The organism is Variovorax sp. 01T432, assembly GCF_056398605.1.
In genome coordinates, this window is the sequence record NZ_JBFTPS010000044.1 from 1 (window position 1) to 55467 (window position 55467).

Consider the following 55467-nt stretch of genomic DNA (forward strand, 5'->3'; position numbering starts at 1 on the left):
GATGAGGCGCTCGTCAGCGGATTACATCGGGGCCAGTGGGCAAACGGGGCAACTCAGCACCCACACAACAGGCCGGATACAAGGCAGCAGCCGACTTCTTCACGACACGACGCGGGTAACTACCTATCGCCGGGAGGCATCCATACAAGACGCCATGAGCCGCATCCGCCCCCAGAAGTTCGTGCACGTGGTCTACCGTACACGCCGATTCGACGCGATGGTGCGCTGGTACACCACCGTGTTCGATGCCAGAGTCCAGCACCAGGATCCGGCGCTGGCCTTCCTGACTTACGACGACGAACACCACCGCTTCGCGTTCGCCAACCTGGACGTGCTGATGCCCGGGGCGGGTGGCGACGAGCGAAGGGGGCTGGTCGGGGTCGACCATGTGGCCTACACCTACGCCGACGTCCAGGCGCTGTTCGACAACTACGTGCAGCTCAAGGCCGAAGGTATCCTGCCGTACTGGTGCATCCACCACGGGCTGACGGTGTCGATGTACTACGGCGATCCCGACGGCAACCAGATGGAATTCCAGGTTGACTGCTTCGCAACGAACGAGGAAGCCAATGCCTTCATGGCCGGGCCCTCCTTCGCGGTGAATCCGATCGGCGTCGAGTTCGACCCTGAAGACTGGCTCGCACAGGTGCGCGCGGGCGCGGCGTTGTCGGACTTCCTGCCGCGCCGGGTGCATCTGCCGGTGTCGCCCATCCGCGGAGCGATCGCGGCGACCGCCTGATCGCCAGGAACGCAGACCCGGCGATCGAACGATTCGATCGAGGGTGCGGAACCCGGGCAAGCTCCTGACGGTCTGCGGCGGCGAAGTCCGAGCTTGACGCGGTTGGCACGCTGCTCAACGTGGCGCTGGCCGGCCTATCGGCCTCGTTCCTTCGCCAGGAGCCGCAGGCCGTTGAACACGACCAGGAGGCTCGCTCCCATGTCCGCGAAGACCGCCATCCACATCGAGGCGTTGTCGAAGAGGGCGAGCCACAGGAAGACCGCCTTGATGCCCAGCGCGATCGCGATGTTCTGCCGCAGCACCGCGTAGGTGCGTTTCGACAGGCGGATGGTCTCGGGCACCCGGCGCAGGTCGTCGTTCATGATGAGCACGTCGGCGGCTTCCATCGCCGTGCCGGTGCCGGCGCCGCCCATTCCGAAACCGACGGTGGCGGCCATGAGCGCCGGCCCGTCGTTCACGCCGTCCCCGACCATGGCAACAGCCTGCCCCGCACCGGCGAGGGCCTGGACGGCTTCGAGTTTGTCCTGGGGAAGGAGATTGGCACGGATGTCGGTGACGCCCACCTGCGCGGCGATGGTCTTCGCCGTCGCCGGGTTGTCGCCCGTCAGCATCACGGGCGTGACGCCCATGGCAAGCAACTCCGCGATGGCTTGCCGGCTGCTGTCCTTGATCGTGTCCGCGACGGCGAAGAGGGCCAGAACCTCCTGCGAGTTCGCCAGGACGGTGATGGTTCGGCCCAGGACTTCGTGTTCGTGCATGAGCGCTTCCAGTTCGGCCGAGCACTGCCTTCGGTCCTCGATCCAGCGGTGGTTGCCCAGCACGTAGTCATGACCGCCGATGGTGCCGTACGCCCCGCGGCCCGGCTCGGCTCCGAAGCGCTCCACCGGCAGCGGCTCGCCGTCCAGGCCCGTCGCGACGGCCTTGGAAACCGGATGGTCGGAGCGGGCGGCGAGGCTGTGGGCGACCCGCAGCACGGTCTCCGCGGGAATGCTCTTGCCCAGCACGATCTGCGCCACCAGCCTGGGCTTGCCCTGCGTCAGCGTGCCGGTCTTGTCCAGTGCCACCGTCGCGATCCTGCGCGCTTCCTCCAGGTACATGCCGCCCTTGATGAGAATGCCGCGCCGGGCGGCGGCAGCCAGGCCGCTCACCACGGTGACCGGCGTCGAGATGACGAGCGCGCAAGGGCAGGCGATGACAAGGAGAACGAGCGCCTTGTAGACAGCGGCCAGCCATGGCCAGCCCAGGGCCAGCGGGCCGCCGATGGCCACCGCCAGGGCCAGCACGAAGACCGATGGCGTGTAGACGGCGGCGAAGCGGTCGACGAGCCGCTGCGTCGGGGCGCGCTTGCCCTGGGCCTCCTCGACCGCCTGGATGATGCGCGCGAGCACGGTGTCGCCGGCAGGCCGGGTGACTTCGAACTCCAGCGCGGCGTTCTGGTTGATGGTGCCCGCGAAGACCTCGTCGCCGGGGGCCTTGTCCACGGGGACGCTTTCTCCGGTGACGGGAGACTGGTCCACGGCGCCATGGCCGGTGGTCACGCGCCCGTCGAGCGGCAGCCGCTCGCCGGGGCGAACGCGCGCGACCGCGCCGACCGGAACGCCGCCGGCTTCGACCGCCTTCCAGTGGCCCCCGGGCTGCAGCACTTCGGCCTGCTGCGGCGACAGGGCGAGCAGGCCGGTGATGGCGTTGCGCGCCCGGTCGACGGCGCGGGCCTCGATGAGTTCGGCCAGCGCGTAGAGCGCCATCACCATCGCGGCCTCCGGCCATTGGCCGATGAGGAAGGCGCCGGCGACGGCGACCGTCATCAAGGCATTGATGTTGAGCCGGCCCCTCGCAAGGGCCGACAGTCCCTTGCGGAAGACCGAACTGCCGGCCAGCGCGATGGCCGCGCCCGCCACGACCATGCCGGCCACCTGCCAGGGCGCGGTCGCGGGTGCGAAGAAGCTGATGAGTTCGGCCAGCAGCGCGACGGCGAGCGCGGCGGCCAACCGCAGCATCTCCCTGCGCTGCGCATGGGCCCCTTCTTCGGGCGCCATGGGGACCGACAGGGTCTCGGTCTGGAAGCCGGCCGCCTGGATGGCCTCGACGATGCCGGACCAATCGGAGGCAGGGGCCTCCACGGCGAGCGCTCGTCCGGCGAGGTCGAAGCTCAGGCGTCGGATGGCCGGAAATCGCTCCAGGGCGGCACGGATCTGCCCCTCCTCGGTCGGGCAGTCCATGGCCGGGATGCGAAGCTGAAGAAAGTCATGCGTGGGGCGGGGGCTGGCGGTGGTTGGCATGACGCTTATTGGAAGACCTGTAGCCACTGCGGAGTCAAGCCCCGCGACGCATGCGCGCGTCCTCGTCCTACGCGCCAGCGGTGCCGGCCCGTGCTTTCAGCGCGCTGGAGATCCGGTGGAAGACGACAGGGTTCAGTTGCCGCCCGTCGAAGTCCCTTTGATAGGGGGCCGAGACCTGTTTCGCGAGCGTGACGTGGCCCGAGGGCGTGATGCACAGAAGGCGGGCCTCGAACAGCCGGCGCAGATCCGTTCGCAGCAGCAGGCAGTTCTCGATTCGGGCCTCGCCCTTGTCCTTGGCCTCCGCGACGAGTGCCACGTCCAGGATGGCCTCTGTCTCTTCACCTGAGATCGCGCAACGGCGGTCGACCGCCAGCAGGTCGCAGCGAAGCCGCGCCTGCGCCGGCCTCAGGATGCGCCTGACGGCCTCGGGCCCCAGGTCGCCCAGGTACGAGAGGCTGTCGGTGTCGAGAATTCGGCATTTGCCGGCGCCGTCGAACCCGGAATGGGGCTGCCTGTCGAACCATTCGGCCGTCGCGATGCGCTTCTTCGGCTCCATTGCGATGCGGCATCGGCCCCAGCGCACGTCGCGGGTCGCCAGGGCCGGGTTCGCTGCAAGCGCGAATTCGAGCTGAAGCTCGTACCTGGAATATCCCGCCGAGCACGAGAGACAGGTCGCGACCCGTTCCGCGTGATCGCCGCCCTGCCACAACTCCGAGGTCACGACGCGAGCGCCAGCCGCCAGCTCCTTCGCCGGGTCGATGGTGATGAATTGGGCCGCATGGCCCCACTGGATTCGAAGGGTGAGGGTGGTCATCGCTACCGTGGCCGCCAGGGATATTGTTTGGCTTTTTCATGTTACTGGCCGTTACCCGACCAGGCAACACAATCCGGAGCCCGCCTGGCGCGCGCGTGGCGGCCTTTGTGTGCGGTCGGTCACGAACTGGCTCGGGGCTGCAGGCGCCCCGGCCGCGCCGGGCTCAGGACAGGGACGGAGACGGATTGCCGCCTGGTTGGGGGAATGCGTTCGCGACGGCTTGCAGTTCGGGGACCAGCGTCAGCAGTCGGCGGGTGAGCCAGTACAGCTGGGAGGCATCCATCGGATTCGACAACCTGAGGGTGTTGATCAACCGCTGCGGACGGTCACCGAAGGCAAGGGCGGTCAGGGGCTCCAGCACCGATGCCAGCTCGTCACGGATCTTCTCATCCACGAGATCGTGGCCATCCAGGCTGCGCCAGATGGCTTGCACCGCGCGTTCGCACAACTCGGCATCCGAGAGTGGCGTCAATGCCTCGAGATCGCTCGATGAACCCGGGGGCATCGGGCGAGGGCTGTGCGTCTCCTTGCTTGCGAGGCTTCTTCGTGAAGGCATAGGCACCTCCTTCGTCGACCACGATACGCCGAGCCGAAGCGAGAGGCAATGCCGATTGCGCGAGAATCCTGCCCACCCCATTCCTTGCGCCGCCTGGCCTTCTCATGAAGATCCAAAAAGACTCCGTCGTCACCCTTCGCTACAAGGTCGCCGACCTTGCCACCCACAAGCTCATCGAAGAGAGCAAGGAGCCCATGGTGTATCTCCATGGCGGCTACGACAACACCTTCCCCAAGGTCGAGGCCGCGCTGGAGGGCCAGGAGGTCGGCTTCAAGGCCACGCTCAGCCTGCAGCCCGAAGACGCCTTCGGCGCGCGCGATGAATCGCTGGTGCGCACCATCCCCAAGACCGACTTCCCGCCCGGCGTGAAGGTCGGCGGCACGCTCGAGGGCCGCAACGACAAGGGCGAGCCGCAGATCTACACCGTGATGAAGATCAAGGGCCCGCAGGTCCTGCTCGACGGCAACCACCCGCTGGCGGGCAAGGCGCTCCAGTTCAGCGTCACGGTGACCGGCGTGCGCGCCGCGACCGCGGAAGAGATCGCGCACAAGCACGTGCATGGCGATCACGGGCACCACCATTGAGACCATGAGCCCGTCTACCCAGCAGCAGCTGGCCCTGGCGGAGCGCCACTTTCGCGCCCGGCAGTACGAGCCGGCCGAAGAGCTTCTGCTTCGCATCGTCGCCGCCAGCCCGAAGGTCCCGAAGGCCTGGGAGCTGCTGGCCTACATCAGCGGCAACCGGGGCGAGCTCGATGCCTGCGAGGAACGCCTGCTCAAGGCCACGGCGCTGCCGGGCTGCTCCGCGGAAGCGCTCTTCTACCTCGGCCGCGTCCAGCTGCAGAACGGCCGGGGCCGGGAGGCCACGATCTCCTTCGAGCGTTCCATCCAGCTGGCCGGCGAGTACTTCGAGGGGCTGCACGAACTGGCGGTGGCCCACAGCGCGATCGGCGAGCATGCGCTGGCGCTGCGCGCGCTGCAACGCGCCGAGAAGAAGAACCCCCACTCGCCGGAGCTGCACGCCAACATGGCGAACACGCTCTCGGAGCTGCAGCGTCACGAAGAGGCGCTGCAACACTATGACCGCGCCCTGGCGCTCAACCCCCGCCTCGCGCGCACCTGGGCGGACCGCGGCTTCGCCCTGAGCGCGCTCGGGCGCGAGTCGCAGGCGCTGGAGAGCTATGAGCGCGCGCTGGGCCTGGCCCCGCAAGACGTCTACACCTGGATGAACCGGGCCGCGACGCTCGCGAGCCTGAAGCGGGATGCCGAGCTGGGCGCCTGCATCGCGTCGCTCGCGGGGCTGCCCCCGGAGACGGAGTACCTGCGCGGCTACTGGCTCAGTACCTCGATGCAAGGCTGCCGTTGGGCGGCCTGGGAGCCGCTGGTGCGGGAGACGCTGGCGCGCGTCGATGCCGGAGAAAGGGCGGCCGTGCCTCTCTCCATCATGGCCACGCCCGCGAGTGCCGCGACCTTGCTGGCCTGCGCGCGCGCCTATGCGCGGCACCAGTTCCCCTCGCACAGGGCGCAGGCCAGCTACCTGCCGCGCGAGGCGGGACGCAAGCTGCGCGTCGGCTACTTCTCGTCGGACTTCCGCAACCATCCCGTCGCGCAGCTGATCGTGCGATTGTTCGAGTGCCATGATCGCTCGCGCCACGAATGGTTTGCCTTCTCCATCGGCCATTTCGCGCGGGACGAGATGAGCCACAGGGTCGCCGCCGCCTTCGATCATTTCCTGGATGTCTCGGGCAAGACGGACGCGCAGATCGCGACCCTCGCGCGCGAGGCGGGCATCGACATCGCGGTGGACCTGAACGGCTTCACCGAGGGCGCCCGGCCGCGCATCTTCGCGCATGGGGCGGCGCCGGTGCAGGTCAACTACCTCGGCTTTCCCGGCACCATGGGCAGCGACCTGATGGACTACATCGTCGCGGACGCCACGCTCATTCGTCCGGATGAGTTCGGCCACTACGCGGAGAAGGTGGTGCTGCTGCCGGGCTCCTACCAGCCGAACGACAGCACCAAGAAGATTGCCGGCGACGCGGGCACGCGCGAGAGCGTGGGGCTGCCGGCGCGGGGCTTTGTCTTCGCGTGCTTCAACAACAATTTCAAGATCACGCCCGATGCCTTCGGCGTGTGGGCGCGGCTTCTCGCGCAGGTGCCCGGGAGCGTGCTGTGGCTGCTCGAGGGCAACGGCGGCGCGCGGCGCGGTATCGAGGCCGAGGCGCGCGCGCTGGGGCTCGACCCGGCGCGCCTCGTGTGGGCGCCTCGCATGCCGTTGGCGGAGCATCTGTCGCGCCACCGGCACGCGGATCTGTTCCTCGACACCTTCCACTACAACGCGCACACGACCGCCAGCGATGCGTTGTGGGCCGGCCTGCCCGTGCTGACGCTGGCCGGCCGCACCTTCGCATCGCGCGTGGCCGCGAGCCTGCTCAAGGCGGTGGGCTTGCCGGAGCTGGTGACGGACAGCGTGGAGGCGTACGAGGCGCTCGCGCTCTCGCTGGCGCGCTCGCCCGCGCTGTTGGAGGCGCTGCGCGCCCGGCTGCGGGGCAATCTTTCGACGGCGCGGCTGTTCGATACGCCTGCGTTCGCGAGGCAGATCGAGGCGGCCTATGACGCGATGTGGGAACAACATCGGCTGGGCCTGGCGCCTCGACACATCCAGGTGTCTTGAACCGGGCGGCAAGGGCGACGATGGATTCCACAACGCTTTCGGCGGTCGGCAGCTTTGTCAGCATCGCGGCGTCGGTGCTTCTTGCCCTGGCTTTCGCCTGGGTCGTCTGGTCCACCGAATCACTGCATGTGCTGGTTCGCCGCCTTTGGCTGCTGGTCAACGGCAACCAGGAGATCGCCGACCCGCAGGTGCGTTCATTCGTGGACGAGCAAACGAGCCTGGTCTCCTTTCGGTTGTTTTCCGGCGTGAAGGTCGCCAACCTGCAGGATGCCCACCGGCTCATGCACTGGACAAGGCTCAACGGCGTTCAGATGCGAACGCTGCGCTTCTGCGGCGAATACTTCGATCCCGCGCTGCGGCAGGTCCGCGTGCAGAAGCTGCCTGGCCGCGCCTGGCAGTTCGCGATGCTCGCCGCCTGCGCGATCGCAGGGGTGCTCGCGATCGTCAGCATGCTCGGCTTGTACGCGGACCGTCCGCTCCTGTCGCTCAAGGCCACCGGCAGGCCCTTCCTCGCGAGCGGCACCGATGTCCAGGCGTTCCGGCCCCTTTGGTCATTGGATGCCGCCCCGCTGCGTGTCGCGGACTGCGCCGCGCCGGCGGGCGCCAATGCGGCGCGCACTTCGTTCACGGAGCAAGAGGTGGCTTTGCTCTGCGGCGTGCTCAAGGACGAGGGCGCCCCCGATTTCGTCAAGGGCGCCCTGAAGAAGCAGCGTTGGGCGCTGGTCATGTCGGCGGCGCTTGCGGCGTGGTTCTCATGGCTCGGGCTTGCCTCGTGGGCCAGCATCACCGCGGCCAGGAAGCTGGCAGGGCGAAAGCTCGACCCCGCGCTCAGCGGCTCGCAGCTGAGCTTCGACTGGCGCGACTGACGGCTCTTCGTAACGTAAAGAACCTCCAGGCCAACGTTTCTTTACCCGGGCTTGACAGTTCCTGGTCGCCCGGATGGGAAGCTCGGGGCTCCGGTCTTCAGACCATTCCGACAGGAGCCCCGCACGATGAGCAATTCGGTGTTCGCTGAAGCACGGTTCTGGATCACGGTCCTCGTCTCCGTGGTGCTGCCGTGCTGCATCTACGGAGTGCTGCATGCCAGGAAGGCCATTTCACGTTCGACGCTCCTTCTGCTGGGCGTTTCGCTCATCCTGATCGCGACGCTGGATGTGTACGTCCTTCAACGGCTGGCGGCGCAGTCCCTGGCGACCCTGTCGACGGTGGACGACGCGGTCTTTGCATCCGAGCTGTCCGTCGCGCTCTACTTGCTGCCGGCGCTCTTCGGAGGCCTCGGGATCAACGTCATCTCCCATGTCCTCACCAGTCACCTGCCCGAGACCCGGAGCAAGAGCCGACCAGCCGCGCCGCGCAACGCCGCGCTGGACCCGGGGGCAGAAGAGGCCTAGGCAGACCCTGCCCTGAGCGCGGCGTCCCGTCTCAACTACCAGCACTTGGCGGATAGCCGCCGCGGAATCCGGATAGGCCCCCGCAGACCATGTGACGACCATCGAGGCTCGTGAACATGGCATGAAAGGGTCTGGTATGAAGGGTCTCAATGGCAAGGTGGCGATCGTCACCGGCGGCGCCACGATCATCGGCGCGGCCGTCGTCCAGGTGCTCAAGGACTTCGGCGCGCGGGTCGCGGTCTTCGACATAGACAGCGCGGGCGGTGCGCGCGCCGTCGCGGACGCCCCCGAAAGCCTGCGCTTCTGGCCGGTGGACATCACCGACGACGAGCAGCTCGCGCGCGGGGTCGCCGGGGTGGCCGAGCACTTCGGCCGCATCGACCATCTCGTCAACCTGGCGTGCACCTATGTCGATAACGGCGCCGAGTCGGGCCGCGCGGACTGGCAGGCGGCGCTCGACGTCAATGTCATCAGCGCCGTGATGATGGCGCGCGCGGTGCGGCCCGCGATGGTGGCCGCGGGCGGCGGCGCGATCGTCAACTTCACCAGCATCTCGGCCCATGTGGCCCAGACCGGACGCTGGCTGTACCCCGTTTCCAAGGCCGCCCTGGTTCAGGTGACGCGCAACCTGGCGATGGACATGGCGGGCGACCGCATCCGTGTCAACTCGGTGTCGCCCGGCTGGACCTGGTCGCGCGTGATGGACGAGCTCACCCACGGCGACCGGGCCAAAGCCGATCGGGTGGGGGCGGCCTACCACCTGCTTGGCCGCATCGGCGATCCACGGGAGGTGGCCCAGGTGGTGGCCTTCCTGCTCTCCGAGCATGCGAGCTTCGTGACCGGTGCCGACTACGCGGTGGACGGCGGCTATTCGGCGATGGGGCCCGAGCAGGCGCTTGCGGCGATCCCCCGCCTGGCGGAGTAAGCGGGGCGCGGCCCTTCGGTTCTTTCAATTCACAGGAGATCTTCATGCGTCGTATCGCCATCGTAGGGGGCGGGCAAGCCGGTTTGCCACTGGCACTGGGCCTGCTCGGCAAGGGTTATGAGGTCACGGTCGTGACCAACCGCGCGCCGGAGGACATTCGCGCCGGCAAGGTCATGTCGAGCCAATGCATGTTCGACGCCTCGCTGCAGATCGAGCGCGACCTCGGCCTCAATCAATGGGAGTCGCAATGCCCGCCGGTCGAAGGCATCGGCCTGGCGGTGCCGCACCCGGAGCTGCCGGGGCAGAAGGCCATCGACTGGAGCGCCAGGCTCGACCGCGTGGCGCAGGCCGTGGACCAGCGGATCAAGATGCCCGCGTGGATGGAGCAGGTCGAGGCGCGCGGGGGCAAGCTGCTGATCCAGGACGGCGGCATCGCGGAGCTCGAGCTGCTGGCGGTGTCGCACGACCTGGTCCTGCTGGCCGCGGGCAAGGGCGAGGTGGTGAAGCATTTCGAGCGCGATGCCTCGCGCTCGCCCTTCGACAAGCCGCAACGCGCGCTGGCGCTGACCTATGTCACGGGAATGCGCGAGACCCCCGACTACTCGCGCGTCTCCTTCAACCTGATCCCGGGTGTCGGCGAGTATTTCGTGTTTCCGGCGCTGACCACCAGCGGGCCCTGCGACATCATGGTGTTCGAGGGGGTGCCGGGCGGGCCGATGGACTGCTGGCGCGACGTGCGCACGCCGCAGGAGCACCTGACGTGCAGCAGGAAGATCCTCGACGCTTTCCTGCCCTGGGAAGCCGATCGCTGCCGTCACGTGGAACTCACCGATGCGAACGGCATTCTGGCCGGCAGTTTCGCGCCGACGGTGCGCAAGCCCGTCATGACGCTGCCCTCCGGCCGGCTGGTGTTCGGCCTGGGCGACGCGGTCGTCACCAACGATCCGATCACCGGGCAGGGCTCGAACAACGCCGCCAAGGCCAGCAAGGTCTATCTCGACGCCATCGTCGCGCGTGGCGACCAGGCCTTCACCGGCGAATGGATGCGCGAGACTTTCGAGCGCTTCTGGGCCTATGCGCAGTGGGTGGTGACATGGACCAACAGCCTGCTGACGCCGCCGCCGGCGCACATCCTGGCGCTGCTCGGCGCGGCCGGGCAAGTGCCCGCCCTGGCGAGCGCGATCGCCAACGGCTTTGACAATCCGCCGGACTTCTTTCCGTGGTGGATGGACCCGCAGGCATGCGAGCGCTTTGTCGAAGCGAAGCGGGCCGAAGCGGCCATCGCCTGACGCGCGACGGCGAGATGTCCATGCAAGCCGGCACCCCCGCGCCCGTGGTCGGCACGGCGGCCGCGGCGATGTCCCTGCCCAGCGATGGTTCCCCGCCGCCGCTGGCCTGGGGAAGCACGGTGATCGAACCGAAGATGCTGCGCGGCGTGCTCGGCGCCTACCCGACCGGCGTGGCGATCGTCGCCACGCGGACGAGGGACGGGCGCGCGGTGGGGCTGACGATCAATTCCTTCGCCTCGTTGTCGCTGGATCCTCCGCTCGTGCTCTGGAGCCTGGTCAACCGCTCGCCGAACCTCGCGGCGTTCCGCGAGTGCGGGCATTTCACGATCAATGTCCTGGCCAGCGGGCAGGAGGACCTGGCGCGCCGTTTCGCGAGTTCCACCGTGGACGACAAGTTCGCCGACGCGCCGGTGCTTGAGGTGCCCGAGGGCATTCCGGCCATCGGCGGCTCGATCGCGACGCTGGTCTGCTCCAACGACCAGCAGAACCATGCGGGCGACCACCTGCTGCTGTTCGGGCGCGTGCTGCGCGTGGGCAGCGCGCCGGGCACGCCGCTGGTGTTTCACGCCGGGCGCTTCACGGCGCTGTCTCCCGCGCCCTGAGCGCGGCTCAGTGCGCGCGCAAGGTCTGGCTGGGGCTCTCGCCGAACCGGGTCTTGTAGTCGGCACTGAAGCGGCCGAGATGGGCGAAGCCCCAGCGCAGGGCGACGCCGGCGACGTTGCCGACATCCCGGCCGGCCAAGAGTTCGGCCCGCGCGCGATCGAGCCGCAGATCGCGGAGGTAGCGCATCGGACTCACGCCGCAGAATTCCTTGAAGCCGGCATAGAGGCCGCGCAGGCTGACTCCCGCGACGCGCGCGAGTTCGTCGGCGCAGACCGGCTCGTGGGCATGGGCCTGCAGGTACTCCTGGACCCGGCGCACATGCCGCGGCAAGACGGCACCGCGCCGAGTGGGTGGCGCGTCGCTGTAGTTGTGCGCGTGCAGCGAGAGGAGGGTGGCGACAACCATCTGCTCCATCTGCGCCGCGATCAGCTTGTGGCGGGACAGGTCGACATCCTGGGTCGCGCATTCCAGCATGTACGACAGCAGGCTGCGCCAAGGCACGCATTCGGCCCAGCGGAAGCCGAGCCTGAAGCGCAGCGCCTCGCCCAGAGGGCGCCCGAGTTGCGCCGCCAGCGAGCGCTCCATCAGTGGGCGGGCGATGCGGACCATGAGCTGGTCGTTGTCGGCGGACCAATGCATCGCGGTGGGATTGTCGGGGCTCAGCACCGAGGCCAGCTCCGGGCTCGAATCCACGGATTCGGCGCCGCTTTCGATGCGGGCGTGGCCATGCAGGGGCATCTGCACGAGGAAGAAATCCTCGAGCGGGCCGGGTTGGATGCTCACGTCGGCACCGTAGCGCAGCCGGCTGAGCGAGACATCGCCCAGGGACAGATGGTGCATGCGCGCGTCCAGCCGTTGCGCGCGGCCCTCCACGCCGAGGACGTGCGGCTTCATGACCCGGCCGACCTGCGCCCGGGTCTCCTCCAGGTCGCGCGATGCGAAGAGCCGCCGACCCGGCGCGTTCAGCAGTGCGCCCGCGAGCGGGGCGATTGGGGCGTGCTGGGCGTTCGACATGACTGGAGGCCTCCGGGGCTGGCACGATGTGTCGCTGCGCGGTGGTCCGCAGCAAATTCGATGCCGGGGCATGACTTTGGCCCGGAAGCGAGTCCGTGCGATCCGGGAAACTACCGACCCTCGCGCGAGCGCTATCTCCTGCGCAGCCGCATTCGATGCGCCACTGCCACCAGGGCGGCGACGACGACGATCATCAGGACGGCGACCCACTCGTAGCGGTCCAGGTCGGCGAGCAGCCATTTCAGGGTATGGCCGAACAGGTAGCCCACGCCCGCGACCAAGGCCGCCCAGATCGCCGCGCCGATCAGGTTGAAGAACAGGAAGCGCCGGGCTGAAACCTCGCTCATGCCGATCGCGATCGGGCCGGCGATTCGCAGGCCGTACATGAAGCGCACGCCGATGATCAACCCGGCATGGTGGCGCACCAGCAGCCGATTGACGCGTACCGCGCTGCTCGCCATGCGCGGCACGCGGCGAAGCAGCGAATCGCCGTAGCGGCGGCCGATGAAGAAGAAGATCTGGTCTCCGAGCATCCCGCCGAAGAAGGCCACCGCGATGACCCCTGGCAGCGACAAGTGACCCTGGTGCGCCGCGAATCCCGCCAGGACCAGGATGGTTTCACCTTCGAGCAGGCTGCCCGCGAACACGGCGAGATAGCCGTAGTCGGTGAGCATATGAGCCAGCGCCATTCGACTATCCTCCCACGCAATGGCGAAATCACCCAATGGGACGCGACGCTCGCCGCCGCCTGAGGGCCCGAACCCCGTCCATCGGGATCACAGGTCCAATTGGATGTCGGAGTCGGGCCTCGCGCAGCAGATCAGCACCCGTCCTTCGGCGGGCGCGTCCAGCGGCTCGGGCGAGTAGCTGACATTGCCGTCGATGAGTGCCGACTCGCACATGTGGCACACGCCGGTGCGGCATGACCAGCTCGCGGGCACCTCGCAGGCCTCCGCGAGTTCGAGCAGGCTCTGGAAGCGCGTGCCCCAGCGCACGGCCAGGCCGCTTCTCACGAAGGTCACGAGCGCACCCGTTCCGGGCTCGCCCGCGGGTGGATGGACCGGCCCCCTGTCTTCTTGCAGGCCGGGGGTCTGGGGTGTACCGGCGCCGAACACCTCCGCGTGGAGGCAGGAAGGCGCGATGCCCCACTGTCGAAGCGCGAGGTCCAGATCGCTCAGGAAGCGCTCCGGGCCGCAGAGGTAGAAGTCGGCGTCGGCGGGCACGCCCAGGCGATCGAGGAGAGGGGTATCCAGATGGCCCTGGCTGTCGAAGTCCTGCCCCAGCCTGTCGGTGGCGCCCGGCTGGCTGTAGGCCACGTGCTTGCGGCCCTGCGCCAGTGCGGCCACCAGCTGCGCCGCCTCGTCGCGAAACGAATGATGCAGACCATCCCTGGCGCCGTGGAGCCACCAGACGGGCCGGGGCGAGGCGCTGTCGGTCGCCGCCAGGCTGTAGAGCATCGCGAGCACTGGGGTCACGCCCACGCCCGCACTCATGAGCACCACCGGCCGCCGGTCCGGCTGGAGGCAGAAGCTCCCCCGCGGCGCGCTGACGTCGACCATGTCGCCGACGCGCGCGAGCCGGTGGAAGCGCTCGCTGGCCGAGCCTTCGCCTTCGCGCTTGATGCTGATGCGGTAGGTCGCCGCGCCGGGATTGCCGGACAGGGAGTAGATGCGCGTCAGGGCCGGCGCGCCCGGCGGCGGCGCGGGCCTGATCACCACGTGCTGCCCCGCCTGCGCCGCCGGCAGGCGCGAGCCGTCGGCTGCCGCCAGCACGTAGGACCTGACGTCCTCGCTCTCCTGGCGGGTGGAGACGATGCGCAGCGGGCGGAAGCCGGGCCATGCCAGCGTCTCGGCGGGCGCCCCGGTCAGGCCCGCGTTGCCCTGGGCCTTGCCATCGGCCGAGGCCTTGAGCAGTGCCTCGAAGGAGCTGCGCCATCCAGGGCTGAGCGCGTCGATGCGCAGCGCGCGCCGCAATTGTTCGGCGGGATGCGCCGATCGGTAGAGCAGGGCGTCGACGTCGGCGACGCTCATGCGCTCCGGTCCGTCGGCGATCTTGACGATCTCGTCGCCGGCGCCGATCTCGCCTTCCTGGATCACGCGCATGTAGAAGCCGGGGCGCCCATGGGCCACGAGCAGCGCGGGCAGCTCGGGGTTGTTCATCCGGATGCCGACCCTGTAGCAGGTCACGCGCGGCTGGCTCACCTCGAAGGCCGCCGCGCCGATGCGGTAGCGGTCGCCGATGCACACCTCGTCATCCGCGAGGCCGTCTACGGTCAGGTTCTCGCCGAACTGGCCGTATGCGTTTTCCGAACAATGGAGGTGTTGCGCCCAGTGGCGGTAGGAGTCGAGCTGGTAGACCATCACGGCCCGTTGCTCGCCGCCGTGGCCTTGAAGGTCCGCCTGGCCGTCGCCCTCGAGGTTCAGGCGCCGGGCGAGCACGCGGCCGGCGACGGGCGTCTTCCAGACGGCGGTGCGCACGGTCCTGCCCTTCCACGGGACATCCCGTGGAAGGCCGACGTTGACCGAAACGACGCTGCTCATGTGTATGCCACTGTGTCTGATTGCAGGCGAAATACAAGGGATTTCAAATGTGACTCTGCTCGACATACCGCGGATACACCGGCCCGATGTAATTCATCCATCGCCACCCCACCCGCATGAGCCGGGTTGAAGCCGATATCCCGTTGAACCCCTTTGGAAGGAAATCCGCCATGAACACCCGCAAGCTCCTGACCCTCGCCGCCGTCACGTCCGCTCTCTCCGTCTTCGCGCTGGGCGCGAGCGCCGAGGAGTATGAAGGCGTGCTGCAGTTCCATTCTTCCGCCAGCCGCGCGGCGGTGAGCTCGCAGGCCGTGGCCGCGGCGCACAGTCCCGACGCCTATGCCGAAGGCGCGACCGCCGGTGCGCCGACGGTGTTCGCCAGCGCTGTCGATCGCTCCACGGTGCGCAACGAGGCTGTCGCGATGGCACGTGCCGGCAATGTCTATGGCGACGGCGACGGCGCCTTCGGCGGCAACACGCCGCGTTCGGCCGGCGGCGCGTTCGCCCGCATCAACGTGCGCCGTGCGGCCTATTGAGTCCTCGTCACGCTAGGCGCTGCTGCCGCCGTCGATGACCAGGAACTGACCCGTGATGTTTCGCGCGGCCTCGCCCACCAGGTAGGCGACGGCCGCGGCGATCTCCTCGGGCGTCGCGATGGCGCCGGTGGGCACGGCGGCACGCGCCGCGCCTTCGTCGATGCCGAGGTCGGCGAAGCGCTGCCTTGCCATGCCGGTATCGACCCAGCCCGGGCACACCGCATTCGAAGTGATGCCGCGCGAGGCCAGCGCCAGTGCGAAGGCACGTGCGAGGCCGATGGTGCCGTGCTTGGCCGCGGTGTAGGCGATCTGGTCGGGCGCGCCGCGCAGGCCGAGCACGCTGGAGACGAACACCACTCGCCCGCCGCTGCGCGCGAAGAAGGGCAGGGCCGCCTTCGTGCAGCGGTTGGCGCCGTCGAGGTTGGTCTCGATGATCTGTTCCCACCCCCGGTCCTCGAGGTCGTCGAGCCGGTCCGTGCCCGCGATGCCCGCGTTGTTCGCCAGCACATCGATGCGGCCGGCCTCGGCGCCGATGGCCTGGAAGGCCGACTGGACGCTGGCGTGACTCGAAACGTCGCAGGCCACTAAGCGGGTGTGAAGGGGCAGAGGCTGCGTGGGCTGCGTTCGGCCCAGCGCGTACACCCTTCGCCGAGCATCGCCCAGCGCGGCACAGACGGCGCGGCCGATGCCGCGGGTGCCGCCCGTCACGACGGCGATCTTCATGCGGCAGTCACTCCGCCATCGACGGGAAACACGACGCCGGCAATGAAGGATGCGGCATCCGACGCCAGGAAGGCCACCGCCGCGGCGATCTCGATCGGCTGTGCCAGGCGCCCGATGGGGGCCGCGCGCGGCATCAGGCTCCGCCTGCCATCGGCGGGCGACTGCGTGCGCCGCCGCTCCAGTTCGGCCATGACCTCGCGCAGCATCGCCGTGTCGGTGCTGCCCGGCGCGATGCAGTTGACCCGGATGTTGTACGGGCTCCAGTCGATGGCGGCGCTGCGCGAGAGTTGCGCGAGCGCGGCCTTGCTGGCGCCGTAGGCGGCGGCGACGGGCTTGCCGATCAGGGCCTGATCGGAGGCGATGTTGACGATGGCGCCGCCGCCGGCGCCCGCCATCGGGGGGATCAGCGACTTCATGAGCAGGAAGGGCGCGAAGAAGTTGATGGCGAACACGCGTTGCAGCTGCGGCAGCTCGGTCTCGACGATGTCGCCGACGATGGTGGTGCCGGCGCAGTTGACGAGGATGCGCGGCGCGCCGTGCGCCTGCACCAGCCGGGCCGCGACGGCCTCCAGCCGGTCGATATCCTCCAGATCGACCTCGGGCATGTCCAGTCCGACGACGCGGCAACCATTGCATTCGAGAACGCCCGCGATGGCCGTGCCGATGCCGCCGCGGTGTCCCGTCACGAAGGCGGTGCGGCCGGCCAGCCCGGGGAAGCGCGCGCTTCGCAGATCGGTCTCGGTGGGAGGCAAGGGCCGCGGGACGGAGCTGAAGATCGGTTGCATGGCGCGCTCCCTCGTTTGTTCGTTCGGCAGGTGCCGGAACTCTAGGGCCGTGCGATGGGCAACTCCAGTTCGGAATCTGTCGGAATATCACGCTCTCTTCGGTCGGCTCAGTCCGGCTTGATGCCCGCTTCCTCGATCACCTTGCGGGCTTTCAAGGTCTCGGCCTTGATGTGCTCGCTGAACTCCGCGGGGGTGCTGGCGACGATGATCACGCCAGCCTTCGTCAATGTCTCGGCAACCTTGGGCTGCCGGAGCGCGCGCACAATCTCTCCGTTGAGCTTGTCCAGGATGTCCTTGGGCATGTTGGCGGGGCCGACGAAGCCGTACCACGAGGTCGCCTCATAGCCCGGCACGCCGGACTCGGCGACCGTCGGCACGTCCGGCAGCTGCGGCAGCCGCTTCGCCGAGGCGGTCGCCAGGGCCACGAGCTTGCCGCTCTGCACGTGCGGGAGGGAGGTCGGCAGGACGTCGAACTCCAGCTTCACGCGCCCGCCCAGCAGGTCGGTGTATGAGTTGGACGAGCCCTTGTAGGGCACGTGCGTCATCTGGATGCCCGCCATGTGGATGAACTGCTCCATTGCCAGGTGCTGCGAAGACCCGCTGCCGCCGGACGCGTAGGCGATGGCGCCCGGGTTGGCCTTGGCCGCGGCAATCACCTCCTTCACGTTCTTCGCGCCCAGCGACGGGTTCGCGACCAGCAGCATGGGCGCGGAGACAGCGAGCGTGATGGGCGTGAAGTCCTTCAGCGTGTCGTAGGTGACGTTCTTGTAGAGCGACGCGTTGGCCGCGTGGGTGCCGGGCGATGCGATGCCGAGGGTGTAGCCGTCGGGTGGGGCCTTGGCGACGGCATCGGCGCCGATCATGCCGTTGACGCCGGGGCGGTTGTCCACGATCACCGGCTGCCCGAGGCGCTGGCTGAGTTCCTGCCCCACGGCGCGGGCGAGCAGGTCGGTGGTGCCGCCCGGCACGTAGGGCACGATGATGTGGATCGGCTTGGTGGGAAAGCCGGTGGCCGCATGGGTCCAAGTGATGGGCGCACCCGCGGCGACGGTGATCGCGGCGAGCACGGCGCTCTTCAGAACGTTCCTTCTTCTTGTGGTTCTCATTGCTTGTCTCCTTCAGGGTTCGGGTTTGGGTTGGGGGCGGAATCGAGAATGGGCTTCAGACGTAGGCGGGCCCTTCGATCACCGGGTGGGCGGCGAGGAAGTCTTCGTCGACCTCGATGCCCAGGCCCGGCTTGTCGCCGGGCAGCACGCAGCCCTCCGCGTCCAGGCTGTCGGCGCGGGTGGTGAGCAGGTCGCGAAAGAGGTTCTCCTTCGCGGCGTCGGCCTCGAAGAAGCCGGGGTTGTCGATGGACGCGAGCATGTGGATGCTCGCCGCCATGTTCAGGCCGCTGGCGGAGGTGTGCGGATGGATGGCGAGCCGTTCGGCGGAGGCCATGGCCGCGATGCGCAGGCCCTCGGTGATGCCGCCGGTCTTCGACAGGTCGGGCTGCAGCACCTGCACGTGGCCTTCGGCAATGAGGCGGTTGAACTCGAAGCGGGTGTAGTGGTTCTCGCCGGCGGCCAGCGGCACGCCGCCCAGGGCGGCGGCGTCGCGGTAGCTGCGGACCTCCTGAGGGGCGAAGGGCTCCTCGAGCCAGAGCACGTCGTGTTCCACGAGCGCGGGCATGACGCGCCGCACGTCCTGCGCGCGATAGCCGGTGTTGGCGTCGACCATGATGCCGAGCTCCGGATGGGCCCGCCGCACGGCCTCGAGACGCTCCACATCCTTGCGCGCGGTATCGCCGAAGCGCAGCTTGACGGTGCGGTAGCCGCGCTCGCGCAGCCGGGCCACTTCGTCGACCAGCTCGGCGGGCGGCTGGAAGCCGAGGGAGATGCCGCCGGCATAAGCTGCGATGGGCTTCCTGCTGCCGCCGAGCAGGCGCCACACGGGCCAGCCCACCGCCTTGCCGCGGATGTCCCACAGCGCCTGGTCGATGCCGCTCATGGCCAGGGCGCAGGCGGTGCCCATGCCGTGGCTTGCGAGCTGGCGCTGGTAGATGCGGTTCCAGACGCCCACGACGTCGCTCGCGTCCATGCCCACCACGAGCTGGCGCAGGGTTGTGTTGATGAGTTGCGCGATGGCGCCGGGGCAGCGGCCATGGTGCGATTCGCCCCAGCCGACCAGGCCGTCTTCGGTGCTGACCTTGACGATCAGCGCGTCGCGCTTGACGGCGCGGCCGATGCCCAGTGTCACGCCCTGTTTGACGGGAAAGGAGGTGGCGATGCCTTCGATGCGGGCGATCTTCAGCCCGTTGCCTGCCGCCGCGCCGGTCATGCCGCCGCCTCTTGCGCGGACGGCCAGGTCTCGGGATTGACGAGGTGGGTGGGGCGCTGCCCCGCGATCAGCTGCAGGATCTGCAGCGCGGCGCCTGTGCTCATGGCACGCGAGCTCTCCTCGGTCAGCGCTGCAACGTGCGGCGTGAGGAGGATGTTGTCCAGCGAGAGGAAGGGGTGGCCGGGCCGCAGGGGTTGTTCGGCGTAGACGTCGACCGCCGCGCCGGCGATGGCGCGGGTGCGCAGGGCCTGCGCCAATGCGGCCTCGTCGGCCACTTCGCCGCGGGCGGCATTGAGCAGATACGCGCTCGGCTTCATCAGCGCGAGGCGGCGCTCGTCCATGAGATGCCGTGTGGCGGCCGTCAGGGGGCAGTGAAGGGACACGAAGTCACTGGCTGCGAGGAGTTCGTCCAGCGGCATGCCGCGGACGTGGGTCGGCAGGCCGGCCTCGTGAGGCTGGTAGCCCAGCACCTTCATGCCGAAGCCGAAGTGCGCGATGTGCGCGAGGCGCTGGCCCACGTTGCCGACGCCCACGATGCCGAGCGTGCGCCCGGAGAGCTCGAAGGTCGAGGTCGAAAGGGCGCGTGCGACGGGCCAGCCCTCGGCGCGCAGCCGGTTGTCGAAGGCGCCGAAGCGGCGGGCCAGCTCCAGCATGGCGCCGGCGCAGTACTCGGCCACGGCTTGCGCGTTCGCGCCAGGCACGTTGGCCACCGGGATCGATTGCGCGGTGGCGGCTTCGACCGGGATCATGTCCAGGCCGACGCCGTTGCGCACGATGCCCTTGAGGCGGTGCGGTCGATCGAGCAGGTCCGCGGGCAGGTGGTTGCGAACCAGCAGGTAGTCGGCGTCGCCGACCATGCGCCGGAAGGTGTCGGCCTGGGTGTCGGGTGCCACCACGATGCGCGCGACGCCGGCGAGCAGGGCGTCGCCGGCGGGGTCCATCGGCAGCGTGCACAGCACGGTGGGCAGGTGTTTCATCGCGGTCTCTCTCGTGCTCATGCGACGCGGTACCTGGCAAGCACCGAGCGGTCGATGTCGATGCCAAGGCCCGGGCCGTTCGGCACCTCGACAATGCCGCCGGTGTGCGTGAGCCTGGCGCTGCTGAGCTCGTCGCGGAAGGGGTTGAAGGTCTGTTCGTACTCCAGCATGGGCGGCACGGGGACCAGGCAGGGCGGGGTGTGCGGCAGCGAGGCCAGGAAGTGCATGGTGGCCGCCAGGCCGATGGCGGTGCCCCAGGCGTGGGGGACGCATTGCACGGCCTGCGCCTGCGCCAGGGCCGCGATCTTCTTGCACTCGGTGATGCCGCCGGCGGCGCAGACGTCGGGCTGCACGATGTCCATCGCGCGCCTCTCCAGGATGCGGCGGAAGCTGAACTTGGTGAACTCGTTCTCGCCGCCGGCGATGGCCATGTCCAGCTTGCGCGTGACTTCGACGTAGCCGTCCAGGTCTTCCGGCGAGATCGGCTCCTCGAACCAGTGGACGTCGAGCTTCTGGAGTTCGCGGCCGATGGAGATGGCCTGCGGCACGGTGTAGCAGTGGTTGGCGTCGACCATGAGCTGGATGTCGCGGCCGATGGCGTCGCGCACGGCCGCCACGCGGTCGATGTCACGGGTGAGGGAGCCCAGGCCGATCTTCATCTTGATCGCCTTGAAGCCCTGCTCGACGTAGCCGCTGGCTTCTTCGACCGCCTGCTCGTTGAGGCGGTTCATGTCCTTGAAGTAGAGACCGGTCGCGTAGGCCTGCAGCTTGGTGCGGAAGGCGCCGCCGATGAGCTTGTGGATCGGCTTGTCGACGGCCTTGCCTATGATGTCCCACAGCGCTATGTCGACGCCGCTGATGGCCGAGATGGTCATGCCGGTGAGGCCGTAGTCCTTGACCTTGTTGTAGAGCTCTTCCCAGATCACCTCGACGTCGAAGGGATCGCGCCCGATGAGATTGGCCTTGAGGACGCTGTCGACGATGGCCTTGTTGACCGCCGCGGGCCCGTAGCAGTCGCCCCAGCCGACGATGCCTTCGTCGGTGACGATCTCGACGACGAGCGCGCCCTTGGTCTTGTAGATCCAGCCGCGCGAGGAGGTGAAGGGCTCGTCGACGTTGACGAGCAGCTGGTGGGTGATGACGTCCTTGATCTTCATGCTTTGACTCTCAGTAGGCGGGCTTGTGGGCCCAGGGGGAAAAAGGCGCTGGCGTGAGGATGGCGTTGTGCTGCTCGAGCACCAGCGGCTGGACCTTGGCGGCGTAGGTCTTCCAGGCGGGGTCGCTGAGCAGGCGCGCGCGGCGCGCGGCGCGGTCGGCCAGGTCCTCGTAGGCCCACAGATGCACGACCTGGTTCAGCGTGCCGATGTCGGAGGTGAAGTACCCCAGCAGATGGCCGAGGATGGGGCGCTGGATCGCGAGCCCTTCCTCCTCGTACATGCGCACGTAGAGGCCGCTCTTGCCGCAATGGCACGTATAGACTCGTTGCTCGACGATCACTTTTTGTCTCCGTTAAATTGCTATAGTCCTATATAGCAATCGCATTGTAGAGTTCGCTCCGGACGTGTCAACGGTCCGGGGGCGGCTGTTACCTTTTCATGACCAAGACACCCAACGACAACTGGCTTGCGCCCTTGCTGAAGCGGGCTGAGCAGGGCCTGCCCAAGTACCTCCAGTTGCGCGAATCGATCGCCTGCGCCATCCGGGACGGCGCGCCCGCGGAGGGCGACCGCCTGCCGCCCGAGGAGGCGCTGGTGCAGATGAGCGGCTTCAGCCTGGGCACCGTGCAGAAGGCGCTCAACCTGCTCGTCGCCGACGGCATGCTGGTGCGCCGCCAGGGCGCGGGGACTTTCGTGGGCGGCAAGGAGTCGCCGATGAAGGCGCCCTTCCAGCATTGCCGCTTCATCGACGAGGCGACCGGCGAGACGCTGCCGATCTATTCGCACGCGCTGGGGCGGACGCTGGTCTCGGGGCCGGGGCCGTGGCGCGATCACCTCTCTGGCGACAACCACCTGTGCATCGAGCGGATCTTCTCGATCGGCAACGAGTTCGATGTCTACACGCTGGCCTGGCTGCCGGCGGGCGCGTTCCCGCAGCTGCACGACATGCCGCTCAAGCAACTGAGCGGGGTGAATCTCAAGGACCTTCTCGCGCGCGAGTACAACCGGCCGGCCACGCGTTTCGCGGAGAAGCTGGCCATCACGGAGCTGCCGCCCGCGGCATGCAAGGCGCTGAAGCTGCCGCGCAAGTCGACGGGCGCGGTGCTGGAGATCGCGGCCTCGGACCGTCGCGGCGACCCGGTGTACTTCCAGGCGCTCTATATCCCGCCGAACCCGCGCAAGCTGGTTCTGGGCAATTACTGAAGCTGCGGCGAAGCGGTGCGCGCGCCCTCACTCGGCGTGCATGCGGCGTCCGACGGAAATATCGCTGGCTCGCGCGGCCGAACGCCGAACCGGGGAGCAACGCCGCGGCCGATCTGCTGGCGCGGGCGCTGTCGTGACCCAAGGCTGGGAACGCAAGATATGACGGCATGCGCGAAGAAGTCGCGGCGCCCTACAAGGTCGCGGTCAATGAGAGCAATGCGCTCACGATCGCGGTCCTCGCGGGGCTGGGCGTGGCGCAGATGGTGGCCTTCATCGCCCAGCCATTCCTGGAGAGCGGCCGGATGATGGAGGTGTTGCCGGACTGGACGCGGGAGCCGCTGTCGGTGCACGCGGTCTATCCGCCGAACCGGCATCTGAGCGCGAAGGTGCGTGTGTTCGTCGACTGGGCCGCGCAGCTCTGCGGCAGTCACGCGCAGACGGGGCTTCGCAGCGCACAAGGCGCGCGGTCGTCGAGAGGCCGCGTCGCGAGGAATGGCGGGCCTTGCGACCCAACCTGTGCGTGGCCGCCAGCGCGCATCGGACGGTCGGGGCTGTCCTCCGGGGGATGCCTGCGCGGCCGATCGGTGAGACGATCCGAAGCTTCCCTCAGCCCGAAACTCAAGGAGCCATCATGAGCGAATCACTGACCGTCCACACACCCGACGGAAGCTTCCAGGCCTACGTCGCGCGCCCGGCCTCGGTGCCGGCGGCTTCCATCGTGGTCATCCAGGAAATCTTCGGCGTCAATGCCGACTTGCGACAGACCTGCGACGAACTCGCGGCGCAAGGCTATATCGCGGTCTCTCCCGACCTGTTCTGGCGCATGGAGCCGGGCGTCGATCTGTCGGACCGGTCGGAGGCGGAGTGGAAGAAGGGCTTCGCGCTCTACACGGCATTCAACATCGAGACCGGCGTGGCGGACATCGCGGCGACCATGAAGGCGGCGCAAGGCCTCGACGGTGCGTCGGGCAAGGTCGGCCTGGTGGGCTTCTGTCTGGGCGGGCTCATGACCTTCCTCACCGCATGCCGTCACGGCGCCGATGCGGCGGTCGCGTACTACGGCGGGAGCACCGATCAGCACCTGGCCGAGGCGAAGGCGCTCGCCACGCCGCTGATGATGCATCTGGGCGAGGAGGATGAGTACATCTCGAAGGACGCGCAGCAGAAGATCAAGGCCGCGCTCAAGGACCTGCCGAATGTGCAGATCCACAGCTACCCTGGCTGCAGTCACGCCTTCGCGCGACACAGGGGCGCTCACTACAACGCCGCCGCCGCGACGCTTGCCAACGGCAGGACGGCTGATTTCTTCAAGCTTCACTTGAAGTAGGACCGCGCGACGGGATCTTCCGCACGCGGTGGGACAGTCGCCCCGTTCAGCTCAGCCGTTCCTGAAGAGGAAGCTGTACGCGTTGAGCGCGGGCACCCCGCCCAGGTGCGCATACAGCACCTTGCTGCCGGCGGGAAACTCGCCGCGGCGCACCATGTCGATCATGCCGTGCATCGACTTGCCCTCGTACACCGGGTCGGTCAGCATGCCTTCCTGCCGCGCGCACAGGCGGATGGCGTCCAGCGTTCCCTCGTTCGGCAAACCGTATTCGGGCCCGCCGTAGCGCGCGTCGAGCACCACGTCCTTTTCCGTGATGTCGCGGCCCAGTCCCACCAGCTCGGCGGTGCTGCGCGCGATGCGCAGGATCTGCGCATGGGTCTTCTCGGGCCTGGCCGAGGCGTCGATGCCGATCACGCGCTGCGCGCGCCCGTCGGCCGCGAAGCCGACCACCATGCCGGCCTGCGTGCTGCCCGTGACTGAGCACACGACGACGTAGTCGAACTTGAAGCCGAGCGCCGCCTCCTGCGCCCGCACCTCCTCGGCAAAGCCGACGAAGCCCAGGCCGCCGTAGGGATGCTCGGAGCAGCCCGCCGGGATCGGGAAGGGCTTGCCGCCGGCCTTGCGCACATCCTCCATGGCCTGCTCCCAGCTCGGGCGGATGCCGATGTCGAAGCCAGCCGCGTCCAGGCGCACCTCGGCGCCCAGGATGCGCGACATCTCGATGTTGCCCACGCGGTCGTACACGGCATCGGAATAGTTGACCCAGTTCTCCTGCACCAGCACGCATTTCATCCCCAGGTGCGCCGCCACGGCCGCGACCTGGCGCGTCTGGTTCGACTGGATGCCGCCGATGGACACCAGCGTGTCGCAGCCCTGCGCGAGCGCGTCGGGGATCAGGTACTCGAGCTTGCGCGTCTTGTTGCCGCCGAAGGCGAGGCCGCTGTTGCAGTCCTCGCGCTTGGCATAGAGCTCGACCTTGCCGCCCAGGTGCGCGCTCAGGCGCTTCAGGGGCTGGATGGGCGTGGGGCCGAAGGTCAGGGGATAACGGGGAAAGCGATCGAGGTTCATGCGAGGTATTCCTTCCATTGGGACGATGAGGCAATGGTAGGAAGAGGCTCGCCTCATGTGCTTGCGAAAATCGCAGGCCTCGCGCACCATCTCGCGTCGATTTCTTCTTCGAATAGGGTTTCATTGCACGATGGCGCAGCAAAGAGCAACAAAAGTTCGTGGTACGGCGCAAGCCGAGACGGCGCCCGTGGCCATGCTCGATCGCACCGACAAGGCGATCCTTCGTGCGCTGCAGCGCGATGCCTCGGTCTCCAATGTGGCACTGGCCGCGAAGGTGCACCTGAGCGCGCCGGCCTGCCTGCGCCGGGTCGAGCGCCTGAAGCGCGCGGGGCTGATCCAGGCCACGGTCGCGCTGCTGAACCCGAAGGCGCTCGGCGCCGGGATGCTGGTGATGATCGGCGTGGTGCTCGACCGCTCCACGCCCGAGTCCTTCACCGCGTTCGAAAAGGCGGCGGTGAAGATCTCCGGCTGCATGGAGTGCCATGTCGTGACCGGCGAGTTCGACTACTTCATGCTGGTGCGCACGCAGGACAGCGAGAGCTTCAACCGGCTCCACGCCGAGCAGTTGCTCTATCTGCCGGGTGTGCGGCAGATCCGTTCGTTCATGGTGCTCAAGCAGGTGCTGTCGACGACGGAGATTCCGCTGTGAGCCCTCGGCGATTCAGCCCTTCAGCCCCTCGGCGCGTTCGGCCGTATCGCGCAGCGCGTGCCGGATGGTCCCCAGGCCGCGCAGCAGGTGCGCATCGAGTTCCTTGAGCAGCGCGTCGAGGTCGTCCCCGATGGCCAGCGTGAGGAACAGGTGGTGGTTCTCCGCAAAGTCCGGCTTGGGCGCGTGCGTCAGGTGGCAGATGGCGAAGCCCAGCTGGATCTTCTGCGTGAGCTGGCGCCAGATGTCGAGCAGCAGCTTGTTGCCGCAGCGCTCGTAGACGAGGCCGTGGAAATGCGCCTCGGCCACGCTCTCGCGGTTGAGCTCGCGGCTGGCGGCGGCTTCGGCCAGCGCCTCGTAGCGCGCGCTCATCTCGGCGCGGAAGGCTTCGTCGCGCAGCGGCCAGAGGCGGATGAAGGCCTGCTTCTCCATGATGCGGCGCACTTCGTAAACGTCGCTCATGGTCTCCTCCGTGATGTCGGTCACGTAGGTGCCGGCATAAGGACGGTTGACGAGCAGGCCGGTTTCGATGAGTTCCCGGATGGCCTCGCGCAGCAGACCGCGGCTGACGCCGAACTGGGTCGAGAAATGGCTTTCGACCAGTTGCGTGCCGGGCGCGATCTTGCCGCTGAGGATGGCGCTGCGCAGGGTCTGGGCCACGTAGTCGCGCCGGGTGGCGGAAGGTGCGGGCGCGAAGTCGGGAAGGCTTTTCATCGCTGCGGCTTTCGTTGCGGTGTCAATGGCCGCGCAGGGCGAGGCGTTTTTCGATGCGGCTCGCCACGAAGGCGCCCGGATAGATGAGAACGAAGTACACCACGGCGACGGCGGTGAGTATCTCGAGCGGCCGGTAGAAGGCGGCGCTGAGCGCGCGGCCCTGGTACATGAGTTCGTGCACCGCGATGACGGAGGCGATGGAGGTGTTCTTTGCCAGCTCGATGCCGCGGTTGGTGAAGGCGGGCAGCATGCGCTTGAGCACTTGCGGCAGCACGACTCGGCGCAGCACCTGCGCGCGCCGCATGCCGAGTGCGCGCGCGCCCTCCCACTGGCCGGGCGGCAGCGAGGCGATGCCGCCGCGGAAGATCTCGGAGCAGTAGGCCGAGGCATTGAGCGTGAGGGCGAGCAGCGCGGCGACGAAGGGGCTCAGCTGCCAGCCGGTGAGGATGGGGAAGGCATAGAAGAACCACACGAGCTGGATGAGGATCGGAATGTTGCGAAACAGCTCCATGTAGCCGCGCGTGGCGGCGCCGACGGCGCGGCTGCCTGAGCGCGCGCCCAGCGCGATCAGCAGGCCGATGAGCATGGCGCAGGGAAAGGCGATCGCCCACAGGCCGGCCGTGACGCCCACGCCCTTGAGCAGCACGGGCCAGTTCTGCAGCACGGAGGAAAAATCCCAGCTGAATTCCATCGTCAGGCCTCTGCGGTCCGTGTCGATACGGCGAGCCGATGTTCGAGCAGCCGAGCCAACATGCTGAGCAGCAGCAGCGTGAAGAAGAAGATCGCCGCGACCACGGTGTAGACCTCCAGCGGCCGGAAGGTCATGGAATTGAGCTGCATGGCCTGGTAGAGCAGGTCCGAATAGGCGAGGGTGGAGGCGAGTGCCGTGGTCTTGATGAGTTCGAAGGAGCGCTCCAGAAAGGGCGGCAGCATGCGTGCCATGGCCTGCGGCAGGATGACGCGGCGCAGGGCCTGGCGCGAGCGCATCCCGATGGCGCGCGCGGCCTCCCATTGGCCGCGCTCGATCGAGACCAGCCCGCCGCGGAAGACCTCGGCGAAGAAGGCGCCGGACTGGGTCGACAGCGCGATGACGGCCGCCACGTAGGGGTCGAGGCTGACGCCGATGAGCACCGGCAGCGCATAGAAGGCCCAGAAGAAGTGCACCAGCGGCGGCGTGTTGCGGTAGAACTCGATGATCCACAGCGCGGGCCGGGCAAGCCATGCCCTGCCGGAGAGCCGCAGGGCCGCCAGCAAGGCGCCGATCACGACGCCCAGCGCGATGGCGACCGCGGCGATCTTCAGCGTGCCGATGAAGCCCGCCAGCAGCATGTCGCGGTGCTCCCAGACGCCGCTGAAATCCCATTCGTAGTTCATGCCGTCGCGACGACCGGGGTTACTGGCCGAGGCTTTCCTTCATCACGCCGGGGACGGTCGCGGGGTCGATGCCCTTGGTCTTCAGGTACTGGCCATACAGGGCCTGCGTCTGGCCCGAGGTGTAGAGCTTGCCGATGATGGTGTCGAGCCGCTCGCGGAAGGCCGGATCCGCCTCCTTGCGGATGCCCACGCTGGTCGGCAGGGCGACGACGGGTTGCGGCACCTGCACCTTGCCCTTGCGGATCTTGGCGTAGGCGATGACCAGGGCCGGGTGATAGAAGCCGATGGCATCGACGCGGCCGGACATGAAGGCGGCGACGGTTTCGTCGGTGTTGGTGAAGCGCTCGATCTTGGCTTGCGGCAGGCGCTTGGTCAGGTCGCGGTCGGTGGCGGTGCCCAGCGCCACGCCGATGCGTACGTCGGGCTTGTCGAGGTCGGACCAGTTCCTGGCGACGAGGCCGTCCTTGGCGAGCACGCCTTGCGCGTACCAGAGCAGCGGGTTGGCCGGAAAGTCGAGCGCCTTCCTGCGCTCGTCGGTGGCGTCGAGCACGAACATCGCGTCGATCTGGCCCGACTGCAGGGCGGCCACGCTGTTGCCCCAGGTGGTCTCGACGGGCGTCATCTTCACGCCCATGTCCTTGGCGACCTGCTCGCCGAGCAGCACGCCGAGGCCGCTCCATTGGCCGGAGGACGGATCGCGGAAGTACCACGGGTCGCCGGGCGCCACGCCGATGCGCAGCTCGCCGGCCTGCTTGATCTTCTGCATCGTGGGAGTCTGGGCGCTGGCGGCGAGGCTGCCCAGGGACAGGGAGGCGGCAAGCGCGACGGCCAGGGCACGACGCAGGCGCTGGAAGGGAGTGTGAGCGTTCATGGTGTTTCCGGTGGGTGAGAACTAAGCGAGCGGGCGGTGCGCCACGTCGGCGCTGGAGATGTACTGGCGGTAGAGCGCATCGAGCCGCTGCGTGACGGCGCCGCCGGGCATGAGCGCGCGGCCGTCCACGGCCGACACCGGCGTGATGCCGGCCAGGGTGCCGGTGACGAAGGCTTCGTCGGCGGCGTAGACCTCGGCCAGCGTGAAGTCGCCTTCGAAGACCGGCATGCCCGCTTCGCGTGCGAGGCGCACCACCGTGGCACGCGTGATGCCGTTGAAGCAATAGCGGCCCGACGAGGTCCATAGCGCGCCCTTGCGCACGACGAAGAAGTTGGTGGAGTTGCAGCTGGACACGAAGCCGTGCGGGTCGAGCATGAGCGCCTCGTCGCCGCCGGCCTGGATGGCCTGGATCAGCGCCTGGATGAGGTTGAGCCGGCTGTGCGAGTTCAGGCGCAGGTCGAACACGTCCGGCCCGCTGCAGCGGAAGGTGGAGGTGAAGAGCTTGAGCCCGCGCCGCTTGGCTTCGGGCGTGACGACCTTGTGCTCGGCCACGCACACGATGGTGGCGCCGCCGATGATGAAGCGAGGGTCCTGGTTGGGTGTCTTCTTGACGCCGCGCGTGACCATGAGCCGGGCGTGCGCGCCATCGCGCATGTTGTTGCGCGCGAAGGTGTCGAGCACGATCTGCCCGATCTGCTCCTTGGTGTGGCCGATGTCGAGGGAGATCGAGCGCGTGCCCTCGAAGAGGCGATCGAGGTGGGCATCGAGCGAGACCACGCGGCCATCGACCAGGCGCACGCCTTCCCACACGCCGTCGCCGCACACGTAGCCCGCGTCGAAGATGGAGACGGTGGCCTGGTGGCGCGGCACGAACTTGCCGTTGAGATAGACGAGCACCTCGTCGTTGCGCGCGTCTGGGCTGTAGGCCTGTGAGCTGGTATTGGAGAGATCGCTGGCGACTTGCATGGGGTTCCTGCGGGGAGGTTCGGAGGGTCAGAAGTTGAAGGCGGTGAAGCGCTCCAGAAAGCGCTGCGTGCGCTCCTGCCTCGGGTGCTTGAGCACCTCGTCGGGCGTGCCGCATTCGTGCAACAGACCGTCGGCGAGGAACACCACCTTGTTGGCGAAGTGATAGGCAAAGCCGAGCTCGTGCGTGACGAGCAGCATGGTTCGGCCTTCCACGGCAAGGTCGCGGATGGTGGTGAGGACTTCGCCCACCAGTTCGGGGTCGAGCGAGGAGGTGGGCTCGTCGAAGAGCAGCACCTCGGGCTCCATGGCCAGGGCGCGCGCGATGGCCACGCGCTGCTGCTGGCCGCCGGAGAGGTGGCCGGGGTAGGCGCCGGCTTTTTCGGAGAGGCCGACCTTGGCGAGTTGCCGCGAGGCTTGCTCGCGCGCGAGAGGCTCGGGGATGCGCTTGACGGTGACCAGCCCCTCCATGACGTTCTGCAGCACCGTCATGTGGGGGAAGAGATTGAACTGCTGGAACACCATGCCGACCTGCTTGCGCACTTCGCTCAGTTCGGCTTCGCCGTAGCGGATCTGTCCGCCGCGGCCCGGCTGTCCGAGAGGCGCGCCCTTGAGGACGATGCGGCCCTCGCTGGGCGTCTCCATGAAGTTCAGGCACCGCAGCAGGGTGCTCTTGCCGGAGCCGCTGGACCCGATGATGGCGATGCGGTCGCCCCGCTGCACGTCGAGGTCGATGCCGCGCAGCACGTGATGGCTGCCGAAGTGTTTGTGCAGGGCCTGAATGCGCAGGACGGGTTGGACATCGGTCATGGGCTTTGCATCGTATGGATTGTCGGACGATCGACAATCGGTAGTTCTACGAACTAAGCAACAGTTGTGCCAAGGCGGAGGGTGGAGAAATCGCCCTGTAAGCTTGGAGACTCGGACCGGCATGGCCCGCAAGAAGGCCTCGATCTCGAAACGCCCCCGCGCGTGGGCGCCCGGATAACCTTCCACCGACGTGGGTCTTTCATCGGGGGGCCACAAAGGGCTGCAAAATAGAACGATCGTTCGTTTTATTTGTAACCCTCGCCCACCGCCTCATGTCCACGACCGCCGCCACCCCCAAGCCTTCCCGCTCGCCCCAGAAGGGCCAGCAGACGAAGGCCGTCATCATCGACGCGGCGCTGAACCTGGCCGCGCAGATCGGCCTGGAGGGGCTGTCGATCGGCGCGCTGGCCGAGGTCACGCAGATGAGCAAGTCGGGCGTCTTCGCCCACTTCGGCTCGCGCGAGGAACTCCAGATCTCCGTGGTGCGCGAGTACCACGTGCGCTTCGAGCAGGAGGTGTTCTTCCCCGCCCTCAAGGAGCAGCGGGGCCTGCCGCGCCTGCGCGCCATGTTCGCGAACTGGATGAAGCGCACCTCGGCGGAGATCGACTCCGGCTGCATCTACATCAGCGGTGCGGTCGAGTTCGACGACCGGCCCGGACCGGTGCGCGACGCGCTCGCCGACTCGGTCAACACCTGGCTCGCCGCGATGTACCGCGCCGTGCTGCAGGCCCAGTCCGAAGGCCATCTGCGCGAAGACGCCGACGCCAAGCAGATCGCCTTCGAGATCCATGCGCTGATCCTGGCCCTGCACTATGAAGCCCGCTTCCTGCGCTCGCCCGACTCCCTGGCGCGCGCCCGCACGGGCTTCGACAACATCCTGGCGCGCAGCCTCTCGCCCGAGGGCGACGGGGCCGCTGCCGCGCCGGCCTCGCGCCGGCTCAAGACCGTGCGCTGAGCGCCGGAACCGCCTTTCGCTTTTCACTTTCTTCCATTTCCCCGGAGACCTTCCCGATGCCCGCCTACACCCCGCCTCTTCGCGACATGCAGTTCGTCATGCACGAGGTGCTGAACGTCACCGAGGAGCTCAAGGCGCTCCCCAGACACGCCGATGTCGATGCCGAAACGATCAACGCGGTGCTCGAAGAGGGCGGCAAGTTCGCCGCCGAGGTGACCTTCCCGCTCAACATCACGGGCGACGAAGAGGGCTGCGTGCTCGACAGGGCGACACACGAGGTGAAGACACCCAAGGGCTTCAGGGAAGCCTACGCCAAGTTCGTCGAAGGCGGCTGGGCCGCGCTCTCCTGCGACCCGCAGTACGGCGGCCAGGGCCTGCCCTTTGTGGTGAACCAGTGCTTCTACGAAATGCTGAACTCGGCCAACCAGGCCTGGACCATGTACCCCGGCCTGTCGCACGGCGCCTATGAAGCGCTCGTCGCGCACGGCACCGACGAGCAGAAGAAGACCTACCTGCCCAAGCTCACCAGCGGCGAATGGACCGGCACCATGTGCCTGACCGAGCCGCATTGCGGCACCGACCTCGGCCTGCTGCGCACCAAGGCCGAACCGCAGCCCGACGGCAGCTACAAGCTGACCGGCAACAAGATCTTCATCTCGGCCGGCGAGCACGACATGGCCGCCAACATCATCCACCTGGTGCTGGCGCGCCTGCCGGACGCGCCCAAGGGCAGCAAGGGCATCAGCCTGTTCGTCGTGCCCAAGTTCAACGTCAAGGCGGACGGCTCGCTCGGCAGCCGCAACGGCATCTATTGCGGCGGCCTGGAGCACAAGATGGGCATCCACGGCAACGCCACCGCGCAGATCGTGCTCGAGGGCGCGACCGGTTCGCTGGTGGGCCAACCCAACAAGGGGCTGGCCGCCATGTTCGTGATGATGAACGCGGCCCGCCTGGGCGTGGGCAACCAGTCGCTCGGCCTGACCGAGGTGGCCTTCCAGAACGCGCTGGCCTACGCCAAGGACCGCATCCAGATGCGCTCGCTCTCGGGCGTGAAGGCCAAGGACAAGGACGCCGACCCGATCATCTTCCACCCCGACGTGCGCAAGATGCTGATGACCGCCAAGGCCTACGCCGAAGGCGGCCGCGCGCTGGCCATCTACTGCACGCTGCTGCTCGACAAGGAGCACCACCACCCGGACGAGAAGGTGCGCAAGGACGCGGGCGAGATCGTCGCGCTGCTCACACCGATCGTGAAGGCCTTCATCACCGACAACGGCCACGTCGCGACCAATGCCTGCATGCAGGTCTTCGGCGGCCACGGCTTCATCAAGGAATGGGGCATGGAGCAGTTCGTGCGCGACAACCGCATCAACATGATCTATGAAGGCACCAACACCATCCAGTCGCTCGACCTGCTGGGCCGCAAGGTGCTGGGCAACAACGGCGCGACGCTCAAGAAGTTCGGCAAGCTGGTCGGCAGGCTGGTGGAGGAAGAGGGCGTGAACGAGAAGATGTCGGAGTTCATCACGCCGATCGCGATGCTGGGCGACCAGCTCACCAAGTTCACGACCGAGATCGGCTTCAAGGGCTTCCAGAACCCCGACGAGGTGGGTGCCGCGGCGGTGGACTATCTGCGGGTCGCCGGCCACTTCGTGTTCGGCTACTTCTTCGCGCTGATGGCGCGCGTCGCGCTGCGCGAGATCGCGGCCGGCAACACCGATCCGTTCTATCAAGCCAAGCTGCAGACGGCCCGCTTCTACTTCGCCAAGCTCTTCCCCGAGACCGCGACGCTGATGCGCACCGCGCGCGCCGGCAGCGCGCCGCTGATGAACACCGACGCCGCCCTGGCCTGAAAGCGATGAAGTCCCTGCTTGCGGCGCTCCTGCTCACGGCCACGGCCGCCTCGGCCATGGCCCAGGCGAGTCCGGTGGGGCTCTGGCGCAGCGCCGACGACAAGACCGGCGAAGTCAAGGCCGAGATTCGCATCATCGAGGCGGGCGGCGCGTTGCTCGGGCGCATAGAGAAATCGCTCGGCAAGGACGCCAGGCCGGACGCGCTGTGCGACGAATGCAGCGACGAGCGCAAGGGCCAGCCGATCGCGGGCCTGGAGATCATCCGCGGCGGCAGCAAGGCCGAGGGCAAGGCGGTCTGGGAAGGCGGAAAGATCCTCGACCCGGAAAACGGCAAGGAATACCGCGCGCGCTTCATGCCGATCGAAGGCGGCCGCAAGCTCGAAGTCCGCGGCTACCTCGGGCCCTTCTGGCGCACCCAAACCTGGAGCCGAGTGCAGTGAGCGCGGCCTCCCCATCTAGAAGCAACCAAACCATGTCCAGATTTCAAGTGAAGAAGGTCGCCGTCCTCGGCGCCGGGGTGATGGGCGCGCAGATCGCGGCCCACCTGGTCAACGTGCGCGTGCCGGTGGTCCTGTTCGACCTGCCCGCCAAGGAAGGCGCGAAGAACGGCATCGTCGCCCGCGCCATCGACAACCTCGGGAAGCTCAAGCCCGCGCCCCTGGGTGACGTGGCCGATGCCGTGCTCATCGAGCAGGCCAACTACGAGGCCGACCTCGCCAGGCTCGGCGAGTGCGACCTGGTGATCGAAGCGATCGCCGAGCGCATGGACTGGAAGCTCGACCTCTACCGGAAGATCGCTCCGCATGTGGCCACGCATGCGATCCTGGCCTCGAACACCTCCGGCCTGTCGATCACCAGGCTGAGCGAGGCCCTGCCGGAGGCGCTGAAGCCGCGCTTCTGCGGCATCCACTTCTTCAACCCGCCGCGCTACATGTTCCTGGTCGAGTTGATCAACACGCCGACCACCGAGCCGCGGGTGCTGGACCAGCTCGAAACCTTCGTCACCAGCGCGCTCGGCAAGGGCGTGGTGCGCGCACACGACACACCCAACTTCATTGCCAACCGCGTCGGCATCGCCGGCATGCTGGCGACCTTGAAGGAGGTCGAGAAATTCGGCCTCACGCCCGATGTGGTGGATGACCTCACCGGCAAGAAGCTGGGTCGCGCGAGTTCGGGCACCTTCCGCACCGCCGACGTGGTCGGCCTGGACACCATGGCCCATGTCGTGAAGACGCTGCAGGACAACCTGAGCGCCGAGACCGATCCGTTCTACGCCAACTTCTCGACGCCGCCGGTGCTGGCGAAGCTGCTCGAACTGGGCCATCTCGGACAGAAGACGAAGGGCGGCTTCTTCAAGAAGGTGGGGCGCGACATCCTGCGCTTCGACCTGGCCAAGGGGGAGTACGTGCCCTCGGGCGACAAGGCCGACGAGGTCTACGGCCGCATGCTGCGCAAGCCCGCGGCCGAGCGCCTGAAGCTTCTGCGCGAAAGCGAGGGCGCGCAGGGCCGCTTTCTCTGGGCCATCCTGCGCGACAGTTTCCACTACGCCGCCGTGCACCTGGCGACGATCGCCGAGAGCGCGCGCGACGTCGACTTCGCGATGCGCTGGGGCTTCGGCATGAAGCAGGGGCCCTTCGAGCTGTGGCAGGAAGCGGGCTGGGCGCAGGTCGCGGAGTGGGTGCAGGAAGACATCGACGCGGGCGAGGCGCTCTCGAGCGCGCCGCTGCCCCGGTGGGTATTCGATGGCCCGGTGGCGCGGGCCGGTGGCGTGCACACGCCCGAAGGCTCGTGGAGCGCATCGCAGGGCCGGTTCATTGCGCAGCGGCGCTTGCCGGTGCATGAGCGCCAGCTCTTCCCCGAGAGCGTGCGCGGCGCGAACGCGCCGGATGCGAACACGGCGGGCACCACGATCCAGGACGAGGGCGACGTGCGGCTCTGGACGCTGGATGGCGAGGTGCTGATCGCGAGCATCCACTCGAAGATGCATGCCATCAGCCCGGACGTCGCCGAGGCGCTGGCCGCCGGGGTCGAGCTGGCCGAGCGGGAATACAAGGCGATGGTCATCTGGTCGCCCGACGAGATGTTCTCGGTGGGCGCGGACCTCCAGGCGATGCTGCCGGCCTTCGTGGTCGCCGGCATCGGCGCGGTCGAGGGCGCCGAGCAGGAGATGCAGAACGTGATGCTGAAGATCCGCTACGCCGGCGTGCCGGTGGTGTCGGCGGTGCGCGGCATGGCGCTGGGCGGCGGCTGCGAGCTTGCCGTCTATTCGGCCAGGCGGGTCGCGGCGATGGAGAGCTATATCGGCCTGGTGGAAGTCGGCGTGGGCCTGGTGCCCGGCGCTGGCGGCCTGACCTATATCGCGCGCCGCGCGGCGGAGAACGCCGCGGCCACCACCGGCAACGACCTGCTGCCCTTCCTGACCGAGGGCTTCACGGCCGCGGCCATGGCCAAGGTCGGCACCAGCGCGCTGGACTCGAAGAAGCTCGGCTACCTGCTGGACGGCGACGTGATCGTGCCCAACAAGGACGAGCTGCTGTACGTCGCGCTGCAGCAGGCCAAGGCGATGGCCGATGCCGGCTGGCGCGCGCCGCTGCGCCGGCAGTTCAAGGTCGCGGGCCGCAGCGGCGCCGCAACCATTCAAGGCCAGCTGGTCAACATGCGCGACGGCGGCTTCATCAGCGCGCACGATTTCCATATCGCCAGCCTGATCGCCGGGGTTGTGACGGGCGGCGACGTGGACGCCGGCAGCCTGGTGACCGAGGAGTACCTGATGGCACTGGAGCGCAAGGCCTTCTGCTCGCTGATCCTGCATCCGAAGACGCAGGAGCGAATCATGGGCATGCTGAGTACGGGCAAGCCCCTGCGCAACTAGCACCCCCTTGCCTTTCTCCCAGGACCTATCCATGAAACAAGTTCAAGACGCCTACATCGTCTCCGCCACGCGCACGCCCATCGGCAAGTCGCACCGCGGCTTCTTCCGCAACTACCGCCCCGACGACCTGCTCGCGACGACGCTGAAGGCGGCCCTCGCGGCCGTGCCGGGCCTCGACCCCAGGGCCATCGAAGACATCATCTGCGGCTGCGCCATTCCCGAAGGCCAGCAGGGCCTCAACGTCGCGCGCATCGGCGCGGTGCTCGCGGGCCTGCCCGACAGCATCGGCGGGATCACGGTCAACCGCTTCTGCGCCTCCGGCCTGTCGGCGGTGCAGATGGCGGCCGACCGCATCCGCGTCGGTGAGGCGGAGGTGATGATCGCCGCCGGTGTCGAGAGCATGAGCATGGTGCCGATGATGGGCAATTCGCCATCGCTGTCGCCCTCGATCTTCGAGCGCGAAGGGGACGTGGGCATCGCCTACGGCATGGGCCTCACGGCCGAGAAGGTGGCGCAGCAGTGGAAGGTCAGCCGCGAGGCGCAGGACACCTTCGCGCTGCAGTCGCACCGGCGCGCGCTGGCCGCGCAGCAGGCGGGCGAATTCACGGACGAGATCACGCCGATCGAAGTCACCGACCGCGCGCCCGACCTCGAGACCGGCGAGGCCGTGGCGTCGACCCGCACCGTGCGGCTGGACGAGGGCGCGCGCCCCGATACGTCCCTCGAAGGCCTCGCCAGGCTGCGCACCGTGTTCGCCGCGCGCGGCTCGGTGACGGCGGGCAACAGTTCCCAGACCTCGGACGGCGCGGGCGCACTCGTCCTCGCGAGCGAGAAGGCCTGCAAGCAGTTCGATCTGAAGCCGCTCGCGCGCTTCGTCAGCTTCGCCAGCAAGGGCGTGCCGCCGCACATCATGGGCATCGGCCCGATCGAGGCCATTCCCGCGGCGCTGCGCCATGCCGGCCTGACGCAGGATGCGATCGACTGGATCGAGCTCAACGAAGCCTTCGCCGCGCAGTCGCTGGCGGTCATCCGCACGCTGGGGCTGGACCCGGCCAAGGTCAACCCCATGGGCGGCGCGATCGCGCTGGGTCACCCCCTGGGCGCGACCGGCGCCATCCGCTCGGCGACAGTGGTGCATGCGCTGCGCCGCAAGAACCTCAAGTACGGCATGGTGACGATGTGCGTGGGCATGGGCCAGGGCGCGGCGGGGATCTTCGAGCGGGTCTGAGGGTTCACCCGGAACCGTCCCGCACACGACTGCATGATCCCTGGCCACGGAGGCACACTGCGCCCATGAAGACACATCCCCTGGACAAGGCCCTCGCGCTGACGCACAGCGACATCCGCGCGGGACCCTTCACCGGCGCCACCAGCCCGGACTACTGGAACATGGTCGGGCCCTTCGGCGGGACGACGGCGGCGGTGATGCTGCAGGCGGTGCTGCGGCATCCCGAGCTGCTGGGCGTGCCGGTGGCGCTGACGGTCAACTATGCCGCCGCGCTGGAGGCGGGCGCCTTCGAGGTGCTGGCCGTGCCGGTGCGCACCAACCGGTCGACGCAGCACTGGACCTTGCAGATGTCGCAGGTGGGCGCGGACGGCCATCCGCACGTCACCACGACGGGGACCGTCTTCACGGCCGTGCGCCGCGACACCTGGGGCGCCAGCGACCTGCCGATGCCGCAGGTGCCGCCGCCCTCGGCGGTCGAGCGGCTGAGCATCGGGCCGGCGCGCGTGGAATGGATCCAGCGCTATGAGATGCGTCCGATCAGCGGCACGATGCCGACGCAGTGGGACGGCGGCGGCGATCACAGCGAGACCCGCATGTGGGTGCGCGACGCCGAGCCGCGCGCGCTGGACTTCGCCGCGCTGGCCGCGTTGAGCGACACCTTCTACCCGCGCGTCTGGCTGCGCCGGGCGAGGCCGGTGCCGATCGGCACGGTCTCGATCACGACTTACTTTCACGCCGATGCGGCGCAGCTCGCGGAGATCGGCACCGGCTACCTGCTGGGTCGCGCGACGGGGCAGCAGTTCAGCAATGGCTACTTCGACCAGGCCGCGCAGCTCTGGAGCGAGGCCGGCAGGCTGGTCGCGACGAGCCATCAGATCGTCTACTTCAAGGAGTGAACATGCATGCGAACCCCGTCAAGGCCGCATTGATCGTCGGCGCGGGCGATGCCACGGGCGGCGCCATCGCCCGCCGCTTCGCTCGCGAGGGCTACGCGACCTGCGTCACGCGGCGCAGCATGGACAAGCTGCAGCCGCTGGTTGCGCAGATCGAGGCCGAGGGCGGCAGGGCGCACGCCTTTGCCAGCGACGCGCGCAAGGAGGACGACGTCGTCGCGCTGGTGGAGAACATCGAATCGACCGTCGGGCCGATCGAGGTGATGGTGTTCAACATCGGCGCCAACGTGCCCGAGAGCATCCTGACCGAGACCGCGCGCAAGTACTTCAAGGTCTGGGAGATGGCCTGCTTCTCTGGCTTCCTGAACGGGCGCGAGGTCGCCCGGCGCATGGTGGCGCGCGAGATGCCCGAGGGCGCGCACCGCGGCACGATCATCTTCACCGGCGCGACCGCCTCCATGCGCGGCAGCGCGAACTTTGCCGCCTTCTCGGGCGCCAAGATGGCGTTGCGCGCCCTGGCCCAGAGCATGGCGCGCGAACTCGGGCCACGCGGCATTCACGTCGCGCACACGGTGATCGACGGCGCGATCGACACCGAGTTCATCCGCAGCAATTTCCCCGCGCGCTATGCATTGAAGGCGCAGGACGGCATCCTCAACCCGGAGCACATCGCCGACGCCTACTGGATACTGCATGCGCAGCCGCGCGACGCGTGGACGCACGAGCTCGACCTGCGGCCGTGGTCCGAGAAGTTCTGAGGAAGCATCTGCCGTGACGACACCACCGGTCGAGTTCTATTTCGATTTCGGCAGCCCCGCCGCCTATCTGGCCTCCACGCAGCTCCCGCGGCTGTGCGCTGACGCTGGCGCGGGGCTTGTCTGGAAGCCGATGCTGCTGGGCGGCGTGTTCCAGGCCACCGGCAATCATTCGCCGGCCGAGATCGCGGCGAAGGGGCGCTATCTCCAGGTCGATCTCGCCCGCCACGCGGCGCGCCATGGCGTGCCCTTCAGGCAGAACCCGCACTTCCCGATCAACACGCTGCTGCTGATGCGCGGGGCCGTCGGCATGCAGATGCGCGAGCCCGAGCGCTTCGGTGGGTACGTCGATGCGATCTTCCATGCGATGTGGGTCGAGCCGCGCAATCTCAACGATCCTGCCACCGTCGGCGCCGTGCTGGGCGAGGCCGGCTTCGAGCCTGGCGCGCTGCTCGCGCTGGCGAATGCGCAGGAGATCAAGGACCGTCTCAAGGCCCTGACCCACGAGGCCGTCGAGCGCGGCGTGTTCGGCGCGCCGACGATGTTCGTGGGCGACCAGATGTTCTGGGGTCAGGACCGGCTCGATTTCGTTCGCGAGGCATTGGGCGCCTGATCGCCGCCGCGGCCGAGATTCTGGTCAATTGTCTTGGCCGGCCCCTCTCTGGTTTCTGAATTCGTAGGCTCCGTGACCGGCTCGCACCTTCTGGTTCGAGCCGGTTTTCGTTAGTTTTCGTAACTCATTCAAAGATTCAGGGAAGCAATGCATCCAAAGAAGAAACCATCCGTACTCGCGCTCGCCTGCGTTGCGCTGTGCGGTGTCTTGTCCGCGCCCGCCCAGGCCACCGTCGACAGTGTCAACGCCGACAAGGTCGTGGTGAACGGCACGCCGATCGAGGCGAGCTTCGACAAGGGTGGCCTGTGGGTCACGGGCCGCAGCGACAGCGGCTGGGGCATCAAGCACGTCGACTTTGCCACGGGGAAGATCGACACCTATCCACAATCCACCATTCATGCGGAAGGCATGGTCGAGGGCTCCGACGGCAACATGTGGTTCGCCAGCCGGGCGGGCAAGCTCGGCCGCATCGCGGGGGGCAGTGTGTCCTACTTCGACCTGCCCGCCGGCTATGGGCGCCCGTGGCATATCGCCGCCGGTCCCGATGGCGCGCTCTGGTTCACGGTGTCCGAATATGAGGACATTCCGGGCGCCATGGGGGCCATCGGCCGCATCACCACCGGCGGCGCGATCACCATGTATCCGCTCGACCAGACCCGCAATGTCAGCAAGATCACCGTCGGACCGGACGGCGCCCTGTGGGCGACCGCACCCAACACGGACGAGATCGTGCGCATCACCACGCAGGGCGCCATCAGCTATTTCCCGGCCAAGGTGGACATCGGCGACGACGCCGGCATCGTGACCGGCGCCGATGGCAACCTCTGGTACACGACCGGCATGCTCCGTCACGGCCAGACCTCTAGCGTGGTCCGCATGGACCGCAGCGGCAAGGTGCTCGATGTCTTCAGTGGAGAGAAGGTCAAGTCGCCGATGGCGGTCGTCGCCGGCAAGGACGGCAACATCTGGTTCTCGAGCGCCGTGCGCGGCGGCACGATCGGCCGCATCCAGATGGACGGGCAGATCGACGAGTTGGTGCTGCCCAAGGGCCGCCTGCCGATGCAATGGGGCATGGCGCACAACCCGGTCACGGGCGACCTGTGGACGGTCGAGCCGGAATCGGGCGCGCTGGAGCGCTATCCGACGATGGGCTATGTGGTGCGGCTGGCCATGACCGGCGATCGAGCTCTCGACGAGACCGCGGACGCGACGGGCAATTACGCGGCGTCGGCAGGCAAGGAGGGCGCGTTCATTGTGGGCGCGTCGTTCGCCGGTCCCGATGGCAATGCACGCATCGACGGCTGGAGCTACAACGCGCCTCCCGACGGAGGCCACTATCGTTGGCATCTGCGAGCGACGGACGACGCCAAGTCGTTCGCAATGCTCAGTCGGAAGTACGGCCAGTGCATGGTCGCGGGCGACATCAACTTTCACAAACCTTGCGCGAATGTCGACGCCCAGCGCTTCGAGGCAAGGCCGACGGTGGTGGCCGGGCAGTTCACGATCTTCAATGCCGCATTGAACAAGTGCTCGGACTTCTGGTACGGCTACAACTATGCGACGGCGCATCCGCGCGGCAGCGCCTACGGCGGCCACTATGCGCGCGGTGGTTCGTACATCGGCATGCACGCTTGTCACAGCCACTACAACCAGCGCTTCTCTTTCGAGTGATTCAAGCTTGATTCGAATGAAGGGCGAGGCCTTGAGGGGCCTCGCCTTTTTTTCTGGCCGCTTCTTGTCCGATACTTGCCTTCTTTGCAAGGACACACCATGAGAGACATCCTCGTCCACACCGAAGCGGGTGTGATGACCATCACCTTCAACCGCCTCGAAAAGAAGAACTCCATCACCAGCGCGATGTACGGCGAACTCGCCGATGCGCTGGTCGCGGCGGAGCAGGACGCCGCGGTGCGCGCGGTGCTGATCCAGGGCGACGCCACCATCTTCAGCGCCGGCAACGACATCGGCGATTTCCTCAACGCGCCGCCTTCCACGCCGGAGTCGCCGGTGTTCCGCTTCCTGCGCGGCATCGCCACCTTCCCGAAGCCCATCGTCGCGGCCGTGTGCGGCCCCGCCGTGGGCATCGGCACCACGATGCTGTTCCATTGCGACCTGGTCTACGCGGGCGACAACGCGGCCTTCTCGATGCCCTTCGTGAACCTGGGCCTGTGCCCGGAAGCCGCATCCAGCCTCCTGGTGCCGCAGATGTTCGGCTACCACCGCGCGGCCGAAGCGCTGCTGCTGGGCGAACCCTTCATGGCAGAGGCGGCGCTGGAGGTGGGTCTGGTCAACCGGGTGGTGCCGCCGACCGAGGCCAACGCCATCGCGCAGGCGCAGGCGCGCAAGCTGGCGGCCAAGCCCTTGACGGCCCTGATCGAAATCAAGCGCCTGATGAAGAAGGCACAGCAGCCCGCGCTGCTGGAACGCATGGGCGAGGAGGGCCAGAGCTTCGGCCGCATGCTGCGCGAGCCGGCGGCGCGCGAGGCCTTCACGGCCTTCATGGAAAAGCGGCGGCCGGACTTCTCGAAGATCTGAGCGCGGCCGGCGGGCGGGTCAGTCCTTGGCGATGGGCGTCGGGCGCCCGTTGTCGTCGATCGCCACGTAGGTGAAGGTCGCCTCCGTCACCTTGATGTATTCCCCCTGGGCGCGGTAGCGCTCGGCGAACACCTCCACGGTCACGGTCACAGAGGTCCGCCCCAGCCGCACCAGCTTCGAATAGAAGGACAAGATGTCCCCCAGCCGCACCGGCTGCTTGAACACGAACTCGTTGACCGCCACCGTTGCCATCCGCCCCTTGGCGTAGCGCGCCGGTATGACGGAGCCGGCCAGGTCGCACTGCGCCATCACCCAGCCGCCGAAGATGTCCCCGTTGGCGTTGCAGTCGGCGGGCATCGGGATCACCTTGAGCACCAGCTCCATGTCGATGGGCAGGCTCTTCAGGGTGGCGGCGGCATGGGCGCCGGCTTTGGCATTCGCACTGGAACTGGCGGACATAGGCACAATCTGCAGGAAACAAGCAACCTCGATTGTCCCCGATGCGCCGCAGCGGCGAAGCCCTCTCCTCCCCCCACCACGTCTCCGCGGGCCAGCCCGCGCGCGGCGACCGTTCCGATCTGGCGACGCTGCGGCGTCTCTTTCCCTATCTCTGGCGCTACAAATGGCGCGTGATGGCCGCGCTCGCCTTCATGATCGGCGCCAAGGTCGCGAATGTCGGGGTGCCGGTCCTGCTCAAGAACCTGGTCGACACCATGACGCCGAAGCCCGACATGGCACAGGCCCTGCTGGTGGTGCCCATCGCGCTGCTGGTGGCCTACGGGCTGCTGCGCTTCTCGACCTCGCTCTTCGGCGAATTGCGCGAGCTGGTGTTCGCCAAGGCGACGGAGGGCGCTGCGCGCAGCATTTCGCTGGAGGTTTTCCGGCACCTGCACGCGCTGTCGCTGCGCTTCCACCTCGAGCGCCAGACCGGCGGCATGACGCGCGACATCGAGCGCGGCACGCGCGGCGTGCATTCGCTGATCTCGATGTCGCTCTACAGCATCGTGCCGACCATCATCGAGCTGGGCCTGGTGCTGACCATCCTGGGCGTGAAGTTCGATGCGCTCTTCGTCTGGATCACGGGTGTGGCGCTGGTGATCTACATCACCTTCACGGTCACGGTGACCGAGTGGCGCACCCAGTTCCGCAAGACCATGAACGAGCTCGACTCGGTGGCGCAGAGCCATGCGGTCGATTCGCTGCTGAACTACGAGACGGTCAAGTATTTCAACAACGAGAACTTCGAGGCCGAACGCTACGACGCCAGCCTCGACCGCTACCGCAAGGCAGCCATCAAGAGCCAGCGCACGCTGAGCATGCTCAACACCGGCCAGCAGCTGGTGATCGCGGTCAGCCTGGTTCTGATGCTGTGGCGGGCCACCTCCGGCGTGGTCGAGGGGCGCATGACGCTGGGCGATCTGGTGATGGTCAACGCCTTCATGATCCAGCTCTACATTCCGCTCAACTTCCTGGGCGTGATCTACCGGGAGATCAAGCAGAGCCTGACCGATCTGGACAAGATGTTCGTGCTGATGGAAAAGGAGCGCGAGGTGCGCGATGCGCCGGGCGCCGAGCCCTTGCGCGGCATCGACTCCACCGTGCGCTTCGAGGACGTCAGCTTCGCCTACGAGTCCTCGCGGCCCATCCTCAAGCACGTGAGCTTCGAGATCCCGGCGGGCCGGACGGTGGCGGTGGTCGGCCCCTCGGGCTCGGGCAAGTCGACGCTGGCGCGCCTGCTCTACCGCTTCTACGACGTGCAGCAGGGCCGCATCACCATCGGCGGCGAGGACATCCGCCAGGTGACGCAGGCGAGCGTGCGCCAGGCGATTGGCATCGTGCCGCAGGACACGGTGCTCTTCAACGACACGGTCGAATACAACATCGCCTACGGCCGGCCCGGCGCCACCCGCGCGGAGGTCGAGGAGGCGGCGCGCGCCGCGCGCATCCATGATTTCATCTCGGCCACGCCCAAGGACTATCAGACGATGGTCGGCGAGCGCGGGCTCAAGCTCTCGGGCGGCGAGAAGCAGCGGGTGGCGATCGCGCGCACGCTGCTCAAGAATCCGCCGATCGTGATCTTCGACGAGGCCACCTCCGCGCTCGATTCGGCGAACGAGCGGGCGATCCAGTCCGAGCTCAAGAGTGCCGCGCAGAACAAGACCACGCTCGTGATCGCGCACCGGCTCTCGACGGTGGTCGACGCGCACGAGATCCTGGTGCTGGAAGGCGGCGTGATCGTCGAGCGCGGCACGCACGTGGAGCTGCTGGAGAAGCGCGGCAAATACGCGCAGATGTGGAACCTGCAGAAGCTCGAGGCCGCGCCCGTCCTTTGATGCGGGGCTTCGAAGCCCCTCGATGTCTTTTTTCCTTTCGAACCCAGGAGTCGTTGAAGTCATGTCCGGTCTCATCCCCTTGCTGGTGCTCAATACGCACTCGCAGCCGCACCAGGCGTTGATCGCCCAAAGCTACGACCTCAGCTATGCGCCGACCCCGGCCGAGCGCCAGGCGGCCATCGCCGGGCACGGCGCGCGCTTTCGGGTCGTCCTGACCATCGGCTCCATCGGCCTGACGGCGGCGGAGATGGAGGCAATGCCCGCGCTCGAACTCATCTGCTGCATGGGCGCCGGCTACGAGAACATCGACCTGGCCGCGGCGCGCGCACGCGGCATCGTGGTCGCGAACGGGGCCGGCACCAACGACGACTGCGTGGCGGACCACGCCTTCGGCCTGCTGATCGCCGCCGTGCGAGGCATCGTGAAGCTCGATCACCAGTGCCGCGACGGCGTCTGGCGCGATGCCATTCCGCCGCCGCCGAATGTGTCGGGCAAGCGGTTGGGCATCCTCGGGCTGGGCACGATCGGACAGAAGATCGCCAAGCGCGCGGCGGGCTTCGACATGGAGATCGGCTATCACAACCGCTCGCCGCGCGAAGGCGCGGCGCACCGCTACTTCGACTCGCTGCCCGCGCTGGCGCAATGGTGCGACTTCCTGGTGGTGGCGACGCCCGGCGGCGCGGGAACGCGGCACCTGGTCGACGCCGCGGTGCTCGACGCACTGGGCGCGCGTGGCGTGGTGGTCAACATCGCGCGCGGCAGCGTGATCGACACCGAGGCGCTGGCCACGGCGCTGCGGGAAAAGCGCATCGCGGCGGCGGGGCTCGACGTGTATGAGAGCGAACCGGCTCGGCCCGAAGCGCTGATCGGGCTCGACAACGTGGTGCTCACGCCGCACCTGGCCGGCTGGTCGCCGGAAGCGGTGCAGGCATCGCTGCAGCGCTTTCTGGACAACGCGGCCGGGCACTTCTCGGGCCGCGGCGTCGTGTCGCCCGTCTAGGGCGCTCCTAGACTTCGGACAACACCGAAGGCTGGACTACCCCCCAGCCGCATGCGCGCTCGTAGGCATGGCCCACGCGCAGCACGTCCAGGTCGCGATGGATCGGGCCCGCGATCTGCAGGCCCATCGGCAATCCGCCGTCGCTGAAGCCCGCGCGCACATTGAGTGTGGGCAGTCCGGCCAGCGTGAAGGGCGTGACGATCTCCATCCAGCGGTGGTAGGTGTCGCTGTCCACGTCACCGACCGAGGCGGGCCAGCTCAGGTTCGCATCGAAGGGAAAGACCTGGGCCGTCGGCGCCACCACGAAGTCGAAGCGCTCGAATGCGCGCACGAAGGCACGATAGACGTTCGAGCGGTAGACCGATGCCTGGTAGAGGGCCGCCGCGTCGAGCTTGCGGCTTTGCTCGATCTCCCAGCGCGCCTCCGGCTTGAGCCGGTCGAACTGCGCCGGCGCGTCGTAGGCCGCGCCCAGCTTGCCGCCCACGAGCAGCTGGCGCATGCGCAACCACGCCGTCCAGTTCTGTTCGCGCGGCACATCGAGCTGGTGCGCTTCAACCTCGCAGCCGATGTCGGCGAAGGTCTTCAGGGCGCTTTCGCAGAGTTCGCGCACGCCGGGCGCGAGCGGCAGATCCGGCCAGAGGCTTCCCAGCCATCCGATGCGCAGGCCCTTCATGTCGCCATCGAGCTGGATCGCGTCGGGCGAGGGGAGGGCGTCGGGCAGTGACAGCGGCACGCGGGTGTCGAAGCCGGCCTGTACCGCGAGCAGGCGCGCCGTGTCCTCGACGCTGCGGGCCATCGGGCCTTCGGTGCCGAGCTGCTGCATGAACAATTCTTCGTCGGGCGAGCCCGGCACGCGTCCGCGCGAGGGGCGCATGCCGATCACGTTGTTGAAGGCCGCCGGGTTGCGTAGCGACCCGCCCATGTCGCTGCCGTCGGCCACCGGCACCATGCCCAGCGCCAGCGCCACGGCCGCGCCGCCGCTGCTGCCGCCGGCGCTGAGCGCGGGATCGTAGGCGTTTCGCGTGGTGCCGAATACCGAGTTGTAGGTGTGCGAGCCGAGGCCGAACTCCGGTGTGTTGGTCTTGCCGATGATGATCGCGCCGGCCCGTCGCATGCGCGCCACATGAAGGCTGTCCTGCCGGGCCGGCGTGGCGGGCGGCAGCGGGGAACCCATCGAGGTCGGCAGGCCCGCGGCATGGCTCAGGTCCTTGACCGCCAGGGGAAAGCCGTGCATCCAGCCGAGCCGCTCGCCGATCGCCAGCAGCGCATCGCGCTGGCTGGCCTCGGCCAGGAGTTCTTTCGGATCGCGCAGCGAGACGATCGCGTTGAAGCGCGGATTGAGCGCGTCGATGCGCGCGAGCGTCGCCTCCATCAGTTCGCGGCACGAGACCGTGCGAGCGGCAATGAGTCGGGCCAATCGGGTGGCGTCGAGGCCGAGAAGGGTGGCAGGTGTCATGGGAACAACGGAGATGACAATGGCTTGAGGGCCCTTAGTATGTCGCGGCACTCACCGAATGAATCTTATGGAAACCAAGTGGCTCGAAGACTTCGTCAGCCTCGCCGAGACGCGCAGCTTCAGCCGCTCGGCCCAGTTGCGCCATGTGACGCAGCCCGCATTCTCCAGGCGCATCCAGGCCCTGGAGGGCTGGGCCGGGACCGACCTGGTCGACCGCAGCTCCTACCCGACGCGCCTCACGCCGGCCGGCCAGACCCTGTACGGTCAGGCGATCGAGATGCTGCAGGCGCTGCAGAGCACGCGCGCGATGCTGCGCGGGCATTCGGCGGCGGCGCAGGACGTGATCGAGTTCGCCATTCCCCATACGCTGGCCTTCACCTTCTTCCCGGCCTGGGTCACGACCCTGCGCGAGCGCTTCGGGCCGATGAAGAGCCGGCTCATCGCGCTCAATGTGCACGACGCGGTGCTGCGCCTGGTCGAAGGCAGTTGCGACGTGCTGATCGCCTACCACCACCCCTCGCAGCCCCTGCCGCTGGATGCCAACCGCTACGAGATGGTCAGCCTGGGGCAGGAGGTCGTCGCGCCCTGGGTCAAGCCGGACGCCGAGGGCGCGCCGCGCTACCGCCTGCCGGGCCGTCCCGGCCAGCCTCTGCCCTATCTGGGTTATGCGCCCGGCGCCTATCTCGGCCGCGTGGTGGACCAGTTGCTGAAGGAATCGGGTACGGCCATCCATCTCGACCGCGTCTATGAGACCGACATGGCCGAGGGCCTGAAGGTCATGGCGCTCGAAGGGCACGGCATCGCCTTCCTGCCGCAGAGCGCCGTGCGCAAGGAAGTCCGCGCCCGCACGCTCGTGAGCGCGCTGCCGCCGGAGATCGACAGGCTCGAAGCGACGATGGAGATCCGAGCCTACCGTGAGCGGCCCGCCGCCGCGCCCACGGCCAGGCAGGGCGCCCGCACCGCCAGGGCCGATGCGGCAAGCCCGCCGGCCAAGAGCACGGTAGAAGCGCTGTGGGCTTATCTGGTCGGCACGCAACCGGTGTCCTGAACGCCCGCACGCCCGCTTTTTGGTGCAGCGCACAAACTATGACACCGGGGCATGCCGAGCGCCACAAACGGCATTGGCCGCCGCGCCGCCCTGCCTCTACAGTCCCGTGCTGTTTCGCTGTCGCACACGTTTCAGGCAAGCCGCAAGGCCTGCTTTTCATGCAAGGGGCACATCCGGGCACAAAGACTGCTTGGTACGTCACGATGAAAGCGAAAAGGTGGGTACGCACCACTGCAGAACCCCTGCATGATGCGAACCTCCGACATGGTGCGCGGCGCACCGGGTTGGTCCGGGTATGACGCAAAATCCGAATGTCTAGAATTTCGCTGCATCCCTCTCAGTCACCTCAGGAGTTTTTCCATATGAAGAAGCAAGTATTGGCATTCGCGATTTCGGCGCTCGCCGTGGGCGGCGCATTCGCGCAAGCCAACGATACGCTGGCGAAGATCAAGGCATCCGGCACGATCACAGAGGGGGTGCGCGAATCGTCCGGCTTGTCGTACACGCTGGGCAACGGCCAGTACACCGGCTTTCACTATGACGTTTGCGCCAACATCATCAAGGACATCCAGAAGAACCTGGGCCTCGCCAAGCTGGAAACCAAGTACCAGCCGGTGACCTCGCAGAACCGCGTTCCCCTGGTGCAGAACGGCACCGTCGACCTCGAGTGCGGCTCCACCACCAACAACGCCGCGCGCCAGAAGGACGTGGCCTTCGCCGTCACGACCTACGTCGAGGAAGTGCGCATCGCGGTCAAGGCCAACTCGGGCATCACCTCCATCAAGGATCTCAACGGCAAGACCGTGGCCACGACCACCGGCACCACGTCCGTGCAGACTCTGCGCAAGAACGAGCGCGCCGGCGGCATCGACTTCAAGGAGCTCTACGGCAAGGACCACTCCGACAGTTTCCTGCTGCTCGAATCCGGTCGCGCCGATGCCTTCGTGATGGACGGCTCCATCCTCGCCTCCAACATCGCCAAGTCGAAGTCGCCCTCCGACTACAAGATCGTCGGCGAGGTGCTCAGCGTGGAGCCCATCGCGATCATGATGCGCAAGGATGACCCGGCCTTCAAGAAGATGGTCGACGACAGCATCAAGGCGCAGATCAAGAGCGGCGAACTCAACAAGCTCTGGGACAAGTGGTTCTTGCAGCCCATTCCGCCGTCGAACGTGAAGGTCGGCCTGGCCCTGTCGGACGCGACCAAGGCCGCATGGGCGAACCCCAACGACAAGCCCATGGAAGACTACGCGGTCAAGAAGTAATTCGAGCGCCGGTCCCCGCGCAACGCCCGCCATCCCTGGCGGGCGTTTGTTTTAAGGCCGCGACAACCACAAGTCAGAAAATAGGAGAGTCCTGATGGGATCGAACTGGGATTGGCAAGTCTTCTTGCAGGACCCGGGGGGCAAATACCCCACGTACTGGGAATGGATGCTGTCGGCATGGGGCTGGACGGTGTCGGTCGCGCTCCTGGCGCTGATCGTGGCGCTGGTGCTGGGCTCGCTGGTCGGCATCATCCGCACCCTGCCCGACAGCCCGGTGCTACTGCGCCTGGGCAATGCGTGGGTGGAACTGTTCCGCAACGTTCCCCTGCTGGTGCAGATCTTCCTCTGGTACCACGTGATCCCGGCCATGGTCCCGGTCATGAAGGGCGTGCCCAGCTTTGTCCTCGTGGTGCTGGCGCTTGGTTTCTTCACCTCGGCGCGGATCGCCGAGCAGGTGCGCTCGGGCATCCAGGCGCTGCCCAAGGGCCAGCGCTACGCGGGGATGGCAGTGGGCTTCACCACGCCGCAGTACTACCGCTACGTCATCCTTCCGATGGCCTACCGCATCATCATCCCGCCGCTCACGAGCGAGACGATGAACATCTTCAAGAACTCGTCGGTGGCCTTCGCGGTGTCGGTGAGTGAACTCACCATGTTCGCGATGCAGGCGCAGGAAGAAACCTCCCGCGGCATCGAGGTCTACCTGGCCGTCACGGCGCTCTATGTGATCTCGGCCTTCGCGATCAACCGGATCATGGCTTACATCGAGAAGAAGACCCGCGTCCCGGGCTTCATCGTGTCGGCCAGCGGCGGCGGGGGACACTGAGATGATGAATCTGGACTTGTCGTTCTACAACTGGGACGTCATCAGCAACTTCGTCCTCAAGGGCTTCTACTTCAGCATCATGCTGACGATCGTGGCCACTGTCGGCGGCGTGATCTTCGGCACCCTGCTGGCGCTGATGCGCCTGTCGGGCAAGAAATGGCTCGACGCGCCGGCCGCCGTCTACGTCAACGGCATGCGCAGCATTCCGCTGGTGATGGTGATCCTGTGGTTCTTCCTGCTGGTGCCGGCCGGGTTCTACTCGTCCTTCGGTGCATGGGGCTCCAACTACCGCTCCGAGATCTCGGCCGTGATCACCTTCATCGCCTTCGAGGCGGCGTACTTCAGCGAGATCATGCGCGCGGGCATCCAGTCGATCCCGCGCGGCCAGGTCTACGCGGGCCAGGCGATGGGCATGACCTACGGTCAGAACATGAAGCTGGTGGTGCTGCCGCAGGCCTTCCGCAACATGCTGCCGGTGCTGCTCACGCAGACCATCATCCTGTTCCAGGACACATCGCTGGTCTACGCCATCGGCGCCTATGACATGCTCAAGGGCTTCGAGACGGCCGGCAAGAACTTCGGCCGCCCGATCGAGGCCTACCTGCTCGCGGCCGTCGTGTACTTCATCATGTGCTATGCCTTGTCCTGGCTGGTCAAGCGTCTGCACAAGAAGATCGCGATCATTCGATGAACCCCCAGGCTTGCCCACTTCGTGTGGCCGCCCACCCCCTTGCAGGGGGTAACACCGGCGGACCGGCGCAGCCGGGTCCGCGGTGTTTCCCGAAGCGGGGCTCGCCTACTTGCGATGCTGAACAATTGAACGGAGAGTATTGAGATGTCCGACAACATGATTGAAATCAAGAACGTTTCCAAGTGGTATGGGCCGGTGCAGGTGCTCAACGACTGCTCGGTCAACATTGCCAAAGGCGACGTGGTGGTGGTGTGCGGCCCCTCGGGTTCGGGCAAGTCCACGCTCATCAAGACAGTGAATGCGCTGGAGCCCTTCCAGAAGGGCGAGATCACGGTCAACGGCATCGCGCTGCACGATCCCAAGACCAACCTGCCCAAGCTGCGCTCCAAGGTCGGCATGGTGTTCCAGCATTTCGAGCTGTTCCCGCACCTTTCGGTGACGGAGAACCTGACGATCGCGCAGATCAAGGTGCTGGGCCGCAGCCCCGAGGAGGCCAAGACGCGCGGATTGAAGATGCTCGACCGCGTGGGGCTGATGGCGCACAAGGACAAGTTCCCGGGCCAGCTCTCCGGCGGCCAGCAGCAGCGCGTGGCGATCGCGCGCGCGCTCAGCATGGACCCGATCGTGATGCTGTTCGACGAGCCGACTTCAGCCCTCGACCCCGAGATGGTGGGCGAGGTGCTGGACGTGATGGTGGCGCTGGCCAAGGAAGGCATGACCATGATGGTGGTCACGCACGAGATGGGCTTCGCGCGCAAGGTGGCGAGCCGCGTGATCTTCATCGACGTCGGCGGGCGGATCCTGGAGGATTGCTCGAAGGATGAGTTCTTCAGCCATCCCGAGAATCGTCAGCCGCGCACGAAGGACTTTCTCAACAAGATCCTTCAGCACTGAGCTGGAGACGCACCAAGGAAGAAGCCCCGCCACGCGGGGCTTTCTTGTATTCGACGCCTCAGAAGATCTCGAACAGTCCCGCCGCTCCCATGCCGCCCGCGATGCACATCGTGACGACGGCATACTTGGCGCCGCGCCGGCGGCCTTCGATCAGCACATGGCCGGCCAGCCGTGCGCCCGTCATGCCGAAGGGGTGGCCGATCGAGATTGCGCCTCCGTCCACGTTGAGCCGCTCGGCCGGGATTCCGAGCTTCTGCTGGCAATAGATGGACTGCGAGGCGAAGGCCTCGTTGAGCTCCCAGAGGTCGATGTCGTCGATCTTCAGGCCGTGGCGCGCCAGCAGCTTCGGCACCGCGAAGACCGGGCCGATGCCCATCTCGTCGGGCTCGCAGCCGGCCACTGCCAGGCCGCGGAAGGCGCCCAGCGGCCGCAGGTTGGCGCGCTCGGCTTCCTTCGCCTCCATCAGCACGCAGGCCGAGGCGCCATCGGAAAGCTGCGAGGCGTTGCCGGCGGTGATGAACTTGTCCGCGCCCATGACGGGTGCCAGCTTGGCCAGCGCCTCGTATGTGGTGCCGCGGCGGTTGCAGGTGTCGACGTCGATTGTCGCCTCGCGATGGCTGACTTCCTTGGTGTCCTTGTCGGTCACGGCCATGGTCGTGGTGCAGGCGACGATCTCCTCGCGGTAGCGGCCCGCCAGTTGCGCCTCCTCGGTCTTGCGCTGGCTCTCGGCGGAGAAGCGGTCCTGGGCCTCGCGGCCGATGCCGTAGCGCTGGGCGACGATGTCGGCGGTCTCGATCATCGCCATGTAGAGCGCGGGCTTGTGCTCGACGATCCACGGGTCCATGCCGCTGTCGCCGCTGTCGGTGGCGCTGCGGGTGCGGATCTGCGAGATGCTCTCGACGCCGCCGGCGATCATGGCCGGCGCGCCTTCCACGATGATGCGGCCCGCCGCCATCGCGATGGCCTGCAGGCCCGAGGCGCAGAAGCGGTTGACCGTGGTGCCGGCGATCGAGATCGGCAGGCCGGCGCGGATGACGCTCTGGCGCGCGATGTTGCGACCGGTCGTGCCTTCGGGATAGCCGCAGCCGAGGATCGCGTCCTCGATCAGCGCCGGGTCGATGCCCGCGCGCTCCACCGCCGCGCGCACCGCGAAGGCGGCCAGCGTGGCGCCCGGTGTGATGTTGAATTCGCCGCGGTGCGCCTTGGTGAGCGGCGTGCGGGCGGTTGAAACGATGACGGCTTCGCGCATGGATGGGTTTCCTGATGAAGGGGCGGGTTATTCGGATTGATTGAGGCTCGAGAAATCGGCACCGCGTTCCACCAGCTCGACCAGCAGCGGCGAGGGTTTCCAGAACACGGGGTCCTGCTTCGCGAACTCGCGGATGTCGGCGAGCACGCTGGCGAGACCGACGCTGTCGGCGTACTTCATCGGGCCGCCGCGGTGGCGCGGGAAGCCATAGCCGTAGAGGAGGGTCACGTCCACGTCCAGCGGCCGCAGCGCGATGCGCTGGTGCACGACATTGGCGCCCTCGTTGATCATCGCGGCCATGTAGCGGCGCGTGATTTCCTCGTCGGTGAAGCTGCGCGGCGTGATGCCCGCGCGCTGGCGCTCGCCGTCGATGATGGCCGTGACTTCGGGGTCGGGCGTGCCGGCGCGCGCGCCTTCGGGGTAGAGGTAGTAGCCGCGCCCGGTCTTCTGGCCGAACCAGCCGCGTTCGCAGATGCGGTCGGCGATCTGCACATAGCGCGCCTTCGGGTCGCGCGTGGCGGACTTGCGCTTGCGCGTGGCCCACCCGATGTCTCCGCCGGCCAGATCGGACACCTGGAAGGGACCCATCGGGTAGCCGAAGTCGCGCACCGCCTGGTCGATCTGGTAGGGAGAGGCGCCGTCTTCCATCATGTGGTCGGCCGCCTGGCGGTACACCGCGAGGATGCGGTTGCCGATGAAGCCGTCGCACACGCCGGCGCGCACCGGCACCTTCTTCAGCTTCTTCGCCAGCTCGAAGCCGGTGGCGACCACGTCGGCGCTCACCTTGGCAGGCACCACGATCTCCAGCAGCTTCATGATGTTGGCCGGCGAGAAGAAGTGCAGGCCGACGACATCGGCCGGACGCGAGATGCCGGCCGCGATCTCGTCGATGTCGAGGTAGGAGGTGTTGGTGGCGAGCACCGCGCCGGGCTTGCACACTCGGTCGAGTTCGGCGAAGACGGCTTTCTTGACCGCCATGTCCTCGAATACGGCCTCTACCACGATGTCGGCCTGCGCCAGCGCATCGTAGGAGGTCGAGTCCTTGAAGCGCCCCATGACGGCCGCCTTGCCCTCGGCCGTCATGCGGCCCTTCTTGATCAGGCCGTCGTAGACCTTCTCGACGAAGCCGCGTCCGCGCGCCAGGCTGGGTTCGTCGCGCTCGATCATGGTCACGGGCATGCCGGCGTCGAGCATGGCGACCGCGATGCCGGCGCCCATGGTGCCGCCGCCGATCACGCCAGCCGACTCCAGCGCCCGGGGCTTGGCCGTCTTCGTCTCCGGAGCCTTCAACACTTCGCGCTCGGCGAAGAAGGCGTGGATCAGGCCGGCGCGCTGCGGGCTGTCGATGCATTGCAGGAACAGCTTGCGCTCCAGCGCGATGCCTTCTTCGAAGGGCTTATCCAGCGCGGCCTCCACCGCCTCGATGATCTTCATCGGCGAGAACAGGCCGCGGCTCTTCCTGGCGGTATCGGCGCGGGCCGCTTCCAGGGCGGCGCGGTTGGCTTCGCGGTCCGCCAGCCCTTGCGCGTCGCGCGTGCGGCGCACCGGCGCGTTAGCGGCGACGAGTTCCTGCGCGTATGCCAGGCCTTCGGCCGACACGTCCGCGTCGTCGCCCAGGCGGTCGATCAGACCGAGCGCCAGTGCTTCCTTGGCCCCGGCATGGCGGCCGCTGAGCATCAGGTCCAGCGCGGCCTTGGCGCCGATCAGGCGCGGCGCGCGCTGGGTGCCGCCGGCGCCGGGCATGAGGCCGAGCAGCACTTCGGGCAGGCCCAGCTTGGCTGAGGGCGCGGCCAGGCGGTAGTGCGCGGAGAGCGCGATCTCCAGGCCGCCGCCGAGCGCGGCGCCATGAATGGCGGCCACCACCGGCTTGCTGCAGGCCTCGATGCGGCCGCAGACCTCGGGCAGCGAAGGCGGCTGCGGCGGCTTGCCGAACTCGCGGATATCGGCGCCCGCGATGAAGTTGCGCCCGGCACCCACGATCAGCACCGCGGCGGCGCCGCTGTCGGCCTCTGCCGCTTCGATCGCGGCCACCAGGCCGCGACGGACGTCGACGCCGAGCGCGTTGACAGGCGGGTTGTCGATCGTGACGACCAGCACGTCGCCGTGGCGCTTGAAAGTGACGGGTTCGGAGGGAGAGGGCGTGGAAGGGGAGGAAATCGTGGCCATGGTGCGGGTCTCCGGGTGGCGAGCCGAACGGCTCTCGAGAGTGAACCTCGCATTCTTCGTCCGCCTCAGCACTTTGACAATTGCATTGCCAGTTGACAGACTGTCAAAGAATTTTTGACAGAATGCGGCACATGGACGTGCAATCCCTGACCCTTCTGGTGGAAATCCTCGACGCCGGCAACCTGAGCGCGGCGGCGCGCCGATTGAAGATGAGCCGCGCCAACGTGAGCTACCACCTGAACCAGCTCGAGCGCTCGGTCGGCGCGCAACTGGTGCGGCGGACCACGCGACGCGCCGAGGCCACCGAGATCGGCCTGCGGCTCTACCAGCACGGCCTGGCCATCCAGGGCGAACTGCTGGCCGCGCGGGAGTCGGTCACCACGCTGGGCCAGAGCCTGCAAGGCCGGGTGCGGCTGAGCGTGCCCAGCGGCTATGGACAGCTGGTCATGTCCGACTGGCTGATCGATTTCAAGCGCCAGTACCCGGGCATCGTGCTGGACGTGCTGTTCGAGAACCGCATCGAGGACCTGTTGCGCGA

55 protein-coding genes (1 of these 55 only partly in view) are annotated in these 55467 nt (G+C 67.7%); 31 read left to right on the forward strand and 24 right to left on the reverse strand.

Features of this window, described 5'->3' with window-relative positions; genetic code table 11:
* Positions 1–154: 154 nt before the first annotated feature.
* On the forward strand, positions 155–739 hold the full coding sequence (locus tag AC1DNF_RS26290; RefSeq protein ID WP_478151592.1) for a VOC family protein: 585 nt from the start codon (positions 155–157) through the stop codon (positions 737–739).
* Between the two features lie 134 nt (positions 740–873).
* Here the strand turns inward: AC1DNF_RS26290 and AC1DNF_RS26295 are convergent, their stop codons facing one another.
* From AC1DNF_RS26295 to AC1DNF_RS26305, 3 genes are all read right to left on the reverse strand, one after another.
* Positions 874–3018, reverse strand: coding sequence for a heavy metal translocating P-type ATPase (locus AC1DNF_RS26295; protein ID WP_478151593.1), 2145 nt, complete (start codon positions 3016–3018; stop codon positions 874–876).
* A 67-nt stretch (positions 3019–3085) separates the two neighbouring features.
* Positions 3086–3832 (reverse strand): hypothetical protein, encoded by a 747-nt coding sequence (locus tag AC1DNF_RS26300; RefSeq protein WP_478151594.1) that lies wholly within the window; start codon positions 3830–3832, stop codon positions 3086–3088.
* A gap of 163 nt (positions 3833–3995) precedes the next feature.
* A complete protein-coding gene (locus AC1DNF_RS26305) occupies positions 3996–4388 on the reverse strand; it encodes a hypothetical protein (protein WP_478151595.1) in 393 nt (130 codons plus the stop codon).
* 104 nt (positions 4389–4492) lie between these two features.
* Here AC1DNF_RS26305 and AC1DNF_RS26310 point away from each other — a divergent pair, with 104 nt between their 5' ends.
* The 7 genes from AC1DNF_RS26310 to AC1DNF_RS26340 all read left to right on the forward strand — a co-directional run bounded on the left by AC1DNF_RS26310 (position 4493) and on the right by AC1DNF_RS26340 (position 11268).
* A complete protein-coding gene (locus AC1DNF_RS26310; RefSeq protein ID WP_478151596.1) occupies positions 4493–4972 on the forward strand; it encodes an FKBP-type peptidyl-prolyl cis-trans isomerase in 480 nt (159 codons plus the stop codon).
* A 4-nt stretch (positions 4973–4976) separates the two neighbouring features.
* Entirely contained in the window at positions 4977–7061 is a 2085-nt protein-coding gene (locus tag AC1DNF_RS26315) for an O-linked N-acetylglucosamine transferase, SPINDLY family protein (RefSeq protein ID WP_478151597.1), read from the forward strand.
* A gap of 20 nt (positions 7062–7081) precedes the next feature.
* Positions 7082–7927, forward strand: coding sequence for a DUF6216 family protein (locus AC1DNF_RS26320; protein ID WP_478151598.1), 846 nt, complete (start codon positions 7082–7084; stop codon positions 7925–7927).
* Between the two features lie 126 nt (positions 7928–8053).
* Positions 8054–8452 carry a hypothetical protein gene (locus AC1DNF_RS26325; protein WP_478151599.1) on the forward strand — a complete coding sequence of 133 codons (399 nt, stop codon included), beginning with the start codon at positions 8054–8056 and terminating at the stop codon, positions 8450–8452.
* A 136-nt stretch (positions 8453–8588) separates the two neighbouring features.
* Positions 8589–9377: an SDR family oxidoreductase gene (locus AC1DNF_RS26330; RefSeq protein WP_478151600.1), complete on the forward strand. Its 789-nt coding sequence runs from the start codon at positions 8589–8591 to the stop codon at positions 9375–9377.
* Between the two features lie 44 nt (positions 9378–9421).
* Positions 9422–10666: a styrene monooxygenase/indole monooxygenase family protein gene (locus tag AC1DNF_RS26335; protein WP_478151601.1), complete on the forward strand. Its 1245-nt coding sequence runs from the start codon at positions 9422–9424 to the stop codon at positions 10664–10666.
* Positions 10667–10734: 68 nt separating this feature from the next.
* On the forward strand, positions 10735–11268 hold the full coding sequence (locus AC1DNF_RS26340; RefSeq protein ID WP_478151644.1) for a flavin reductase family protein: 534 nt from the start codon (positions 10735–10737) through the stop codon (positions 11266–11268).
* A gap of 7 nt (positions 11269–11275) precedes the next feature.
* On the opposite strand, the gene AC1DNF_RS26345 is transcribed toward AC1DNF_RS26340, so the two are convergent.
* The 3 genes from AC1DNF_RS26345 to AC1DNF_RS26355 form a co-directional block, all read right to left on the reverse strand.
* Positions 11276–12283, reverse strand: a complete 1008-nt coding sequence (locus AC1DNF_RS26345; protein WP_478151602.1) for an AraC family transcriptional regulator — start codon at positions 12281–12283, stop codon at positions 11276–11278.
* A gap of 131 nt (positions 12284–12414) precedes the next feature.
* Positions 12415–12972 carry a DedA family protein gene (locus AC1DNF_RS26350; protein ID WP_478151603.1) on the reverse strand — a complete coding sequence of 186 codons (558 nt, stop codon included), beginning with the start codon at positions 12970–12972 and terminating at the stop codon, positions 12415–12417.
* Positions 12973–13059: 87 nt separating this feature from the next.
* The gene (locus AC1DNF_RS26355; protein ID WP_478151604.1) at positions 13060–14823 is read right to left on the reverse strand and encodes an MOSC domain-containing protein; all 1764 of its coding nucleotides are present in this window, start codon (positions 14821–14823) and stop codon (positions 13060–13062) included.
* Between the two features lie 170 nt (positions 14824–14993).
* Here AC1DNF_RS26355 and AC1DNF_RS26360 point away from each other — a divergent pair, with 170 nt between their 5' ends.
* A complete protein-coding gene (locus AC1DNF_RS26360; RefSeq protein WP_478151605.1) occupies positions 14994–15359 on the forward strand; it encodes a helicase SNF2 in 366 nt (121 codons plus the stop codon).
* Positions 15360–15371: 12 nt separating this feature from the next.
* Here the strand turns inward: AC1DNF_RS26360 and AC1DNF_RS26365 are convergent, their stop codons facing one another.
* The 7 genes from AC1DNF_RS26365 to AC1DNF_RS26395 all read right to left on the reverse strand — a co-directional run bounded on the left by AC1DNF_RS26365 (position 15372) and on the right by AC1DNF_RS26395 (position 21660).
* On the reverse strand, positions 15372–16082 hold the full coding sequence (locus AC1DNF_RS26365; RefSeq protein ID WP_478151606.1) for an SDR family NAD(P)-dependent oxidoreductase: 711 nt from the start codon (positions 16080–16082) through the stop codon (positions 15372–15374).
* Entirely contained in the window at positions 16079–16867 is a 789-nt protein-coding gene (locus AC1DNF_RS26370) for an SDR family NAD(P)-dependent oxidoreductase (RefSeq protein ID WP_478151607.1), read from the reverse strand. The genes AC1DNF_RS26365 and AC1DNF_RS26370 overlap by 4 nt, the downstream gene beginning before the upstream one ends.
* 107 nt (positions 16868–16974) lie before the next feature.
* The gene (locus AC1DNF_RS26375) at positions 16975–17973 is read right to left on the reverse strand and encodes a Bug family tripartite tricarboxylate transporter substrate binding protein (RefSeq protein WP_478151608.1); all 999 of its coding nucleotides are present in this window, start codon (positions 17971–17973) and stop codon (positions 16975–16977) included.
* Positions 17974–18028: 55 nt separating this feature from the next.
* A complete protein-coding gene (locus tag AC1DNF_RS26380; protein WP_478151609.1) occupies positions 18029–19186 on the reverse strand; it encodes a mandelate racemase/muconate lactonizing enzyme family protein in 1158 nt (385 codons plus the stop codon).
* On the reverse strand, positions 19183–20163 hold the full coding sequence (locus AC1DNF_RS26385) for a hydroxyacid dehydrogenase (RefSeq protein ID WP_478151610.1): 981 nt from the start codon (positions 20161–20163) through the stop codon (positions 19183–19185). The genes AC1DNF_RS26380 and AC1DNF_RS26385 overlap by 4 nt, the downstream gene beginning before the upstream one ends.
* 17 nt (positions 20164–20180) lie before the next feature.
* The gene (locus AC1DNF_RS26390) at positions 20181–21320 is read right to left on the reverse strand and encodes a mandelate racemase/muconate lactonizing enzyme family protein (protein WP_478151611.1); all 1140 of its coding nucleotides are present in this window, start codon (positions 21318–21320) and stop codon (positions 20181–20183) included.
* Between the two features lie 10 nt (positions 21321–21330).
* On the reverse strand, positions 21331–21660 hold the full coding sequence (locus AC1DNF_RS26395) for an NIPSNAP family protein (protein WP_478151612.1): 330 nt from the start codon (positions 21658–21660) through the stop codon (positions 21331–21333).
* 98 nt (positions 21661–21758) lie between these two features.
* On the opposite strand from AC1DNF_RS26395, the gene AC1DNF_RS26400 reads away from it, so the two are divergent.
* From AC1DNF_RS26400 to AC1DNF_RS26410, 3 genes are all read left to right on the forward strand, one after another.
* Positions 21759–22523, forward strand: coding sequence for a GntR family transcriptional regulator (locus AC1DNF_RS26400; RefSeq protein WP_478151613.1), 765 nt, complete (start codon positions 21759–21761; stop codon positions 22521–22523).
* Positions 22524–22690: 167 nt separating this feature from the next.
* Positions 22691–23158 (forward strand): LysR substrate-binding domain-containing protein, encoded by a 468-nt coding sequence (locus AC1DNF_RS26405; protein WP_478151614.1) that lies wholly within the window; start codon positions 22691–22693, stop codon positions 23156–23158.
* Positions 23155–23850 (forward strand): dienelactone hydrolase family protein, encoded by a 696-nt coding sequence (locus tag AC1DNF_RS26410; RefSeq protein WP_478151615.1) that lies wholly within the window; start codon positions 23155–23157, stop codon positions 23848–23850. The genes AC1DNF_RS26405 and AC1DNF_RS26410 overlap by 4 nt, the downstream gene beginning before the upstream one ends.
* Before the next feature lie 51 nt (positions 23851–23901).
* On the opposite strand, the gene AC1DNF_RS26415 is transcribed toward AC1DNF_RS26410, so the two are convergent.
* Positions 23902–24918, reverse strand: coding sequence for a 1-aminocyclopropane-1-carboxylate deaminase (locus AC1DNF_RS26415; protein WP_478151616.1), 1017 nt, complete (start codon positions 24916–24918; stop codon positions 23902–23904).
* A gap of 193 nt (positions 24919–25111) precedes the next feature.
* Here AC1DNF_RS26415 and AC1DNF_RS26420 point away from each other — a divergent pair, with 193 nt between their 5' ends.
* Entirely contained in the window at positions 25112–25567 is a 456-nt protein-coding gene (locus tag AC1DNF_RS26420; RefSeq protein WP_478151617.1) for an Lrp/AsnC family transcriptional regulator, read from the forward strand.
* A 12-nt stretch (positions 25568–25579) separates the two neighbouring features.
* Here AC1DNF_RS26420 and AC1DNF_RS26425 read toward each other — a convergent pair whose 3' ends face one another.
* From AC1DNF_RS26425 to AC1DNF_RS26450, 6 genes are read right to left on the reverse strand one after another with little or no spacing between them, the layout of a single operon-like run.
* The gene (locus AC1DNF_RS26425) at positions 25580–26278 is read right to left on the reverse strand and encodes a GntR family transcriptional regulator (protein WP_478151618.1); all 699 of its coding nucleotides are present in this window, start codon (positions 26276–26278) and stop codon (positions 25580–25582) included.
* Positions 26279–26300: 22 nt separating this feature from the next.
* On the reverse strand, positions 26301–26969 hold the full coding sequence (locus AC1DNF_RS26430; RefSeq protein ID WP_478151619.1) for an amino acid ABC transporter permease: 669 nt from the start codon (positions 26967–26969) through the stop codon (positions 26301–26303).
* 2 nt (positions 26970–26971) lie between these two features.
* The gene (locus AC1DNF_RS26435; protein ID WP_478151620.1) at positions 26972–27652 is read right to left on the reverse strand and encodes an amino acid ABC transporter permease; all 681 of its coding nucleotides are present in this window, start codon (positions 27650–27652) and stop codon (positions 26972–26974) included.
* A 19-nt stretch (positions 27653–27671) separates the two neighbouring features.
* Positions 27672–28523 (reverse strand): transporter substrate-binding domain-containing protein, encoded by an 852-nt coding sequence (locus tag AC1DNF_RS26440; protein WP_478151621.1) that lies wholly within the window; start codon positions 28521–28523, stop codon positions 27672–27674.
* Positions 28524–28544: 21 nt separating this feature from the next.
* Positions 28545–29489: an aminotransferase class IV gene (locus AC1DNF_RS26445; RefSeq protein ID WP_478151622.1), complete on the reverse strand. Its 945-nt coding sequence runs from the start codon at positions 29487–29489 to the stop codon at positions 28545–28547.
* A gap of 27 nt (positions 29490–29516) precedes the next feature.
* On the reverse strand, positions 29517–30296 hold the full coding sequence (locus AC1DNF_RS26450) for an amino acid ABC transporter ATP-binding protein (RefSeq protein ID WP_478151623.1): 780 nt from the start codon (positions 30294–30296) through the stop codon (positions 29517–29519).
* A 272-nt stretch (positions 30297–30568) separates the two neighbouring features.
* On the opposite strand from AC1DNF_RS26450, the gene AC1DNF_RS26455 reads away from it, so the two are divergent.
* The 10 genes from AC1DNF_RS26455 to AC1DNF_RS26500 all read left to right on the forward strand — a co-directional run bounded on the left by AC1DNF_RS26455 (position 30569) and on the right by AC1DNF_RS26500 (position 42001).
* Positions 30569–31252, forward strand: a complete 684-nt coding sequence (locus tag AC1DNF_RS26455) for a TetR/AcrR family transcriptional regulator (protein ID WP_478151624.1) — start codon at positions 30569–30571, stop codon at positions 31250–31252.
* A 56-nt stretch (positions 31253–31308) separates the two neighbouring features.
* The gene (locus tag AC1DNF_RS26460; protein ID WP_478151625.1) at positions 31309–33105 is read left to right on the forward strand and encodes an acyl-CoA dehydrogenase C-terminal domain-containing protein; all 1797 of its coding nucleotides are present in this window, start codon (positions 31309–31311) and stop codon (positions 33103–33105) included.
* Between the two features lie 5 nt (positions 33106–33110).
* Entirely contained in the window at positions 33111–33545 is a 435-nt protein-coding gene (locus AC1DNF_RS26465; RefSeq protein WP_478151626.1) for a DUF2147 domain-containing protein, read from the forward strand.
* A gap of 32 nt (positions 33546–33577) precedes the next feature.
* Positions 33578–35977, forward strand: a complete 2400-nt coding sequence (locus AC1DNF_RS26470) for a 3-hydroxyacyl-CoA dehydrogenase/enoyl-CoA hydratase family protein (RefSeq protein ID WP_478151627.1) — start codon at positions 33578–33580, stop codon at positions 35975–35977.
* A gap of 31 nt (positions 35978–36008) precedes the next feature.
* Entirely contained in the window at positions 36009–37205 is a 1197-nt protein-coding gene (locus AC1DNF_RS26475) for an acetyl-CoA C-acyltransferase (RefSeq protein ID WP_478151628.1), read from the forward strand.
* 65 nt (positions 37206–37270) lie between these two features.
* A complete protein-coding gene (locus AC1DNF_RS26480) occupies positions 37271–38101 on the forward strand; it encodes an acyl-CoA thioesterase (RefSeq protein WP_478151629.1) in 831 nt (276 codons plus the stop codon).
* Positions 38102–38103: 2 nt separating this feature from the next.
* Positions 38104–38856, forward strand: a complete 753-nt coding sequence (locus tag AC1DNF_RS26485) for an SDR family oxidoreductase (RefSeq protein WP_478151630.1) — start codon at positions 38104–38106, stop codon at positions 38854–38856.
* A gap of 13 nt (positions 38857–38869) precedes the next feature.
* Complete coding sequence (locus tag AC1DNF_RS26490) at positions 38870–39466, forward strand: 2-hydroxychromene-2-carboxylate isomerase (RefSeq protein ID WP_478151631.1); 597 nt, start codon at positions 38870–38872, stop codon at positions 39464–39466.
* A gap of 147 nt (positions 39467–39613) precedes the next feature.
* Entirely contained in the window at positions 39614–41137 is a 1524-nt protein-coding gene (locus AC1DNF_RS26495) for a Vgb family protein (RefSeq protein ID WP_478151632.1), read from the forward strand.
* Between the two features lie 99 nt (positions 41138–41236).
* A complete protein-coding gene (locus AC1DNF_RS26500) occupies positions 41237–42001 on the forward strand; it encodes an enoyl-CoA hydratase (RefSeq protein ID WP_478151633.1) in 765 nt (254 codons plus the stop codon).
* An 18-nt stretch (positions 42002–42019) separates the two neighbouring features.
* Here the strand turns inward: AC1DNF_RS26500 and AC1DNF_RS26505 are convergent, their stop codons facing one another.
* Positions 42020–42460, reverse strand: a complete 441-nt coding sequence (locus AC1DNF_RS26505) for an acyl-CoA thioesterase (RefSeq protein WP_478151634.1) — start codon at positions 42458–42460, stop codon at positions 42020–42022.
* A gap of 41 nt (positions 42461–42501) precedes the next feature.
* On the opposite strand from AC1DNF_RS26505, the gene AC1DNF_RS26510 reads away from it, so the two are divergent.
* Positions 42502–44334 (forward strand): ABCB family ABC transporter ATP-binding protein/permease, encoded by a 1833-nt coding sequence (locus AC1DNF_RS26510; RefSeq protein ID WP_478151645.1) that lies wholly within the window; start codon positions 42502–42504, stop codon positions 44332–44334.
* Positions 44335–44395: 61 nt separating this feature from the next.
* A complete protein-coding gene (locus AC1DNF_RS26515) occupies positions 44396–45334 on the forward strand; it encodes a 2-hydroxyacid dehydrogenase (protein WP_478151635.1) in 939 nt (312 codons plus the stop codon).
* Positions 45335–45341: 7 nt separating this feature from the next.
* On the opposite strand, the gene AC1DNF_RS26520 is transcribed toward AC1DNF_RS26515, so the two are convergent.
* Positions 45342–46790, reverse strand: a complete 1449-nt coding sequence (locus tag AC1DNF_RS26520; RefSeq protein ID WP_478151636.1) for an amidase — start codon at positions 46788–46790, stop codon at positions 45342–45344.
* A gap of 67 nt (positions 46791–46857) precedes the next feature.
* Between AC1DNF_RS26520 and AC1DNF_RS26525 the strand changes: the two genes are divergently transcribed.
* From AC1DNF_RS26525 to AC1DNF_RS26545, 5 genes are all read left to right on the forward strand, one after another.
* A complete protein-coding gene (locus AC1DNF_RS26525) occupies positions 46858–47838 on the forward strand; it encodes a LysR substrate-binding domain-containing protein (protein WP_478151637.1) in 981 nt (326 codons plus the stop codon).
* Between the two features lie 362 nt (positions 47839–48200).
* Complete coding sequence (locus tag AC1DNF_RS26530; RefSeq protein WP_478151638.1) at positions 48201–49103, forward strand: transporter substrate-binding domain-containing protein; 903 nt, start codon at positions 48201–48203, stop codon at positions 49101–49103.
* Between the two features lie 94 nt (positions 49104–49197).
* A complete protein-coding gene (locus AC1DNF_RS26535; RefSeq protein ID WP_478151639.1) occupies positions 49198–49929 on the forward strand; it encodes an amino acid ABC transporter permease in 732 nt (243 codons plus the stop codon).
* 1 nt (position 49930) lies between these two features.
* Complete coding sequence (locus tag AC1DNF_RS26540) at positions 49931–50620, forward strand: amino acid ABC transporter permease (RefSeq protein ID WP_478151640.1); 690 nt, start codon at positions 49931–49933, stop codon at positions 50618–50620.
* Positions 50621–50776: 156 nt separating this feature from the next.
* Entirely contained in the window at positions 50777–51514 is a 738-nt protein-coding gene (locus tag AC1DNF_RS26545) for an amino acid ABC transporter ATP-binding protein (protein WP_478151646.1), read from the forward strand.
* Between the two features lie 58 nt (positions 51515–51572).
* Here AC1DNF_RS26545 and AC1DNF_RS26550 read toward each other — a convergent pair whose 3' ends face one another.
* Entirely contained in the window at positions 51573–52763 is a 1191-nt protein-coding gene (locus tag AC1DNF_RS26550) for an acetyl-CoA C-acyltransferase (protein WP_478151641.1), read from the reverse strand.
* Positions 52764–52790: 27 nt separating this feature from the next.
* Positions 52791–54929 carry a 3-hydroxyacyl-CoA dehydrogenase NAD-binding domain-containing protein gene (locus AC1DNF_RS26555; protein WP_478151642.1) on the reverse strand — a complete coding sequence of 713 codons (2139 nt, stop codon included), beginning with the start codon at positions 54927–54929 and terminating at the stop codon, positions 52791–52793.
* Positions 54930–55060: 131 nt separating this feature from the next.
* Between AC1DNF_RS26555 and AC1DNF_RS26560 the strand changes: the two genes are divergently transcribed.
* Positions 55061–55467, forward strand: partial view of a LysR family transcriptional regulator gene (locus tag AC1DNF_RS26560; RefSeq protein ID WP_478151643.1) — the start only. 502 nt of this gene lie beyond the right edge of the window; only the first 407 of its 909 coding nucleotides appear in the window; the start codon lies at positions 55061–55063; the stop codon falls past the right edge of the window.

Bases quoted from the DNA above. Each gene is read 5' to 3' on its own strand.
- AC1DNF_RS26290 (WP_478151592.1), top strand. From the start codon at position 155: ATGAGCCGCATCCGCCCCCAGAAGTTCGTGCACGTGGTCTACCGTACA.
- AC1DNF_RS26475 (WP_478151628.1), top strand. From the start codon at position 36,009: ATGAAACAAGTTCAAGACGCCTACATCGTCTCCGCCACGCGCACGCCC.
- AC1DNF_RS26375 (WP_478151608.1), bottom strand. From the start codon at position 17,973: ATGAGAACCACAAGAAGAAGGAACGTTCTGAAGAGCGCCGTGCTCGCC.
- AC1DNF_RS26355 (WP_478151604.1), bottom strand. From the start codon at position 14,823: ATGAGCAGCGTCGTTTCGGTCAACGTCGGCCTTCCACGGGATGTCCCG.
- AC1DNF_RS26360 (WP_478151605.1), top strand. From the start codon at position 14,994: ATGAACACCCGCAAGCTCCTGACCCTCGCCGCCGTCACGTCCGCTCTC.
- AC1DNF_RS26465 (WP_478151626.1), top strand. From the start codon at position 33,111: ATGAAGTCCCTGCTTGCGGCGCTCCTGCTCACGGCCACGGCCGCCTCG.
- AC1DNF_RS26385 (WP_478151610.1), bottom strand. From the start codon at position 20,163: ATGAAACACCTGCCCACCGTGCTGTGCACGCTGCCGATGGACCCCGCC.
- AC1DNF_RS26470 (WP_478151627.1), top strand. From the start codon at position 33,578: ATGTCCAGATTTCAAGTGAAGAAGGTCGCCGTCCTCGGCGCCGGGGTG.
- AC1DNF_RS26415 (WP_478151616.1), bottom strand. From the start codon at position 24,918: ATGAACCTCGATCGCTTTCCCCGTTATCCCCTGACCTTCGGCCCCACG.
- AC1DNF_RS26420 (WP_478151617.1), top strand. From the start codon at position 25,112: ATGCTCGATCGCACCGACAAGGCGATCCTTCGTGCGCTGCAGCGCGAT.
- AC1DNF_RS26295 (WP_478151593.1), bottom strand. From the start codon at position 3,018: ATGCCAACCACCGCCAGCCCCCGCCCCACGCATGACTTTCTTCAGCTT.
- AC1DNF_RS26455 (WP_478151624.1), top strand. From the start codon at position 30,569: ATGTCCACGACCGCCGCCACCCCCAAGCCTTCCCGCTCGCCCCAGAAG.
- AC1DNF_RS26390 (WP_478151611.1), bottom strand. From the start codon at position 21,320: ATGAAGATCAAGGACGTCATCACCCACCAGCTGCTCGTCAACGTCGAC.
- AC1DNF_RS26445 (WP_478151622.1), bottom strand. From the start codon at position 29,489: ATGCAAGTCGCCAGCGATCTCTCCAATACCAGCTCACAGGCCTACAGC.
- AC1DNF_RS26480 (WP_478151629.1), top strand. From the start codon at position 37,271: ATGAAGACACATCCCCTGGACAAGGCCCTCGCGCTGACGCACAGCGAC.
- AC1DNF_RS26530 (WP_478151638.1), top strand. From the start codon at position 48,201: ATGAAGAAGCAAGTATTGGCATTCGCGATTTCGGCGCTCGCCGTGGGC.
- AC1DNF_RS26515 (WP_478151635.1), top strand. From the start codon at position 44,396: ATGTCCGGTCTCATCCCCTTGCTGGTGCTCAATACGCACTCGCAGCCG.
- AC1DNF_RS26505 (WP_478151634.1), bottom strand. From the start codon at position 42,460: ATGTCCGCCAGTTCCAGTGCGAATGCCAAAGCCGGCGCCCATGCCGCC.
- AC1DNF_RS26320 (WP_478151598.1), top strand. From the start codon at position 7,082: ATGGATTCCACAACGCTTTCGGCGGTCGGCAGCTTTGTCAGCATCGCG.
- AC1DNF_RS26380 (WP_478151609.1), bottom strand. From the start codon at position 19,186: ATGACCGGCGCGGCGGCAGGCAACGGGCTGAAGATCGCCCGCATCGAA.
- AC1DNF_RS26540 (WP_478151640.1), top strand. From the start codon at position 49,931: ATGATGAATCTGGACTTGTCGTTCTACAACTGGGACGTCATCAGCAAC.
- AC1DNF_RS26400 (WP_478151613.1), top strand. From the start codon at position 21,759: ATGACCAAGACACCCAACGACAACTGGCTTGCGCCCTTGCTGAAGCGG.
- AC1DNF_RS26550 (WP_478151641.1), bottom strand. From the start codon at position 52,763: ATGCGCGAAGCCGTCATCGTTTCAACCGCCCGCACGCCGCTCACCAAG.
- AC1DNF_RS26335 (WP_478151601.1), top strand. From the start codon at position 9,422: ATGCGTCGTATCGCCATCGTAGGGGGCGGGCAAGCCGGTTTGCCACTG.
- AC1DNF_RS26555 (WP_478151642.1), bottom strand. From the start codon at position 54,929: ATGGCCACGATTTCCTCCCCTTCCACGCCCTCTCCCTCCGAACCCGTC.
- AC1DNF_RS26435 (WP_478151620.1), bottom strand. From the start codon at position 27,652: ATGAACTACGAATGGGATTTCAGCGGCGTCTGGGAGCACCGCGACATG.
- AC1DNF_RS26345 (WP_478151602.1), bottom strand. From the start codon at position 12,283: ATGTCGAACGCCCAGCACGCCCCAATCGCCCCGCTCGCGGGCGCACTG.
- AC1DNF_RS26425 (WP_478151618.1), bottom strand. From the start codon at position 26,278: ATGAAAAGCCTTCCCGACTTCGCGCCCGCACCTTCCGCCACCCGGCGC.
- AC1DNF_RS26535 (WP_478151639.1), top strand. From the start codon at position 49,198: ATGGGATCGAACTGGGATTGGCAAGTCTTCTTGCAGGACCCGGGGGGC.
- AC1DNF_RS26410 (WP_478151615.1), top strand. From the start codon at position 23,155: ATGAGCGAATCACTGACCGTCCACACACCCGACGGAAGCTTCCAGGCC.
- AC1DNF_RS26520 (WP_478151636.1), bottom strand. From the start codon at position 46,790: ATGACACCTGCCACCCTTCTCGGCCTCGACGCCACCCGATTGGCCCGA.
- AC1DNF_RS26350 (WP_478151603.1), bottom strand. From the start codon at position 12,972: ATGGCGCTGGCTCATATGCTCACCGACTACGGCTATCTCGCCGTGTTC.
- AC1DNF_RS26485 (WP_478151630.1), top strand. From the start codon at position 38,104: ATGCATGCGAACCCCGTCAAGGCCGCATTGATCGTCGGCGCGGGCGAT.
- AC1DNF_RS26315 (WP_478151597.1), top strand. From the start codon at position 4,977: ATGAGCCCGTCTACCCAGCAGCAGCTGGCCCTGGCGGAGCGCCACTTT.
- AC1DNF_RS26405 (WP_478151614.1), top strand. From the start codon at position 22,691: ATGCGCGAAGAAGTCGCGGCGCCCTACAAGGTCGCGGTCAATGAGAGC.
- AC1DNF_RS26325 (WP_478151599.1), top strand. From the start codon at position 8,054: ATGAGCAATTCGGTGTTCGCTGAAGCACGGTTCTGGATCACGGTCCTC.
- AC1DNF_RS26525 (WP_478151637.1), top strand. From the start codon at position 46,858: ATGGAAACCAAGTGGCTCGAAGACTTCGTCAGCCTCGCCGAGACGCGC.
- AC1DNF_RS26300 (WP_478151594.1), bottom strand. From the start codon at position 3,832: ATGACCACCCTCACCCTTCGAATCCAGTGGGGCCATGCGGCCCAATTC.
- AC1DNF_RS26495 (WP_478151632.1), top strand. From the start codon at position 39,614: ATGCATCCAAAGAAGAAACCATCCGTACTCGCGCTCGCCTGCGTTGCG.
- AC1DNF_RS26440 (WP_478151621.1), bottom strand. From the start codon at position 28,523: ATGAACGCTCACACTCCCTTCCAGCGCCTGCGTCGTGCCCTGGCCGTC.
- AC1DNF_RS26510 (WP_478151645.1), top strand. From the start codon at position 42,502: ATGCGCCGCAGCGGCGAAGCCCTCTCCTCCCCCCACCACGTCTCCGCG.
- AC1DNF_RS26370 (WP_478151607.1), bottom strand. From the start codon at position 16,867: ATGCAACCGATCTTCAGCTCCGTCCCGCGGCCCTTGCCTCCCACCGAG.
- AC1DNF_RS26545 (WP_478151646.1), top strand. From the start codon at position 50,777: ATGATTGAAATCAAGAACGTTTCCAAGTGGTATGGGCCGGTGCAGGTG.
- AC1DNF_RS26365 (WP_478151606.1), bottom strand. From the start codon at position 16,082: ATGAAGATCGCCGTCGTGACGGGCGGCACCCGCGGCATCGGCCGCGCC.
- AC1DNF_RS26430 (WP_478151619.1), bottom strand. From the start codon at position 26,969: ATGGAATTCAGCTGGGATTTTTCCTCCGTGCTGCAGAACTGGCCCGTG.
- AC1DNF_RS26310 (WP_478151596.1), top strand. From the start codon at position 4,493: ATGAAGATCCAAAAAGACTCCGTCGTCACCCTTCGCTACAAGGTCGCC.
- AC1DNF_RS26450 (WP_478151623.1), bottom strand. From the start codon at position 30,296: ATGACCGATGTCCAACCCGTCCTGCGCATTCAGGCCCTGCACAAACAC.
- AC1DNF_RS26460 (WP_478151625.1), top strand. From the start codon at position 31,309: ATGCCCGCCTACACCCCGCCTCTTCGCGACATGCAGTTCGTCATGCAC.
- AC1DNF_RS26500 (WP_478151633.1), top strand. From the start codon at position 41,237: ATGAGAGACATCCTCGTCCACACCGAAGCGGGTGTGATGACCATCACC.
- AC1DNF_RS26305 (WP_478151595.1), bottom strand. From the start codon at position 4,388: ATGCCTTCACGAAGAAGCCTCGCAAGCAAGGAGACGCACAGCCCTCGC.
- AC1DNF_RS26330 (WP_478151600.1), top strand. From the start codon at position 8,589: ATGAAGGGTCTCAATGGCAAGGTGGCGATCGTCACCGGCGGCGCCACG.
- AC1DNF_RS26340 (WP_478151644.1), top strand. From the start codon at position 10,735: ATGTCCCTGCCCAGCGATGGTTCCCCGCCGCCGCTGGCCTGGGGAAGC.